61 protein-coding genes and 1 tRNA gene (1 of these 62 cut by a window edge) are annotated in these 53,890 nt (G+C 62.4%); 38 read left to right on the top strand and 24 right to left on the bottom strand.

The window, feature by feature from the left end; genetic code table 11:
- The 5 genes from B9A15_RS09010 to B9A15_RS08990 form a co-directional block, all read left to right on the top strand.
- A protein-coding gene (locus tag B9A15_RS09010) for a cysteine hydrolase family protein (protein ID WP_084409724.1) crosses the window boundary here: on the top strand, window positions 1-687 show its 3' portion. It extends 21 nt beyond the left edge of the window; 687 of the gene's 708 nt are visible here — the last part of the coding sequence; its start codon lies off the left edge, out of view; its stop codon occupies window positions 685-687.
- 6 nt (window positions 688-693) lie between these two features.
- Window positions 694-1,044: a cupin domain-containing protein gene (locus B9A15_RS09005; RefSeq protein ID WP_084409723.1), complete on the top strand. Its 351-nt coding sequence runs from the start codon at window positions 694-696 to the stop codon at window positions 1,042-1,044.
- Between the two features lie 108 nt (window positions 1,045-1,152).
- Window positions 1,153-2,970, top strand: coding sequence for an allophanate hydrolase (atzF, locus tag B9A15_RS09000; protein WP_244556867.1), 1,818 nt, complete (start codon window positions 1,153-1,155; stop codon window positions 2,968-2,970).
- A gap of 30 nt (window positions 2,971-3,000) precedes the next feature.
- The gene (locus B9A15_RS08995) at window positions 3,001-3,645 is read left to right on the top strand and encodes a GntR family transcriptional regulator (RefSeq protein ID WP_244556866.1); all 645 of its coding nucleotides are present in this window, start codon (window positions 3,001-3,003) and stop codon (window positions 3,643-3,645) included.
- 204 nt (window positions 3,646-3,849) lie between these two features.
- Window positions 3,850-4,623, top strand: coding sequence for an enoyl-CoA hydratase (locus B9A15_RS08990; RefSeq protein WP_084409721.1), 774 nt, complete (start codon window positions 3,850-3,852; stop codon window positions 4,621-4,623).
- Window positions 4,624-4,689: 66 nt separating this feature from the next.
- Here B9A15_RS08990 and B9A15_RS08985 read toward each other — a convergent pair whose 3' ends face one another.
- The 7 genes from B9A15_RS08985 to B9A15_RS08955 form a co-directional block, all read right to left on the bottom strand.
- Complete coding sequence (locus B9A15_RS08985; protein WP_084409720.1) at window positions 4,690-4,878, bottom strand: hypothetical protein; 189 nt, start codon at window positions 4,876-4,878, stop codon at window positions 4,690-4,692.
- Window positions 4,875-6,623 carry a sulfate adenylyltransferase subunit CysN gene (gene cysN, locus B9A15_RS08980; RefSeq protein ID WP_084409719.1) on the bottom strand — a complete coding sequence of 583 codons (1,749 nt, stop codon included), beginning with the start codon at window positions 6,621-6,623 and terminating at the stop codon, window positions 4,875-4,877. The genes B9A15_RS08985 and cysN overlap by 4 nt, the downstream gene beginning before the upstream one ends.
- A complete protein-coding gene (cysD, locus tag B9A15_RS08975; protein WP_084409718.1) occupies window positions 6,623-7,525 on the bottom strand; it encodes a sulfate adenylyltransferase subunit CysD in 903 nt (300 codons plus the stop codon). Before cysD ends, cysN begins: the two co-directional genes overlap by 1 nt.
- Before the next feature lie 211 nt (window positions 7,526-7,736).
- Window positions 7,737-8,486 (bottom strand): phosphoadenylyl-sulfate reductase, encoded by a 750-nt coding sequence (locus B9A15_RS08970; RefSeq protein ID WP_084409717.1) that lies wholly within the window; start codon window positions 8,484-8,486, stop codon window positions 7,737-7,739.
- 8 nt (window positions 8,487-8,494) lie between these two features.
- Window positions 8,495-8,998, bottom strand: coding sequence for a DUF934 domain-containing protein (locus tag B9A15_RS08965; protein WP_084409716.1), 504 nt, complete (start codon window positions 8,996-8,998; stop codon window positions 8,495-8,497).
- Window positions 8,998-10,686, bottom strand: a complete 1,689-nt coding sequence (locus B9A15_RS08960; protein ID WP_084409715.1) for a nitrite/sulfite reductase — start codon at window positions 10,684-10,686, stop codon at window positions 8,998-9,000. The genes B9A15_RS08965 and B9A15_RS08960 overlap by 1 nt, the downstream gene beginning before the upstream one ends.
- A 54-nt stretch (window positions 10,687-10,740) precedes the next feature.
- The gene (locus B9A15_RS08955; RefSeq protein ID WP_084409714.1) at window positions 10,741-11,091 is read right to left on the bottom strand and encodes a DUF2849 domain-containing protein; all 351 of its coding nucleotides are present in this window, start codon (window positions 11,089-11,091) and stop codon (window positions 10,741-10,743) included.
- A gap of 248 nt (window positions 11,092-11,339) precedes the next feature.
- On the opposite strand from B9A15_RS08955, the gene B9A15_RS08950 reads away from it, so the two are divergent.
- Window positions 11,340-11,867, top strand: coding sequence for a GNAT family N-acetyltransferase (locus tag B9A15_RS08950; RefSeq protein ID WP_210190491.1), 528 nt, complete (start codon window positions 11,340-11,342; stop codon window positions 11,865-11,867).
- A gap of 76 nt (window positions 11,868-11,943) precedes the next feature.
- Here B9A15_RS08950 and B9A15_RS08945 read toward each other — a convergent pair whose 3' ends face one another.
- The 3 genes from B9A15_RS08945 to B9A15_RS08935 all read right to left on the bottom strand — a co-directional run bounded on the left by B9A15_RS08945 (window position 11,944) and on the right by B9A15_RS08935 (window position 14,313).
- Window positions 11,944-12,336, bottom strand: coding sequence for a MarR family winged helix-turn-helix transcriptional regulator (locus B9A15_RS08945; protein ID WP_244556872.1), 393 nt, complete (start codon window positions 12,334-12,336; stop codon window positions 11,944-11,946).
- Window positions 12,337-12,724: 388 nt separating this feature from the next.
- On the bottom strand, window positions 12,725-13,918 hold the full coding sequence (locus tag B9A15_RS08940) for a tyrosine-type recombinase/integrase (RefSeq protein WP_084409712.1): 1,194 nt from the start codon (window positions 13,916-13,918) through the stop codon (window positions 12,725-12,727).
- The gene (locus B9A15_RS08935) at window positions 13,915-14,313 is read right to left on the bottom strand and encodes an Arc family DNA-binding protein (RefSeq protein ID WP_084409711.1); all 399 of its coding nucleotides are present in this window, start codon (window positions 14,311-14,313) and stop codon (window positions 13,915-13,917) included. Before B9A15_RS08935 ends, B9A15_RS08940 begins: the two co-directional genes overlap by 4 nt.
- Window positions 14,314-14,438: 125 nt before the next feature.
- On the opposite strand from B9A15_RS08935, the gene B9A15_RS08930 reads away from it, so the two are divergent.
- The 11 genes from B9A15_RS08930 (at window position 14,439) to B9A15_RS08880 (ending at window position 19,257) form a co-directional block, all read left to right on the top strand.
- On the top strand, window positions 14,439-14,624 hold the full coding sequence (locus tag B9A15_RS08930) for a hypothetical protein (RefSeq protein WP_084409710.1): 186 nt from the start codon (window positions 14,439-14,441) through the stop codon (window positions 14,622-14,624).
- Window positions 14,621-15,151 (top strand): KilA-N domain-containing protein, encoded by a 531-nt coding sequence (locus B9A15_RS08925; protein WP_084409709.1) that lies wholly within the window; start codon window positions 14,621-14,623, stop codon window positions 15,149-15,151. The genes B9A15_RS08930 and B9A15_RS08925 overlap by 4 nt, the downstream gene beginning before the upstream one ends.
- A 17-nt stretch (window positions 15,152-15,168) precedes the next feature.
- Window positions 15,169-15,480 carry a hypothetical protein gene (locus B9A15_RS08920; RefSeq protein WP_084409708.1) on the top strand — a complete coding sequence of 104 codons (312 nt, stop codon included), beginning with the start codon at window positions 15,169-15,171 and terminating at the stop codon, window positions 15,478-15,480.
- Window positions 15,477-15,764: a hypothetical protein gene (locus B9A15_RS08915; RefSeq protein ID WP_084409707.1), complete on the top strand. Its 288-nt coding sequence runs from the start codon at window positions 15,477-15,479 to the stop codon at window positions 15,762-15,764. Before B9A15_RS08920 ends, B9A15_RS08915 begins: the two co-directional genes overlap by 4 nt.
- Window positions 15,761-16,126: a hypothetical protein gene (locus B9A15_RS08910; protein WP_084409706.1), complete on the top strand. Its 366-nt coding sequence runs from the start codon at window positions 15,761-15,763 to the stop codon at window positions 16,124-16,126. The genes B9A15_RS08915 and B9A15_RS08910 overlap by 4 nt, the downstream gene beginning before the upstream one ends.
- Before the next feature lie 250 nt (window positions 16,127-16,376).
- Window positions 16,377-16,700, top strand: a complete 324-nt coding sequence (locus tag B9A15_RS08905) for a hypothetical protein (protein WP_139798294.1) — start codon at window positions 16,377-16,379, stop codon at window positions 16,698-16,700.
- Window positions 16,697-16,912, top strand: coding sequence for a hypothetical protein (locus B9A15_RS08900; protein WP_084409704.1), 216 nt, complete (start codon window positions 16,697-16,699; stop codon window positions 16,910-16,912). Before B9A15_RS08905 ends, B9A15_RS08900 begins: the two co-directional genes overlap by 4 nt.
- Entirely contained in the window at window positions 16,912-17,802 is an 891-nt protein-coding gene (locus tag B9A15_RS08895; RefSeq protein WP_084409703.1) for a hypothetical protein, read from the top strand. Before B9A15_RS08900 ends, B9A15_RS08895 begins: the two co-directional genes overlap by 1 nt.
- Window positions 17,803-17,917: 115 nt before the next feature.
- Window positions 17,918-18,442 (top strand): hypothetical protein, encoded by a 525-nt coding sequence (locus B9A15_RS08890; protein ID WP_084409702.1) that lies wholly within the window; start codon window positions 17,918-17,920, stop codon window positions 18,440-18,442.
- Between the two features lie 123 nt (window positions 18,443-18,565).
- On the top strand, window positions 18,566-18,868 hold the full coding sequence (locus tag B9A15_RS23810; protein WP_084409701.1) for a DUF6074 family protein: 303 nt from the start codon (window positions 18,566-18,568) through the stop codon (window positions 18,866-18,868).
- On the top strand, window positions 18,865-19,257 hold the full coding sequence (locus B9A15_RS08880; protein ID WP_084409700.1) for a hypothetical protein: 393 nt from the start codon (window positions 18,865-18,867) through the stop codon (window positions 19,255-19,257). Before B9A15_RS23810 ends, B9A15_RS08880 begins: the two co-directional genes overlap by 4 nt.
- Window positions 19,258-19,317: 60 nt before the next feature.
- Here the strand turns inward: B9A15_RS08880 and B9A15_RS22905 are convergent, their stop codons facing one another.
- A complete protein-coding gene (locus B9A15_RS22905) occupies window positions 19,318-19,977 on the bottom strand; it encodes a hypothetical protein (protein ID WP_170923216.1) in 660 nt (219 codons plus the stop codon).
- Window positions 19,978-20,901: 924 nt separating this feature from the next.
- Between B9A15_RS22905 and B9A15_RS23345 the strand changes: the two genes are divergently transcribed.
- The 7 genes from B9A15_RS23345 to B9A15_RS08840 all read left to right on the top strand — a co-directional run bounded on the left by B9A15_RS23345 (window position 20,902) and on the right by B9A15_RS08840 (window position 26,809).
- Complete coding sequence (locus tag B9A15_RS23345; RefSeq protein WP_244556865.1) at window positions 20,902-21,108, top strand: hypothetical protein; 207 nt, start codon at window positions 20,902-20,904, stop codon at window positions 21,106-21,108.
- Window positions 21,108-22,532 carry a hypothetical protein gene (locus B9A15_RS08865; protein ID WP_084409697.1) on the top strand — a complete coding sequence of 475 codons (1,425 nt, stop codon included), beginning with the start codon at window positions 21,108-21,110 and terminating at the stop codon, window positions 22,530-22,532. The genes B9A15_RS23345 and B9A15_RS08865 overlap by 1 nt, the downstream gene beginning before the upstream one ends.
- Window positions 22,529-22,720: a hypothetical protein gene (locus B9A15_RS08860; RefSeq protein WP_139798292.1), complete on the top strand. Its 192-nt coding sequence runs from the start codon at window positions 22,529-22,531 to the stop codon at window positions 22,718-22,720. The genes B9A15_RS08865 and B9A15_RS08860 overlap by 4 nt, the downstream gene beginning before the upstream one ends.
- Window positions 22,721-22,729: 9 nt before the next feature.
- On the top strand, window positions 22,730-23,017 hold the full coding sequence (locus tag B9A15_RS08855; RefSeq protein WP_084409695.1) for a hypothetical protein: 288 nt from the start codon (window positions 22,730-22,732) through the stop codon (window positions 23,015-23,017).
- An 86-nt stretch (window positions 23,018-23,103) separates the two neighbouring features.
- Window positions 23,104-23,847: a hypothetical protein gene (locus tag B9A15_RS08850; protein ID WP_139798291.1), complete on the top strand. Its 744-nt coding sequence runs from the start codon at window positions 23,104-23,106 to the stop codon at window positions 23,845-23,847.
- Window position 23,848: 1 nt separating this feature from the next.
- Complete coding sequence (locus B9A15_RS08845) at window positions 23,849-26,284, top strand: phage tail tape measure protein (protein ID WP_084409693.1); 2,436 nt, start codon at window positions 23,849-23,851, stop codon at window positions 26,282-26,284.
- Between the two features lie 12 nt (window positions 26,285-26,296).
- Window positions 26,297-26,809: a hypothetical protein gene (locus B9A15_RS08840; protein WP_084409692.1), complete on the top strand. Its 513-nt coding sequence runs from the start codon at window positions 26,297-26,299 to the stop codon at window positions 26,807-26,809.
- A gap of 165 nt (window positions 26,810-26,974) precedes the next feature.
- Here the strand turns inward: B9A15_RS08840 and B9A15_RS08835 are convergent, their stop codons facing one another.
- Entirely contained in the window at window positions 26,975-27,583 is a 609-nt protein-coding gene (locus B9A15_RS08835; protein WP_170923215.1) for a hypothetical protein, read from the bottom strand.
- Window positions 27,584-27,710: 127 nt separating this feature from the next.
- Between B9A15_RS08835 and B9A15_RS08830 the strand changes: the two genes are divergently transcribed.
- Window positions 27,711-28,163 carry a hypothetical protein gene (locus tag B9A15_RS08830; RefSeq protein ID WP_084409690.1) on the top strand — a complete coding sequence of 151 codons (453 nt, stop codon included), beginning with the start codon at window positions 27,711-27,713 and terminating at the stop codon, window positions 28,161-28,163.
- A gap of 152 nt (window positions 28,164-28,315) precedes the next feature.
- Window positions 28,316-28,495 carry a hypothetical protein gene (locus tag B9A15_RS08825; protein ID WP_084409689.1) on the top strand — a complete coding sequence of 60 codons (180 nt, stop codon included), beginning with the start codon at window positions 28,316-28,318 and terminating at the stop codon, window positions 28,493-28,495.
- Between the two features lie 29 nt (window positions 28,496-28,524).
- Here B9A15_RS08825 and B9A15_RS08820 read toward each other — a convergent pair whose 3' ends face one another.
- Together B9A15_RS08820 and B9A15_RS08815 are read right to left on the bottom strand one after the other, a co-directional pair.
- The gene (locus B9A15_RS08820) at window positions 28,525-29,004 is read right to left on the bottom strand and encodes a MarR family winged helix-turn-helix transcriptional regulator (RefSeq protein ID WP_084409688.1); all 480 of its coding nucleotides are present in this window, start codon (window positions 29,002-29,004) and stop codon (window positions 28,525-28,527) included.
- Window positions 29,005-29,445: 441 nt separating this feature from the next.
- Window positions 29,446-29,520 (bottom strand) — tRNA-Thr (locus B9A15_RS08815).
- A gap of 524 nt (window positions 29,521-30,044) precedes the next feature.
- Between B9A15_RS08815 and B9A15_RS08810 the strand changes: the two genes are divergently transcribed.
- On the top strand, window positions 30,045-30,842 hold the full coding sequence (locus B9A15_RS08810) for an NAD kinase (protein ID WP_280173786.1): 798 nt from the start codon (window positions 30,045-30,047) through the stop codon (window positions 30,840-30,842).
- 43 nt (window positions 30,843-30,885) lie between these two features.
- Here the strand turns inward: B9A15_RS08810 and B9A15_RS08805 are convergent, their stop codons facing one another.
- The 3 genes from B9A15_RS08805 to B9A15_RS08795 form a co-directional block, all read right to left on the bottom strand.
- Entirely contained in the window at window positions 30,886-32,037 is a 1,152-nt protein-coding gene (locus B9A15_RS08805; protein ID WP_139798290.1) for a DUF2336 domain-containing protein, read from the bottom strand.
- A 200-nt stretch (window positions 32,038-32,237) separates the two neighbouring features.
- Complete coding sequence (locus B9A15_RS08800) at window positions 32,238-32,855, bottom strand: flavin reductase family protein (RefSeq protein ID WP_084409823.1); 618 nt, start codon at window positions 32,853-32,855, stop codon at window positions 32,238-32,240.
- A 2-nt stretch (window positions 32,856-32,857) separates the two neighbouring features.
- Window positions 32,858-33,454 carry a nitroreductase family protein gene (locus B9A15_RS08795; RefSeq protein ID WP_084409822.1) on the bottom strand — a complete coding sequence of 199 codons (597 nt, stop codon included), beginning with the start codon at window positions 33,452-33,454 and terminating at the stop codon, window positions 32,858-32,860.
- 223 nt (window positions 33,455-33,677) lie between these two features.
- Between B9A15_RS08795 and B9A15_RS08790 the strand changes: the two genes are divergently transcribed.
- Window positions 33,678-34,826: a hypothetical protein gene (locus B9A15_RS08790; RefSeq protein ID WP_084409685.1), complete on the top strand. Its 1,149-nt coding sequence runs from the start codon at window positions 33,678-33,680 to the stop codon at window positions 34,824-34,826.
- 51 nt (window positions 34,827-34,877) lie between these two features.
- On the opposite strand, the gene B9A15_RS08785 is transcribed toward B9A15_RS08790, so the two are convergent.
- Both B9A15_RS08785 and B9A15_RS08780 read right to left on the bottom strand, forming a co-directional pair.
- Entirely contained in the window at window positions 34,878-35,378 is a 501-nt protein-coding gene (locus B9A15_RS08785) for a gluconokinase (protein ID WP_244556864.1), read from the bottom strand.
- Window positions 35,375-36,145: an SDR family oxidoreductase gene (locus B9A15_RS08780; protein WP_084409684.1), complete on the bottom strand. Its 771-nt coding sequence runs from the start codon at window positions 36,143-36,145 to the stop codon at window positions 35,375-35,377. Before B9A15_RS08780 ends, B9A15_RS08785 begins: the two co-directional genes overlap by 4 nt.
- A gap of 346 nt (window positions 36,146-36,491) precedes the next feature.
- Here B9A15_RS08780 and B9A15_RS08775 point away from each other — a divergent pair, with 346 nt between their 5' ends.
- Window positions 36,492-37,532, top strand: a complete 1,041-nt coding sequence (locus tag B9A15_RS08775; RefSeq protein WP_084409683.1) for an L-idonate 5-dehydrogenase — start codon at window positions 36,492-36,494, stop codon at window positions 37,530-37,532.
- Window positions 37,533-37,812: 280 nt separating this feature from the next.
- Entirely contained in the window at window positions 37,813-39,216 is a 1,404-nt protein-coding gene (gene gndA, locus B9A15_RS08770; protein ID WP_210190490.1) for an NADP-dependent phosphogluconate dehydrogenase, read from the top strand.
- Window positions 39,217-39,351: 135 nt separating this feature from the next.
- Here the strand turns inward: gndA and B9A15_RS08765 are convergent, their stop codons facing one another.
- From B9A15_RS08765 to B9A15_RS08755, 3 genes are all read right to left on the bottom strand, one after another.
- Window positions 39,352-39,765: an ASCH domain-containing protein gene (locus B9A15_RS08765; protein ID WP_084409681.1), complete on the bottom strand. Its 414-nt coding sequence runs from the start codon at window positions 39,763-39,765 to the stop codon at window positions 39,352-39,354.
- Window positions 39,766-39,834: 69 nt separating this feature from the next.
- A complete protein-coding gene (xth, locus tag B9A15_RS08760; protein WP_084409680.1) occupies window positions 39,835-40,638 on the bottom strand; it encodes an exodeoxyribonuclease III in 804 nt (267 codons plus the stop codon).
- 103 nt (window positions 40,639-40,741) lie between these two features.
- The gene (locus tag B9A15_RS08755; protein WP_084409679.1) at window positions 40,742-41,458 is read right to left on the bottom strand and encodes a GntR family transcriptional regulator; all 717 of its coding nucleotides are present in this window, start codon (window positions 41,456-41,458) and stop codon (window positions 40,742-40,744) included.
- Window positions 41,459-41,625: 167 nt separating this feature from the next.
- Between B9A15_RS08755 and B9A15_RS08750 the strand changes: the two genes are divergently transcribed.
- The 5 genes from B9A15_RS08750 to B9A15_RS08730 all read left to right on the top strand — a co-directional run bounded on the left by B9A15_RS08750 (window position 41,626) and on the right by B9A15_RS08730 (window position 47,664).
- Window positions 41,626-42,621, top strand: coding sequence for a TRAP transporter substrate-binding protein (locus B9A15_RS08750; RefSeq protein ID WP_084409678.1), 996 nt, complete (start codon window positions 41,626-41,628; stop codon window positions 42,619-42,621).
- 270 nt (window positions 42,622-42,891) lie between these two features.
- Complete coding sequence (locus tag B9A15_RS08745) at window positions 42,892-43,446, top strand: TRAP transporter small permease subunit (RefSeq protein ID WP_084409677.1); 555 nt, start codon at window positions 42,892-42,894, stop codon at window positions 43,444-43,446.
- On the top strand, window positions 43,443-44,771 hold the full coding sequence (locus B9A15_RS08740) for a TRAP transporter large permease (protein WP_084409676.1): 1,329 nt from the start codon (window positions 43,443-43,445) through the stop codon (window positions 44,769-44,771). Before B9A15_RS08745 ends, B9A15_RS08740 begins: the two co-directional genes overlap by 4 nt.
- Window positions 44,768-46,144 carry a malonyl-CoA decarboxylase gene (locus tag B9A15_RS08735; RefSeq protein WP_084409675.1) on the top strand — a complete coding sequence of 459 codons (1,377 nt, stop codon included), beginning with the start codon at window positions 44,768-44,770 and terminating at the stop codon, window positions 46,142-46,144. The genes B9A15_RS08740 and B9A15_RS08735 overlap by 4 nt, the downstream gene beginning before the upstream one ends.
- Window positions 46,141-47,664, top strand: coding sequence for a malonate--CoA ligase (locus B9A15_RS08730; protein WP_084409674.1), 1,524 nt, complete (start codon window positions 46,141-46,143; stop codon window positions 47,662-47,664). Before B9A15_RS08735 ends, B9A15_RS08730 begins: the two co-directional genes overlap by 4 nt.
- An 86-nt stretch (window positions 47,665-47,750) precedes the next feature.
- On the opposite strand, the gene B9A15_RS08725 is transcribed toward B9A15_RS08730, so the two are convergent.
- Window positions 47,751-47,936, bottom strand: coding sequence for a YdcH family protein (locus B9A15_RS08725; RefSeq protein WP_084409673.1), 186 nt, complete (start codon window positions 47,934-47,936; stop codon window positions 47,751-47,753).
- Between the two features lie 343 nt (window positions 47,937-48,279).
- Window positions 48,280-49,569, bottom strand: a complete 1,290-nt coding sequence (locus B9A15_RS08720) for a TadE/TadG family type IV pilus assembly protein (protein ID WP_084409672.1) — start codon at window positions 49,567-49,569, stop codon at window positions 48,280-48,282.
- A gap of 581 nt (window positions 49,570-50,150) precedes the next feature.
- Between B9A15_RS08720 and B9A15_RS08715 the strand changes: the two genes are divergently transcribed.
- The 3 genes from B9A15_RS08715 to B9A15_RS08705 all read left to right on the top strand — a co-directional run bounded on the left by B9A15_RS08715 (window position 50,151) and on the right by B9A15_RS08705 (window position 53,489).
- On the top strand, window positions 50,151-51,191 hold the full coding sequence (locus B9A15_RS08715; protein WP_425292951.1) for a Fe(3+) ABC transporter substrate-binding protein: 1,041 nt from the start codon (window positions 50,151-50,153) through the stop codon (window positions 51,189-51,191).
- 89 nt (window positions 51,192-51,280) lie between these two features.
- Window positions 51,281-52,969 (top strand): ABC transporter permease, encoded by a 1,689-nt coding sequence (locus tag B9A15_RS08710; protein ID WP_084409671.1) that lies wholly within the window; start codon window positions 51,281-51,283, stop codon window positions 52,967-52,969.
- A 136-nt stretch (window positions 52,970-53,105) separates the two neighbouring features.
- Window positions 53,106-53,489, top strand: a complete 384-nt coding sequence (locus B9A15_RS08705) for a hypothetical protein (RefSeq protein WP_084409670.1) — start codon at window positions 53,106-53,108, stop codon at window positions 53,487-53,489.
- The last annotated feature ends 401 nt before the right edge of the window (window positions 53,490-53,890 follow it).

Below are 53,890 nucleotides of genomic sequence, written 5' to 3'. Positions count from 1 at the left end.
CCCTTCGACCTCGATCTCGATCCCGGACGCACGGCGCTGATCGTCATCGACATGCAACGCGATTTCCTGGAGCCCGGTGGCTTCGGCGAAAGTCTCGGCAACGATGTCACCCATCTTCAGGCGATCGTCCCGGCGACACAGCGGCTCATCGCAGGCTTCCGAAGCGCCGGCTTGCCGGTCATTCACACGCGCGAATGTCATCAGCCGGATCTGTCGGACTGCCCGCCCGCCAAGCGCCTGCGCGGGGCGCCGGGCCTCAGGATCGGCGATGACGGGCCGATGGGTCGCATTCTGATCGCCGGCGAGCCGGGCGCCGAAATCGTGCCGGAGCTGTTTCCGATCGAAGGCGAAATCGTCGTCGATAAGCCGGGCAAGGGCGCCTTCCATGCGACGGACCTTGGCGAGCACCTCGCCCGTCTCGGCATATCCCAACTCGTCTTCGCCGGGGTCACGACGGAAGTCTGCGTTCAGACCACCATGCGCGAGGCGAATGATCGCGGCTTCGAATGCCTAATCGCGGAGGATGCGACCGCGAGCTACTTCCCCGATTTCAAGAAAACCGCGATCGACATGATGACGGCGCAAGGGGCGATCGTCGGCTGGGCTGCGCCGGTCGATGCGATCCTTGAAGGGCTCGGCGGCACGACACTCGAGACCGCGATGCCGCTGACGACCGAGGGAGCCTGACCGCCAATGCCCGCCCTGTTCCCTGGCCTCCTCACGCTCGACCTTTCGAGCATCACCTTCGAGCCCTTCCGGGAGGGCGTCGAGATCGCCCATCTCCATCGCTCCGATGGCGGCGACGGGCCGGCCCTCGCGCTTCTGCGCTATGAGCCCGGCGCGCGCGTGCCGCTGCACGAACATACTGGCCTGGAGACGATCTGCGTCCTGTCCGGCTCCCAGTCGGACGACGCCGGCACCTACAAGGCCGGCGACGTGGTGATCAACGCGGCCGGCTCACGCCATCGCGTCTGGTCCGAGACCGGCTGCGTCGTGTTGATTTCCTGGGCCGCGCCGGTTCGGATCATCGAGGACGAAGGCTGATCCTCTGCGCCATTCGGGCCTTTTCGCGCGACCGAAGGCCGGAGCGCCCGCCCCCGTCAGGCCGCAATCCTCTAACAACCAAGAATGACCAATGCCCCTGGAGAGGGAATGATGACCGACCTGCCGACCATCCTCGATTTCGCGAGCCTCAAAGCCCTTTATCATGCAGGCACCAAGCCGGCCGAGGTCATGAACACGATCGCCGATCGCATGGAGGGCTGCGATCCAGCGGCCTTCATCCACAAGGTGAGCCGCGCCGAACTGATCGCCGAGGCCGAGGCCCTGATCACTCGAGCGCCCGATCCGTCCAGCCTGCCACTCTGGGGCCTGCCCTTCGCGGTGAAAGACAATATCGACGTCGCCGGCATGCCGACGACGGCCGCCTGTCCGGATTTCGCTTATCTTGCCGAGACCGATGCCACAGTGGTCGCGCGGCTCAGAGCCGCCGGGGCCATCGTTATCGGCAAGACCAATCTCGACCAGTTCGCCACCGGCCTCAACGGCACCCGCTCGCCCTATGGCGCGCCGCGCTGCGTCTTCGACGCGGCTTACGTCTCGGGCGGTTCGAGCTCGGGATCGGCGGTCGCCGTCGCTGCGGGGCTTGCCGCCTTCGCGCTCGGAACGGACACGGCCGGTTCAGGGCGCGTGCCGGCAGCCTTCAACAATATCGTCGGCATCAAACCGTCGCCCGGCCGTGTCTCGACCAGCGGCGTCGTCCCCGCCTGCCGGACGATCGACGTCGTTACGGTCTTTGCCGCAAGCGTCGCCGACGGGATCGCGGCACGCCAGGTCGCGGAAGGGTTCGACCCGGCCGACGCCTATGCGCGGCGCTTTGCCGAAACGCCCCTGCCCTCGAGCCTCACCATCGGCGTGCCGAGCGCGGAGGAGCGCGAATTCTACGGCAACGAGGCCTATCGAGCGCTCTATGAAACCGCGATCGAACGGGCGGCGAGCCTTGGCGCGCGGATCGTCGAATTCGACTATCGACCATTCCGCGAAGCCGCCTCGCTTCTTTACGAGGGGCCCTGGGTCGCCGAACGCCTTGCCGCGATCGAGAGCTTCCACGCCGAAACACCCGACAGTATCGATCCGGCCGTTCGAACGATCATCGAGGGCGCACAGGGGATGAGCGCCGTCGACGCCTTTCGCGGCGCCTATCGCCTGGAGGCGCTGCGCCGCGAGGCAGAAGCCGAATGGGCCAAGGTCGACGCCTTGATGCTCCCGACATCGCCGGACATCCAGAGCGTCGAGGCGATGCGCGCCGATCCGCTGGCACTCAACGCCCGCTTCGGTCGCTTCACCAATTTCGCCAATTTCTTCGGCTGCGCGGCGATCGCGGTGCCGGCGGGCTTCATGGAGGCCGGATTGCCCTTCGGCGTCCAGTTGGTCGCCCCTTGCGACACAGACGAAGCGCTCGCCGCCTTCGCCTCGGCGATGCATGAAAAAGTGGGCACCGGCTCCGGCCTCGATCGAGCCTTCGCGCCACCCTCGCTTCCCGCCCCTTCGCCAGCGGACGGCGTCGAGCCCAGCCGGATCGAGATCGCCGTGGTCGGCGCCCATCTCTCCGGCATGGCTCTCAATCACGAACTGACGACGCGCGGTGCGACTTTTGTCGAAGAGGCGCGGACTGCGCCCCATTACCGGCTCTTCGCGCTTGCGACGACACCACCCAAGCCCGGCCTTCTCGCCGACCCGGCCGCCTCCGGCGAAGGGATCGCGCTCGAAATCTGGTCGATGTCGCCGACCGCCTTCGCCTCCTTCGTGGCGGCCATTCCGGCGCCTCTCGGGATCGGCAAGATCACGCTCTCCGACGGACGGTCGATCAGTGGCTTCATCTGCGAATATGAAGCGACGCGAAATGCGGAAGACATTACGCATTTCGGGGGATGGCGCGCCTATCGACACTCCCGCACTGTCGCGGCTTGACGCCAACGGGCGAGCGCCACATGAGAAGATGTGAAGAAGCGCACATCGACCAATATGATCCATGAGGTCCTGGCCGACAGGATCGTTCATGGGATCCTGAAACCGGGCGACCCGCTGGACGAGACTTCGCTCGCCAGCGAGTTCGGCGTTTCGCGAACACCGGTTCGCGAGGCGCTGCGCCAACTCGAGACCAATGGCCTTGCATTGTCGCGCCCCCATCGCGGCACGATCGTCACGACCCTGACCGATCGGCAACTCGACGAGACCTTCGTCGTTATGGCCGAACTCGAAGCGCTCTGTGCACGCCTTTGCGCCAGCCATCTACAAGGGTCAGCTCTGAGCGAGCTGATGGCGCTGCATCATGAGGGAGAGGACGCGGCGAAGACCAACGATGTGGAGGCCTATCGGGCCCATAACGAGCGTTTTCACACCGCGATCTATGCCGGCTCCGGCAACTCCTTCCTTGAGGCGACCACGCTGGCCGTGCGCCGTCGCCTTGCCCCCTTCCGTAACCTGCAATTCGAAGCCTTCCAGCGGCCGGAAGCCTCGCATCGCGAACATGCCAAGATCGTCGATGCGATCATCGAGGGTGATGGCGAGCGCGCCGCGAGCGCCATGCGCGATCATCTGAGGATCGTTCGCAAAGCCGTCGATGCGGTCAATTTAGGCGGGTAACGCGCCCGACGCTTTCGTCTCGCCTTGATCGCCGACAGATCCTCGACCCTATATTGCTGGGCTGAAGGCATATTCCGAGCAGGGTGGACGCTTTGCAATCGCGGACCGAATGGGCCACTCATTCTTCACGGAATCGGCGCGGCCCACGCACCGCGAGCCCAAAGCGGTTCGGGGCGCCCTCATATGGAACGGAGACGAGACTGCATGGCGTATGAAACGATCAAGGCGGAGCCCCGCGGGCGCGTCGGATTGATCACCCTCAACCGGCCGAAGGCGATGAATGCGCTCAGCCAGCTGATGATGCGCGAGATTTGTCAGGCGGCCGCGGATTTCGACGGCGACGCCAAGATTGGCGCCATCGTCCTCACCGGTTCGGAGAAGGCCTTCGCCGCCGGCGCCGACGTCAAGGAGATGGAAAAGCTCGGCTATTCGGAAGCTTATCTCGCCGATCTCTGGCGCGGCTGGGATCGGCTGACGGAGGTCCGCAAACCGTTGATCGCGGCCGTATCGGGCTATGCGCTCGGCGGTGGCTGCGAGGTCGCAGCCATGTGCGACATCGTGATCGCGGCGGAAAACGCCAAATTCGGGCAGCCCGAAATTACCCTCGGCATCCTGCCGGGCATGGGCGGCACTCAGCGCCTTGCCCGTTCGATCGGCAAGGCCAAGACCATGGATCTCGTCCTGACCGGCCGATTGATGGATGCGGCGGAAGCGGAAAGCTGCGGCTTGGTCTCACGCGTAGTCCCCACGGCGGACCTTCTCGAGGACGCCTTGAAGATTGGCGAGAAGATCGCCGACTTCTCGCTGCCGGCGGTGATGTCGGCCAAGGAGTCGGTGCTCCAGGCCTTCGAGACGCCGCTCGATGCCGGCCTGAAATATGAGCGCCGCCTCTTCCACGCGACCTTTGCGACGGACGACCAGAGCGAGGGCATGGCTGCCTTCGTCCAGAAGCGCAGCCCGCAATTCAAGAATCGCTGATCGCTCGGTCGTTGCGGAGGCGCCGACCTTTCCGGCGCCTCCTCGTCCTTCGAAAGCTGCGACCCGCTATCCGATCAGGCCGAAGGTGAAGGCCAGAAAGGCGGTCGCGGCGAAGGCGACATAGAGAGCGTTGATCCGCTTCTCGTGTTGAATGCGCTTTTCCAGCTGTCGATGGGCGTCGCCCTGACGATCGGCGCCCTGACAGGGCGCTGCATGACACTCGGCGAAACGACGTCTCGAAAAGAGATCGATCATATGCCCTCCCCGTCCCGAAGCAGGGACGACTTCGTCTCCTTGGCCGATCTGCCGTCTCTGCCACCGGTCCGGTCGATGAGCGCATAGAGAAGCGGGCGCCCGGCAAAGTCGATCGCGGCGAGAAGCAGAGCACCCCAGACCGGCATGGTGAAGAGCACGGCAAGCACGAAGAGGACGGCGGCGGTGACGCCGCGCAGCTTCAGGAGGCGGCTCGTCGCCGCCTTATCGCCGCTCGCCTCGCCATACCATAGGGCTTTCAGGCCATCGACGCCCTTGTCCGCATTGGCGCTGTCGGGGCCGCTCGGCGTCGAAGCGCTAGCGGCTTGCGGAATGGCGGTGACGATGCCGAGCGCGACCGTCTCATTGGTTAGCTGATCGATGAGGATGAAGGCGCCGAGTTCGCGATTCTCCTCATAGGTCGTGGCGACCGGCGGCCGATCGAAGGCGACCGTCACCTTGCCGATTTCATTCATCAGAAGCGCATTGGCGCTTTTGAGCTCATAGGAATGAATATCGAACGAGCCGTCGAGGCTGCGCACCGTCGCCGGCGTCTGATGCGAACCGATCTTGGCGACGAAGCGCCCGCCCTGGACGAGGGCGCGATCGACCATCCAGAGGATCGTCGCATCGAGCGTCTTGACCGGCCGCACCATATCGGAGGCCGCCACCAGCACGTCGCCGCGCGAGACGTCCACCTCTTCGGTGAGCGTCAAGGTGATCGCGTCGCCCGTGCGGGCCTCACTCGTCTCGCCATCTGGGCTCCACACCGCCTTGACGCTCGTGCGCTGGCCGGAGGGCAGCGAGATTACCGCATCGCCCGCCTTAACGCGCCCGCTCGCCACCGTTCCGCAAAAGCCGCGAAAGTCGAGATTGGGCCGGTTCACCCATTGGACAGGCAGACGGAACGGGCCGCCATCGGCCTCGAAGGTCTTCGGCTCGACGCGCTCCAGATGCTGAAGCAGGGTCTCGCCATCATACCAGGGCGTGTTCGGCGAACGCTTGACGATGTTGTCGCCATTCTTGGCCGAAAGCGGGATGTAAGCGACGTCCGTGAAGCCCAGCGAAGGCAGGATCGCCTCATAGTCGCGCTTGATCGCCTCGAACCGCTCCTCGGCGAAATCGACAAGATCCATCTTGTTGATGGCGATGACCACCGACTTGATGCCGACCAGCGAAGTGATGAAGGAGTGGCGCCGCGTCTGGGGCAGAATGCCCTTGCGCGCATCGACCAGGATCACCGCGAGTTCGGCCTGGGAAGCACCCGTCGCCATATTGCGCGTATATTGCTCGTGGCCCGGCGTATCGGCGATGATGAAAGCGCGATTGCCGGTCGAGAAATAGCGATAGGCGACATCGATGGTGATGCCCTGTTCGCGCTCGGCCGAAAGCCCGTCGACGAGAAGGGCGAAGTCGAGATCGCCGCCCGTCGTGCCGAACTTCTTGGAGTCTTTTTCGAGCGCCTCCATCTGGTCGTCGAAGACCGCGTTGGTCTCATAGAGAAGACGGCCGATCAGGGTCGACTTGCCGTCGTCCACCGACCCACAGGTGATGAAGCGCAGGAGCGAGGCCGCCGGCGCGACCACCGGCTCGATCCCCGCTTGCGGATCGACGATGCTCGGGCGCAGCGCCGCATCGTCCGGGGCGGGACCGGCAAAGGTTTCGTCTTCCAGAGCGGCGGCGGGTGCGGCAGTCGCCTCGTCCGCTTCGTCGGGAAGGCGGTTCGAACGCAGAGCGTTGGTCGTCATCAGAAATAGCCTTCCTGCTTCTTCTCTTCCATCGAGGCGCCGGAATCGCGATCGATCACGCGGCCCTGGCGCTCGGAGACGCGCGAGCCGCGCATCTCGGCGATCACCTCTTCGAGGGTGGCAGCCTCGGACTCGACGGCACCGGTCAGCGGGTAGCAGCCGAGCGTGCGGAAGCGGACCATCATGGTCTCGATCGTCTCGCCGGGCTGAAGCTTCATGCGATCGTCGTCGCGCATGATCAGCGCGCCGTCGCGCTTCACGATCGGCCGAGGCGCGGCGAAATAGAGCGGCACCACGGGGATGTTCTCGATCGCGATATAGTCCCAGACATCCTGCTCGGTCCAATTGGACAGCGGGAAGACGCGGAAGCTCTCGCCATTCTTCTTGCGGGTGTTGAACAGCCGCCAAGGCTCCGGGCGCTGGTTCTTGGCGTCCCAGCGATGCTCGGCCGAGCGCAGGGAAAAGACGCGCTCCTTGGCGCGGCTCTTTTCCTCGTCGCGCCTCGCGCCACCGAAGGCCGCGTCGAACTTGTATTTGTTCAAAGCCTGCTTGAGCGCCTCGGTCTTCATCACATCCGTATGGACGCGGGAGCCGGAATCGAAGGGATTGATGCCGGCTTCGACACCTTGCTGATTGGTGTGGACGATCAGATCGATGCCCAGCTCCTTGGCACGCCGATCGCGGAATTCGATCATCTCCCGGAACTTCCAAGTGGTATCCACATGGAGCAGCGGGAATGGCGGCTTGCCGGGGGCGAACGCCTTCATGGCGAGATGCAGCATCACCGCCGAATCCTTGCCGATCGAATAGAGCATCACCGGGTTCTCGGCACTCGCCGCCACCTCGCGGATGATGAAGATCGACTCGGCTTCGAGCCTTTGCAGATGCGTCATATGCTTCATGGCACTGAGCCTTTGGCTGTTTGGACCGCCAGCATCTCGTCGCTTGCGGTCTGTCGGTGGCCGCGTCGGCGGCGGCTCGTCATATCGTATCGATAGCGCCCGCATGAGGCGCTGATATTTATCTAAAGTTGCGAATACCGACGCCCGTCGTTAACCCGGCCCGAGCCCGAGAATGAAACCCCGCAATCGGACCTGAGCCGCCTCGGCGCCGTTAGGCTTGAACGGGGGATCGAACGCCTTCGCTCGCGCCCGGCACATGCAGGCCACATTCGCGCTTGGTGTCGTCTTCCCACCACCAACGCCCTGCCCGCTCCGGCTCGCCGGGTTCCAGCGCGCGCGTACAGGGCGCGCAGCCGATCGACAGGAAGCCCTGGTCGTGCAGGACATTGACCGGCACGCCGTTCTCCTTTGTGAAGGCGGCGACGTCCTCTCGGGACCAGTCGAAGATTGGATTGGCCTTGATCAGACCGCGCACGGAATCGTAACCGGCGAAATCCATGTCGTGGCGATTGGCGGACTGATCGGCCCGAAGGCCGGTGACCCAGCCATTGGCGCCGGCAAGCGCCCGGCCGAGCGGCTCGATCTTGCGCACGCCGCAGCAGTTCAGGCGGAACTCCTTGGCGTGGTAGAAGCCGTCGATCCCCTGCTCCTCGATAAGATTTTCGAGCGCCTCGGCCTGCGGATATTTGGCGTGGATCCGCTTGCCGTAAGTCTCCTCGGTGCGCCGCCAGACCTCGTAGCTCTCGGGAAAGAGCCGGCCCGTATCGAGCGTGACGACCTCGATCTTGATGGCGTTCGAGAAGATCAGATGGGTAATCATCTGGTCCTCGATGCCCAGGCTGGTCGTGAAGACCAGCCGCCCGGAGACGGCTTCGCGCAGCCGCTTCAGACGATCGAGCGGAGACAGCGCGGGGAACTCGGCATTCAACGTTCCCGCAAGGGTCTTCAGATCCGTGGTCATGGCTCTTCCTATCTGCGCGCCGCCAGGCGCTGCTGCAGGATCGACCGGTCCTCGCCATAGCCGGTCTGGTAGTGGACGCTCATGGAGTCCTTGGCCTCCAACCATTGCTGGACCGGCTGGCGGTTGGCCATGGTTTCCGGCAGATCGACCTCGTCGAAACCGCAAGCGAGCGCATCGGCGAACTGATCGGCGATCAACGGACCGCGGGCACGCAAGGTGCCCTCGTAACCGTCGCGGCGCAGGCGCTTGGCGAGCGAGAAACCGCGCCCGTCGGCAAAGGCCGGAAAGGCGACCGCGATCGTCTCGGCCTGACCAAAGAAGGGCGCGATCTCGTCAACCGGCGTGTCGTTGGCGACGAGAAGCGCAAAGCGCGCCTCGGGCCGCTTCTCCGAATAGGCCGGAGCAAGAGCGAGCGGCAGGAGCGGCACGCCATCCATCGCAAGCGCCTCTTCGATCGTCTCGGCGGCACCATAAGCGTCCGGCTTTTCGCCGGTGGGGGTGATGACGGTCATTACTCGGCGGCCTCCGTCTGTGTCTGGCGCGAGGCGATGTAATCTGCAAAGCGCGTCTTGAACGGCTCGGGGCCCGTGCGCCGCACCGTCTCGATGAAGCTCTCGGCGCCGCTCTTCTCGGAAAGATAGGTCTCGACGACCGCCTCGATCGCGCCCGGCACGTCTTCGGCGTCGATGCCGGGCCCCAGACGCTCGCCGAGGCTCGCATGTTCGGTGGCATCGCCGCCGATGGTGATCTGGTAGTTCTCGCGGCCGCCCTTTTCGAGGCCGAGAATGCCGATCGCGCCCACATGGTGATGGCCGCAGGCATTGATGCAGCCGGAGATCTTGATCGGCAGCTCGCCGATCGCCTTCTGCCGCGCCTCGTCGGCGAAGGTCTTGGCGATCTCTTGGGCGATCGGGATCGATTTGGCGGTGGCGAGCGCACAGTAGTCGAGACCCGGACAGGCAATGATATCCGTCACGAGGCCGGCATTGGCCGTTGCCAGACCCGCTTCCTTCAGCGCCGCATGGACGGCCGGCACGTCGTCCTGCTTCACATGGGGCAAAACGAGATTTTGGCTGTGGGTGACGCGGATTTCGCCCAGCGAGTAGCGATCGGCGATGTCAGCGAAGGCTTCCATCTGCGCATCCGACATGTCGCCCGGCACGCCGCCCACTGGCTTCAAGGAGATCGTCAGAGCGATATAGCCCGGCTGCTTGTGGGCAAAGCCGTTCTGCTCGACGAAGCGATCGAGGGCCGCATCCTCGGCCCGCGCCTTGGCGAGGGTCTCGGAGGTCGCGGGCAGGCTTTCATAGGCGGGCGGCGCGAAATAGGCCGCGATACGCTCGATCTCTTCGGCCGGCGCATTGATGGTCGGCCCGTCGAGCTTGGCATATTCGGCCTCGACGCGATCACGGAACTCCGCCTCGCCCGTCTCGTGGACAAGGATCTTCACCCGCGCCTTGAACTTGTTGTCCCGGCGCCCTTCCGAATTATAGACGCGCATGACCGCTTCCAGATAGGCGAGCAGCTCGTCCTTCGGCAGGAAGTCGCGGATGACCTTGCCGATCATCGGCGTGCGGCCGAGACCGCCGCCGACGATGACCTCATAGCCAACCCGGCCTTGCGTATCGCGTTTGATCTTCAGCCCTATGTCGTGAACCTTGATCGCCGCACGGTCGTGCTCGGCTCCCGTCACCGCGATCTTGAACTTTCGCGGCAGCCAGACGAATTCGGGATGCTGGCTCGACCATTGGCGGATTAGCTCGGCGGTGAGGCGCGGGTCCTCCACCTCGTCGGCGGCGACCCCGGCAAATTGGTCGGAGGTGACGTTGCGGATGCAATTGCCCGAGGTCTGAATGGCATGCATCTCGACATCGGCCAGAAGGTCGAGAATGTCGGGGATATCCTTCAGCTTCGGCCAGTTGAACTGCAGGTTCTGGCGCGTCGTGAAGTGGCCATAGCCCTTGTCGTAAGTGCGGGCGATGTGCGCGAGCTGGCGCAGTTGGCGGGTGTTCATCGTGCCATAGGGCACGGCGATGCGCAGCATATAGGCGTGAAGCTGGAGATAAAGCCCATTCTTGAGACGCAGCGGCTTGAACTCGTCTTCCGAGAGCGAGCCGTCGAGGCGGCGGGCGACCTGGGCGCGGAACTGGGCGACCCGCTCGCGCACGAAGCGCTCGTCGAATTCGTCATAGCGATACATGGTGTCGATCCTTGCGGTTCGGCTCTCGATAAGGGCTCGGAGGCGCTTTGCGGCTCAGGCGATGGGGCCGAAATCGGCCTGCTTGCCCATGTCGGGATGAATGGACGGACCCTTCTGGCGCATCACGTCGCGGAAATGCTTAGCGACCGGGTGGCCGGTCTCGGACAGCTCCACCGGCACCAGATAGGGATCGATGACGAGATTGGCGGCGGCCGCCGCCTTGCCCTCGGCCTCCATGGCGTCGGCGGTCTCCTGATCATGGGCGATCCGCGCCTCGCGAGAGTCGCGCGTCCAGCCCCCCTTGATCAGAAAGACCGTGTCGCCGTCCAGAAGGTGGCTCGCCATGAGGATGGCGGGCAGCTTGTCGCCTCTCACCTTCGATCCGGCGCGGGTATCCTTCGCCATCGTCGCGTCTCCCATCGTCACATTCTAGCGGGCTCAACGCTCCGCAACGCCGCCAATATCGAAGGCGCATCGATCATGCCATCTAGATAGGCCAATCGATCTCGCGCTTCGCCGTCTGCGATTGCCGTGAAAGAGGCGAGGCGGAAAAGAATTTTCGCCAAGGCCGGCGCCCGGCGATAGAATCGTTCCGAACTGGCCGAAGACAAGACGGCCGGGACGAAAAGACGTCGAAGGGGACGGGAGGCGACATGACAAAGACGAAGGGCGAGGCACTGGGAGAGGAAGGCGAGAGAAAAGCGCTATGGCGCGCGATGAAGCCCCGCGACCTTCCCGCCGTCCTGGCGATTGCCGACAAGGTTCATCCCGGCCTGCCGGAAGACGAGGCCGTCTTCGCGAGCCGCTTGTCGACTTTTCCCTCAGGATGCCTCGTGCTCGAACGCAACGGTATCGTCAACGGCTATGCCATGGCCCATCCGATTCGCCTCAGCGAGCCGCCCGAACTCAACGTCCCGATCGAAGCGATCCCGGCCGATCGCGACGCGTTCTATATTCACGACGTCGCGCTTCTGCCGGCCGTTCGCGGGCAAGGCCTCATCACCCATGCGATCGAGCGGCTGCTTGCGACCGGCAAGGGCCTTGAAGTTGCATGCCTCATATCAGTCTATGGGACGGTGGACTTTTGGTCCCGCTTCGGCTTCGAACGCGATTTCCGTATGCCGGCCGCCAAATTGACGAGCTATGGCGCCGACGCGGTCTTCATGACCAGGCCACTCTGAGAAAACCGAGCGTCGGATCGAGCCCCAGCGCTCACTCAGCGGCCCAGTCCGAAGTACGGCGCACCATGCCTGATCCTCAGAAACGATCCCTCTCCGTTTCCCGGTCGAACTGATCCTGCTTCAGGTTATCGACAAAGGAAACCAAGACCGCCTTGAACCGCTGGATGTCGTCTTCTGCGGCACTCTTGAGAGCCATTTCCATGACGTCCATGGACTTCTTATAGAGATCGTCGCGGAGCGCGATCGCACGATTAGTTAGATAGAGCCGCCGAGCACGGCGATCCGTCTCGCTCATCCGCCGCTCCAACAGATCGAGCTCGACGAGGCGGTCGACCTGCCGGCTGACGACCATGGCGTCGAGATTCATCGCCTTTCCCAGATCCCGTTGGCTGCATCCCTCATAAATATAGAGGCGCCCGATAATTCGTATCTGAAGGAAAGACAGTTTCTCCTCGCCGAACCGCCGCATGAAGGATGATTCAAGCAATTGATTTGCTTCGAAGAGCAGAAAGGCGATGCTGCGCTCAGAAAGAATATCCATGGCGTTTGACGGTTTCCTGTCCAAATCATCGCAAACATGCCCGAAGCGTTCGTATATGAACGGAAATTCACGCCTGGATCAATGATCCCAAAAGACAGGAGAGGACAAAAGCTGACGCTACTTACCGCCCATCGCATTAATCTGCGGAACATGCTCAACTTTATGAGACATTATTTTCGGCGAACGCGATCTGGTCGGAAAGGAGGATAAATGGTGCCGGCGGAGAGGATCGAACTCCCGACCTTCGGTTTACAAAACCGGTTCTAGCCCTTGCTTATCAGGGCTTAGAGCCTTCCATGTCGCGTTCATGTTGCATTCAATTGGCCAGCCAGGCCGATGCCTGTTCTAGTTCTGTGCCGTCATCGTCGTTCGGGAACAGGTGCGAATAGCGGTCCATTGTGAGCGCGATCGTGGAATGACCCATGCGATCCTGGACAGTCTTCGGTGGCAGTCCGAGACCGCCCTCCTCCTTTCGATTAATACACCACGATGCATAGAAATGGCGAAGGGCATGCATCCCACTATACTTCGCGACCATGACGGGTGACCCGTCCTGACGAAGCTTCGAGGTCGGCACGGAGATGCCAGCGGCGATCCATGTTGGGCGCAGACCGCGACGAAGAATGTTCGTCAGCTCCTCGATCTTACCCGCGCCGTTCGGAAAGACGAGGTCGAGATCGCCCTTCGGACAGGCAAGCTTCCATTCCTTCAGAGCATTGATGACGACGGCGGGAGCCGGAACCGTGCGCTCGCTCTTGATCGACTTGGGTGGGCCGATCTCGTTGAAGCGATCGGCGCGCTGGCGAATGTGAACCAGGCGCCTTTCGAGATCGACATCGTGCCAGCGAAGGCCGCGCAGCTCGGAAGCCCGAAGCCCGCAGAACGTCGCCACAAGGAGAAAGGGGCGCCAACGGCCGGTGGCAGCGGAAAGGAGCTCCTTCACCTCCTCGCGGGTGGGAATGTCTGTCCCGACTTTCAGCTTGCCGCGATGGCGCTTCTCTTGCCGATCGTCCCGGCCGCCACGCCCGCCGCGCAGATCCCGCACGATGTTGCGCCGGACAAGCCCTCTCTCCTGCGCATCGGCCAGCATCGTGCCGAGACTGACAATCACGCGCCGCGCCATGACCGCCGTGCGGCCGTTCTCTCGAAGCTGGTCCTCAAACGCTCTGACGGCCGGGATCGACAGCGCCGAGACCTTGGTGGGGCCGATGAACGGGACGATATGAAGACGGAGGTGCTGCTCATAGCTCGCGATCGTCGATCGCTCCAGGCCGGCTGCATTCGCGCTGGCGAGCCATAGGGCGCCCGCCTTCTCGACCGTCACGCTCGCGCTGTCGGCGACATGGGTTCCTTCGAGAACCTCGACACTGGCCGTCGCTGCGAAGGCGTCAGCCTCTTTCTTCAGCCGGAAGGACTTCAGCCGACGCTTGCCGGTGGTATCCATATAGTCGACGACCCATGCCGATTTTTCGACGCCCTTCGTGGTCCAGGTGCGCTTGCGGACGCTCATTCGTCTGTATTCTCTGCTTTCTTCATTGCTTTATAAAAATGCTGCATCGCTTCGTCACGCAACTCTTCAGAGGTCGTTTTCGGCTGAATTCTCACTATCGCGTGTGCAAGCTCTTGCATTACCTCATCGGGGTTCTGCGTAGCTTTTGTCAGAGCCTCGGTTACTAGCTCTACAATCTGTCGATTGTACTCTAACCGACTATACGTTGTGCCATATGCGGTAGCGAGAGCTTCAATAACTTGCAGATTTTTTCCGCTCAGACTTTCCTCAAGGCGAGCAACAACTTCTGCGTTCATCGACCTATTGTTTGCCTCGGACGCAGCTTTGATCTGATCGCGCATCCCTGGCGGCAAGCGCACCTGAAACTGATCGTATTCAGCAGCCTTTTTGGCCATGAAATTCATCCTCCGCGAAATAGTAGCATAGTGGGGGAAGCCCGTTGACGTCTATAACCCCATTCTGCTACGTCATCGCATTGTGGGGTTAAGGAAGTGTTCCCCCGTTAGCGAAAGGCGCAAAGATGGAAAAGAGGGAATCTCTCGAACTGGTGTGGGGCGGCGTAGCGATCGCACAAATCATCCAGCGAAGCCCGCGAGCAACATTTGGAATGCTGGAAAAGGGCGAGTTGCCAGCTCGAAAGGTGAATGGCCGCTGGGTCGCTGACCGGCAACAGCTCATTTCCTTTTTCAAGGAAACCGCAGCATGAGCACCGCGATCCAACATATCGACCTCGACGGTGCCGACGTGTCGCTGAAAGGCGAGATGGTCAGCCTCACCGGACTCTGGAAGGCGGCGGGCTCAGACCCAAGCAAGAAGCCCGCGAAGTGGCGTGAGCTTCCTTCGACGCAGGAATTCGCGGCCCACGTCGCGGATGTCATTATCCGAAAATCGGACATTGAACTTTTCGCCGTCACTCGCGGCGGGAAGGCGCCGGGCACCTGGGCTCACTGGCAGATCGCCATGTCCTACGCCCGCTATCTCGATCCGGCCTTCGCGGCGCGGTGCAACGAGATCGTCCGAGAGCGGATGGAAGAGAAGGCGGTCGTTCCCGCCGGCATCTCTTCTGAAATCTTGGAAATGATCCGCCGCACTGACGGCATCGCCCGCCAGCTATCGGGCAAATTCAAGCGGATGGAAGCGAAGCTCGATTCCGCTCTTCGCAATACCGCGAATGAAAACGGCCCGGCCGAGGTTGCCGCCTCGCCGAGCCATGGTTCGAACTCCCCCCGTTGAAGAAAGAGCAACAGAACATGGACAAGGATATCCACAAGCCGACCGAAATTCCAGTGCCCTTCCGCATCATGGATAGCGCTGAGGCGCTGAGCCGGACCCTTCATGACGCGCATATGATGGGGCAGGTCCTTTACCGGCTCGCAGACGACAACGTCGGTTCCTGGAAAGACGAGCACGGCAGGGAAGGCGCCTTCGTTCCGAAGGACGAATGCAATCTGATCGTGTGGGCCGTGTGCAAGCTGGATGACATGCTGCGCGACATTCGCGAGGCAAGCGACGCGCACCATAAGCTCACCTTCAAGCTCCGCAGCCAGGAGGCCGCGTCGTGAGCAAGAATCCCACCGACACTTTCGACGCCACCGCAGCTTTTGCCGGCCTGGAAACCCTGATCTCTCGAACTGCCAAATTCGCCGATCTCGTCAGCTACCTTGTCGCCGTCGAGTTGGAAGACCCGGTCGAAGACGATCGAGGGAAGCATTTCGTGGTTTGGGAAGCGACCGGCGAACATCTCGTCTTTCTGGCTGAGGAAGCCCGGCTTTGCGCGGCTGAGTTGGAGGCGCAATGGATCGCCAGCCACAATGCCCGATGCCGGGTGGAAAGGGGGGAGGCATGAACCGGCGCTCTTTCCTTGCCACAACGGCGGCTGCGGGCATTTCCGCTTCGCTTGTCTCTACGGCTGACGCCGAATGCGACCCGCTCCTCTCACTCATCAACGAGTATCGAGACCAGATGGCGCTCTTCAACGCGGCTGGCGATCTTAGTGACGAAGACGACGCTGCGCTCATGGCGGCGACTTGGGAACCGGCCTATGACCGCCTTTGCTACGACCCGCCGGCCCCGACGACAGACGCGGGTGCCATTGCCGCGATCCGCCTCATCGTCAACGAGGCCGAGACCTGCGGCTATCAGCCGGACATGATCTTCAACGTCCTTTCGGTCGCGGCTGCATATCTCGAACGGAGGGCCGCGTCATGACCGCCCTTCGTCTCTGTCTCGCGTGGTGCCTCCTCAAGGGCGCCCGCACCCTCACCCGCGCGGCGGCAATCGTCGTTCCCGAATTGAGGAGGGCGCTATGAATATCGCTCCGATTCATGTCGCGGCCGTTGGCCTAAGCAACCTCAGGTTCTTCCGATCGCCGCTGCCTGGGCCGCAACAGCCTTGGCACTCCGTCGACGATCTCATGAAGTGCCTTGTTCTCGATCGCAGCCTTCGCCGGCACTTTCGGATGAAGATGATCCGGGAGCACAGCAGCGAGACCCGAACCGTACAGACCGACACCGGTGAGACGGTCATCGCTCCTCACTTCATGGCTCAAGGGTTCATCGGCGCCATGAAGGAAATCGGCAAAGCCTCGGACGCTTTCGAGACAGCATACACCTTCGGCATCGTGGGCGCGATGAACAAGCTCACCGAAGGGATGGACGAACTCGACTCCATCAACTTCGGCATCGCGGCGTTCCGCAACTCGAACGGCATCCCCGGGCCCCATCCGAAAGTCGACGAGACTGCGATCATACGAACACGACGCGGGAAAGGGGGAGACGCATGAGCACCATCACCGCATCCGTCCCCGTCGGGGGCACGACCGGCCACGACCACGAGACCACGGCAGCGATCGACGAGGCGGCCCGCTGGCTCGCGTTCGAACCGTCCCCGCCTTCACCTCTCGTTCCGGCGCTTCGACGCCGGTTCGGGCTCTCTGTCGTCGATGCCTGTGCCGCTATCAAAGAGGCCAGGCTGATCCGCGGGAGGGCGCTCTAATGGCGGCTTCCTCAGTTTATCGTCCACGCACGATAAAACGAGATCGGCGCACGGCGGCGCGCATCGAACAACTCGACAACCAGATCCTCGCGGTACTTTGCGAGGATCATCCTCAGAGCGTTCGGCACGTCTTCTACCGGATGACCGATCCGCGATTGCCTGAGCCTGTCGAGAAGTCGGATCGCGGCTATCGGCATGTGCAAGATCGTGTCGTCAAGCTGCGGCGGTCCAGCCGTCTCCCGTTCGGATGGATCACCGACGCCACCCGGCGCGGCTATCACACGCCGACCTATCGCAGCGAGGCTGAATTCCTCCGCAGCATGAAGGGGCATTACCGGGCCGACCTGTGGCGCCAGTCTCGATACTATTGCGAGGTCTGGTGCGAATCCCGATCCATCGCGGGCGTGATCGAGGACGATTGCCGCGAGCTTGCCGTCTCGCTCTATCCGGCGGGCGGCTTCTCCAGCATCACGCTCGCCTATCAGTCGGCGGAAACGATCAACCATTACGCCGAGGGCCGGCCTGTCCGAATCCTCTACATCGGCGACTATGACCCCGCTGGCGTCCTGATCGACGTGGCCCTTGAGCGCGAGCTTCGAGAACATCTGAACGGGGACATCGACCTTCAGTTTCTCCGCATTGGCATCACCGAAGATCAGATCGAGACCTTCGAGCTTCCGACGAAGCCCCGGAAGGAGACCGATCGCAGGGCGCTCCACGTCAAACACACCGTCGAAGCCGAGGCGATGCCGGCGCGGCTGATGCGCGACATGCTTCGAGACCAGATCGAACTCCTTTTGCCTTCCGACGCGCTCGCGGTGGCGAAGGTCGAAGAGCAATCGGCTCGTGAATACTTCGATCGGCTCGCCGAGATCAGGGGCAGCCCATGAGCCGATGCCCAAAATGCGGAAGCTCTCGCTTGTCGATTGAGAGCATTCGAGGGGTTCGCCGGGTCGTCTGCCGACGATGCGGTCCCCTCCCCAAAGCTGGAGGCCCCGCCGACAGATGAGCAGGAAGAAGAGCAATAGGCGCGCGACCGTCGAACATTGGACGAAGCTGATCCGCACGACAATGGAGGAGCCGGCATGGAAGGCTCTCTCCACGACGGCGCAGGCGCTCTATCCATGGCTTAAGCTTGAATGGCGCGGGCCTGATGCGAACAATAACGGCAAGATAAGGCTCAGCACGCGACAGGCAGGCGACCGGCTAGGCGTTCGCGCGGCAACCGCCGCGTTGGCCTTCCACGACCTTCAACGCAAGGGGTTCATCGTCCAGACCGAGCCCGCGTGCCTTGGGATCGAGGGGGCAGCCAAATCACCCGCATACGAAATCACCGAATTGAAGATGCCGGGCGCCGATGGCGACGGTCGTAAATTGTACCGTCTTTGGCGGCCAGACGCGGACTATCCAGTTCCCGACACGCTCTCGAATAATCCCACCGGAAGGAACGGTCGAAAAACAAAACCCTGTCACGAAAACCGTGACGGTCCTGTCACGAAAACCGTGACGAAATTGGAGAGAGCGTCATGAAAACCGTAACAGGCCGTGTCGAAAACCGTGACGGTTTGGGCCGTTTTCAGCGTCTGACTGTTACGGAAACCGTGACATCCTTAATCTACCATACACATACGCGCCTATCGGGAGAGCACGACCATGCAGCTTGACCTCCTCTCCTGGCGTCCTCCCGAGGTCGAAATCATCCCCTTCCCGGCGAGAAACCGGATCGGGCTCATTCGCCGAACGGCTTCGAACATCTTTCACAGCCGGACAGAGAAGGAAGCGGCTGCATTTCGGCGCCGATCGCTTGAAGGCCTCGAACGGCAAATGATCCGAGCGGGCATCGCCGAGGATCGAGTTGCTTTTGAGGTCGGAGCATTCTGGCAGTCGGTGGAGGTGGAACTGTGCCGCCTGGATCGCGGCGTCTCCTACAGCCGGCCGGGAGGAGATGCGGCATGATCGTCAAAACTGACCGTGATGGCTCATTCTACGTCGCAGGAAATGGCAACTGGCGCGTCGCCGGTCCCTTCTCGACGAACGCAGAGGCTTGGGCCTGGATCGACAAGCGCGGGTTTCGCGACGATCACATAGGATCACAAGCACCGTCGCCAAAGCGGCTGCACATCAGGCAGCCGAGGGACAACAAGAGCGTTGGAAAACAGGAGGTGTTATCGGCCGCGCCAAAGCTTCTTCGTCTTCCTCTTGCTGACAATGAGCGTTCGTTCGTGATGTCGATGGAGAAGCGAGCCAAGCGCAAAACTGCGGAGCTCCGATTGACTGACAGGCAGGCAGGGTGGTGGCGTGCCCTTATGCAGAGATGGCAGGCGTGTGTAGATGGTGACGCATGACGTTCATTCGCTATTCTTTCGTGATCCGCTGACGTCGTAGGAGCACTGACGGTGGCAAAGCTACCTCTTCATGTCCCAGCACTGCAGAATACGGTGCCGATCATCAAGCCGCGTGAAACGATCCATGTGATGGTCAATGTGGAGGGCTTTTGGCGTGAGATCTTCATTTTCTGGTACACCCAGAAAGGAGACATGATGAGCCAGACCAACGTTGCCGCACTCCAACTCCTCCGAGGCCAAGGGCGCTTTGGACCTGGCGGCCTTGAGTTCGACGAAACCCCTGTTGAGATCGGCGATGCGGAGAAGCTTGCCGGCCGGCGCTATTTCACACTTCACCCATCGGTCGACAGCGATCCGAGCAAAGCTACGGCCGTGGTAAACGGTATCGGCGGCTGCCAAGAGATCGGTGTCGACCTTCGAACGATCCAGGGCACCGAGGAAATCCTCATCCACCGAATGACGGATCCCAAGCGGTACCCGGCGACCGGACCATCCAAGCGGGAGGTGCATTTCGGAAACATATTTCGGCCCGGCGCCGCTCCGGTATTCCGAATGTTCGTGACACCCCTCAAGGGGCGCCAGCCCTTGGATGCGCCTGCGCCATTCATCCCCAACCGATCGGCGGACTTCGTAGGGCACCCAAACCGTGTCAGCAGCCGCAAGATGCTCTTCCAGATCCGCTTGGAGTATGAGGCCCGTCAGCCCTTCCCGACGGAACATGCCATTCTCATACCCGCAGCGCGAACAGGCACCGGTTCGGAAGAGCCTTTACTCGAAAGGGGAAAGGGCACCGGTCACTCATGAGGGAACATCCTTCCCCGATCTTCCTTCATCGCAAACCTGAGGCGAGAAGGAGAACGCTATGTCGACACAATCCGTGGTTTGTCAGTGGTGCGGGACCGCTAAAGCGAATCCCTATAAGCCGTGTTCTTCTGCAGGATTGGACGAACTGCGCGCTTTCTATTGGAGCGGTAACGCACCGGAGCGCTGCAAAGAGGAAGTGAAGAAGCGCGGGCTTGTATAGCGCCATAAGGTCTACCACGCGCATCCACCCCAGCCCCGGGATTTTCCCGAGCCCTCGGCGGCCTTCGACCGGATCACCCCGGCATTGAAGGCTGACCGGGGGCGCTTCGTCCATCGATCGGCGATACCCTGCTCACAATAGAACCATTCAGAGCCTTATGCGCCAGGGTGTTCAGAACCAAGCCATGCGATCTAACGCGCATGCTCATATTGATCGGACTGGTTTCAGGGCATGCGCTCGTATCGAGGCCGACAGGCGGCGGCTGGGCAGCGGATGGGCTTCACTTTCGAGTTATCCACAGGCCTTTTCTGTCCACCTGATAGCAGATGATGACGGCTAGTCCTTTCTGATCCTTTCTATTCCATTCGTGCCGAAGATCACCAAAGCATCTACCGTTGAACTGCCAGCTAAACCGGCGCAATTGTCCAGTTATGGACACGGCTCGCACCTCGGAAGCTTTGGCTTCGCCTTTCTCTCGCTCCGCTCTTTCGAACGGTTCGCAGCTACTTCCCGGCATCGATGGCCGGAGCGCATCGGCCCGTCGCTTCCGTGACCTGACGAGGGCGTTCGCTGACGAGCTCGGGGGCGAGGAAGGTCTCACCACTCCCCAGCGCGCTCTCGTGCGCCACGCAGCCGCCATCGTGATCGAGAGCGAGACCCTTCAGGCGAAGATCGTCCGGGGCGAGACGGTGAACCACGAAGACCTCGTGCGGGTCTCCAACGTCCTCGCCCGGCTGATGCGCGACCTTGGCGTGAAGGGGGCCGGCAAGCCCAAGGACGACGTGCCAGACCTTCGGACATTCCTCGCATCGAGGGCGGCCGGCTGATGACCGTCCTCGTCACCATGCGCGATGCTCTGGCAGAGCCCCACCTTCTCGGGAACGCCATGCAAGGCGACACCTGGGCCGGCTGGCGGATCCTCCTCATCGCGGCCATGGGCGAGGAGCTGACGGAGGAAGAGCGGGAGACTTTCCGGCTTCTCACCGGCCGGGATCATGAACCTGGCGAGCGGGTCGAAGAGCTATGGGCCGTCATCGGCCGGCGCGGTGGCAAGACGCGGGCGGCGGCGGTGATCGCGGTCTATCTCTCGTGCCTCGTGGACTATTCCGACAAGCTGGCGATCGGCGAGCGGGCCATCCTGCCGTTTATCGCCACGACGAAGCGCAATGCCCGGAAGGCGTTCAACTATGCGGTCGGCATCATCAAGGCCGCCCCGATGCTTCGGAAGCTGATCACGAACGAGACGGCGGAGACCCTGTCCCTGTCCACTCTCGTTGATCTCGAAGTCCAGGCGGCCGACTGGCGCGTGAACCGTGGAGACACGGCGGTTGCGGCGATCGGTGACGAGGCGGCCTTCTGGCGCTCGGACGATGCGGCCAATCCTGACACGGAGATCCTTGAGGCCATCCGGCCGGCCCTGGCGACGACAGACGGGCCGTTGATCATCATCTCTTCGCCCTATGCCAAACGGGGCGAGGTTTATTCCACCTGGCGCAAGCACTTCGGCCCGGCCGGCGATCCTCTCATCCTTGTGGCACAGGCGGCCTCTCGAACCATGAACCCGTCCCTTCGTCAGAAGGTAGTCGACAGGGCGATGGAGCGAGACGAGGCGCGGGCCAAGGCCGAATGGCTGGCGCAGTTCCGGTCTGACGTTGAGGTGTTCCTTTCGAGGGAGCTCGTTGAGGCGGCGATCATGCCGGGGACTGTGGTCCTGCCCTTCGTCCGCGGGCCTTCCTATCGGGCCTTCGTCGATCCGTCCGGCGGCACATCCGATTCCATGACGCTCGCGATCTCCCATCAGGAAAACGAGAGGGTGATCCTCGATTGCGTCGTCGAGAGGCGGCCGCCCTTCTCGCCTGAGGACGTGGTCGAAGAGTTCTGCCGCGTCATCAAGGCCTATGGCCTGTCGAAGGTGACGGGCGATCGGTACGGCGGCGAGTGGCCCCGCGAGCGCTTCAGGATGCACGGCGTCCAGTATGAGATCGCCTCCGCAAACCGTTCCGAGCTGTATCTCGCCCTCGTGCCGATCCTTTCGAGCGGCCGGGCGAGTCTCCTCGATCATGACCGGCTGATCAACCAGCTCATTCAGCTCGAACGCCGCACAAGCCGCAACGGCCGCGACAGTGTCGATCATCCGCAGGGCGGCCATGACGACATCGCGAACGCCGTGGCCGGCGCTTTCTTCGCAACCGCAATGCCGGGCCCCAAGCTGCCGTCAGTGACGGTCGGCAAGCCCTATGGATGGAGATGAACATGCCCGAAAGCGAGAACGACCGGCTCTTCCGAGAACAGGTCGATCAACAGCAAGAAGAGGCGATGAGCCGGCACGCCGAGACGATGGCGATTATGGCCAGAAGCCGGCTGCGACAGGGGAAGTCAATTTCGCCGAAGCTCGCGGCACACCTCCCGGCTGCGAAGCAGAACGAGAACCAGGAATAGGAGAGACCCATGGGCGCAGAAACCTACGCACCCGCCACCAGCGTGCATCAAGGGACGGACTTCGTGCCGGCCACCATCGAGCCCGGCTCCACGGCCGGCATCGCCGATCACCTGGCGACGTATCACTCGGCGCCGGGACAGGCGAAAGCCCTCGTGCTGGAGGCGGCCGCCGGCGAGCTTCCCGACCCGGTCAAATGGCGTGGCCATCTTGTGCGGGTGACGGACGGAGAGGCCCGGACGCTGGCAATCAGCGATGGAGCCTCCTGGCACACTCTCGCCGCGGAGAGCGCATCGTGAGCGGGCTCTTGGATGGGGGCCGATGACCAATGGCCCGCTTCCCGTTTCCCCGTGCATTTCAGATTTTCGGCAAAGGTAAAACGAAGATGGCACAGCCTGTCGGCAACCCCTACAACCTCCCCGATCCCATCGATTTCGACCCGCATGAGCCGATCGAGCGACGAAAGGTCAATGTTCGGCTTGATCCGCTGAGTTGGCCCGAGAACACCGACGTTTCGCTCTACCACGAGGAGCAAACATTGTGGTTCGAAGCGTTGGAAACCCTTCGAGACTTCGATGAGCTCGCTGCCGAGACCGCGCAAAACACTCTCCTGAGCGCCGAAGGCAAAACAGCAGCCAATGCCAAATTCGCCCGCGATGTCCTGACGGGGCTTCAGAGGCGCCTCGACGCGCTCACCGAGAAGCACGTGAAGCACAACGGCCCGGTGCTCGAAAAGCACGTGAAGGAGTTCATGGGCCGGCACGCTGAAGCGCCGACGGAGCCGAACGACATTGCGGTGTGCGCAGAGATCCGCGCATGGCTGCGAGGAATGCCTGAAACCCAGCGGACCCTCAAGGTTCGCGAACTGGCCATGAAGGGCGAGAAGGCAGCGATCCAGGCGGTGCTTCACGCGCCCGGCTTTCTGACCGGCGTGGATCTGAACTTCATCCGCGAGCTTCAGATCGATCTCTGGAGCCAAGCCGAGCCGCGCAGGAGCGCCGTGTGGAAGCACACCAACGATGTCTCGCGCATGACGCGCCGGGCCCTCGACGGCGTCATTCGCTTCATCGGCAACGAGACGGGCATCATCAGGGAAATTCGCCCGATCGACGAGGCGGAGGCGGCCTGACATGGCAGATATGCGCGTCGATATTCGCCTTCGAGCGATCGACAACGCCACGAAGACGATCCGCTCCGTCGAGCGAGCCCTTCGCGATCTGGAGCGGGCCGGCGTCCGCACCAGGCCGGGGCAGTCCCGCGGGGCGGGCGGCGTTCCGGTGGTCTCGCATCAGGAGCATTCCCGTCGGATCGACGCGCAGGCCGCGGCTGTCAGCCGAGCAAGGGGCAGCATGGGAGTTTCCCCGCTCGGTTTATCCCCGGCGTTTCTCGGCGCTGGCGCAGCGGGCTATGCCGGAGCGAAGGCCACGAAGGAGGCTATGGACTTCGAAAGCGTCTTGAGCCGGATTCAGCAAAAGGCCGGCGCGACCGACGAACAGATGGCCGGCGTCCGACGCCAGATCGAAGCCATGGCTCAGGACAAGGCGATCGGCGCGTCCCTGGACGACATCACAGGCGGCTTCGAGCGCGCGGCTGCCGCTGGCGTGCCTCTGAATGAGATGAGCCAATTCGTCCGCGTGGTCGCGAAGGCGGCCCCGGCGCTGGACATGACAGGTGAAGCGTTGGGCAACACGCTCTCCCAGCTTGAGGGCGCCTCGCTGATCGCGCGCGATGGGTCCGAGCGCTTCCTCGATCTCGTGAACGCCTTGGAAGACGCCGGCACGTCGAACGCCTCCGACATCCTCGATTTCATGCTTCGTGCCGGTGCGAGCGCGAAAATCTTCGGTATAGCAACGGAAGAAACCGCCGCGCTCGGCGGCGCCATGGTCGATCTCGGCATCAATAGCGCCGAGGCCGGAACGGCGGTCAACGCCATCCTCTCGAAATTGACCTCCCCGAAGGGCCTGTCGAAGCAGGGGCAAAAGGCTCTGAAGGGCCTCTATGGCTCGACAGAAGCGTGGACGGAGCTCGTCGCCAAGGACGCCGATGCCGCCTTTGTCGACCTCTTGGAGCGGATGCGCGACCTCGATAAGGAGGCTCGATCCGGTGCCGCGCTGGATATTGTCGGGTTGGAGCACGCCGACGTCCTTCAGCGTCTCATCGAAGGCTTGGGTAAGGTCCGATCCCGCCTCCGGCTGGCGAAAGACGAATCGTCCTGGCTCGGCAATCTCGATAAGACCGCCGCCCTCAAGATGAAGACGACGGAGGCTCAGTTGCAGGTCGTGCAACGGCGTCTTCGGACCCTGGCAATCTCAGCGGGCGAGATCGGTCTTTCCGGCCTGGATAGCGCCTTGGCCGGCGTCAATCGCATCCTCGATCACTTCCAGAAATACGGCGACCCATTCGAGCACATCAAGGCCGGCGCCGAAGGGCTCGCCGAAGGGCTCGGCTTCGCGTCGTTTTCAGATCTGATGGCCGACGTCGGGACGAAGATCGGCGCTGCGGCTGACGCGCTTGGCAAGCTGATGGGTATCGACACCAGCGCCACCAATCTGACCTCGACGTTTGAGGCGTGGCGCGAGGCCGGACAAAGTGTCGTCGAGATGTTCCAGGCTGTCGAGCTCGGAATGCTCAAGCTTGAAAGCGCCAAGCTCGGGTTTGCGCAGTGGGGCGATGACATGGGGGCCAATGGTCTGTCTCAGACCCCCAAGGAGCGAAAAGCCTGGCGCGAAAAGATCGATTCCGAGGCCAAGGCGGTCAATGATCGGATCGCGGCGATCGAGCGCGCGCAGGCGAACCAAGAGATTTTGGACGCCGCGCACGAAAAGACGAAGGATCGGCCGTCCGCTCGATCGGGTGAGGCCAGTTCTCTTCGTTCGGCAGAGGTCGGAGGCTGGACCGATCCAGAGAGGGTCAAGGCGCAGAGCACGCGCGATCCAACGGTCGTCGATAAGCTGACCCGAAACACCGGCGCTATTCCTGTCCCGCAGACGAGGCCAGCGGCCGTGGAAGCGGTCGGACAGCGAATTGAGGAGGCCGGTGCCCGGGTCGCGCAGGCGCTCGATACTGCGGCTGCTACGATCACGCCCTCGGCGCCCGACAAGCCCGCTTCTCAGCGGCCCCGCATGAAGCTTCCGCCGATCAACCCGCCGGTGTGGGACGACACGCCCCCGCCGCCGGCTGACCCGCGAGGAACGGAAGCTCTCCGCAATGCCCTCCAGGCTGGCCGGGCGACTGTGGCTCCTTCTGTCGACACTTCGGAAATCGTCACGGCCAAGGCGGAATTGGACGCCTTCAACAATCTGACGGCCGTGGCGAATGTGGCTCTGAATGCCGCGCCTTTCATGGGCCCGGCTGGACAGGTGACTGCGACGCTCGGCGAAATCGCGAGAACCGTCACAGCGACAGCCGATCTGAACATAGGCCCCCTGATGTCGAAGGTCGCAACCGCCAAGGCCGCGATCCGAAGCCTAAACGGCATGTCGGTGACGGCAGGCGGGGGCACGAGCAACTACGGCGCCCATAGGCGCTCACAATTCGCACCGGCGACACCCGGCGGCGGCACGTAAGGAGATATAACCATGGCAGTGCGACCAGTTGAGACGGTTCAGGACGTCTTTGCGGCGTTCGGCATCGAGGACAACGATGAGGACGCGCCGGTCTTCGGACCGGCTAAGACCGAGCGGCATCAGTTCGTCCCTGCGGACGGCGGCAACGGCCACAGTGAGCCCCCAACGTCGGAGGAAAGCGTCCCCGATGAGCCGGAGCCCGAACCAGACACGAGCGGAGCCCGGCGTCTCTCTCGCGCTTATGAGGTCCGAGGGATCAAGTTTGATCGGCTCATGATCTCAGCGCCGCGGGGCGAGGACTATTGGGAGATCGGCGAGTTGTCCGAATGGTCCTTCACCGCCGAAGGGACGCCCTTCCGGCTCACCCGCGAACATGCCGTTCGAGCCTATGCCGAGCGCTGCATCTCCGTCGATCGGCGCGTTCCGGCCGCCGAGGTCTTGAACTCGCTCAACCTCGCCGATGCTCGCATGGTTCGGAGGGCGATCATGGGTTTTTTCGAGGAGCCGGAGGGCAGTTCGGCGTGATCTTCGACGCTGCGACGCGCTCCGGTCTTCCGATCGAAACCGCCATGCGAATGACAGTGCCGGCGGTAACGAGATGGGCGACCCACACCCTCTCCAAGAGATAGTCCCGCGTGTTTTGGGTCCACGCGAGACGAAGCCGCCGGGGGCGAGGCGCGCCCTCGGCGGTCAATCACTTTTTGCGGGCCACTCGACTATAGGCGATCCAGCTTCCTTATGTCGACGAACAGAAGCTAATGCCTCAGAGTAACCAATTATCGGTTTGCCGGGATCGAATGGTTCGCTGAAAACGATGTAGCGGTTCAGATTCATAAATATCTGTTCGAAAAGCGCCTCTTTCTGTTCACTCTCGTCGCCTTCCATTCCGGCAATTGTCCCGTATCGCCAAATATGATGAAGCGCATCAACAGGACGTGTAATATCTACATCAAATAGTGCATTGAACTGAACTCGAACAAAAAACCATTCCCTATGCAGTGTTTCTTTACTTTCTTGGTTTGTGACTATTTTCTTCCAATGGTGCATCAAACTCTGAACCGCTTGATTTCTTTTCTCGTATAAATCGAAGAAGTATTTTTTGCGCGCGGTATCATATTGCCTGTAGGCAATGAGAGCAGCGAATGCTGCAATCGAAGCCGTCGCTGATAACTGCGCGAACGCTATGGGCTCCGACGCGCTGAAGAGGTAACCGATGATGAAGCCGGGAACGCAATACACGAAAAAACCAAAGGTCTTTTTCGCGAAACTCTTCAAATCATCGATCTTGAACATGCGCACAGCCGCGTCATCCTTTCAGTTGCCAGAACACCATACGTTCAGCCGACATGGTCGAAAAGCGCTTTGCGCAATGGGTCCCTCACGCTAAATGATGATCGGCGTTTCCTATCGATGAGGCCTTGATCCTATGGAAAACCTTATCGCCTCCACTCCCCCGGTCCTCAAGCGCACCCGTCCGAAAGGCCGGCTCGATACCCTGGCCGATCAACTCGGCATCAGGATCATTCCGACATGGCGGCGCCGAGAGGCCAACGAGACCCACGCCCGCAGCTCGATCAAGGCGATCGTTGCCGAACATGGCGAGCCTCACCTCATCCTCGTCATTCGATGCGTGCGCGAAACGGGTGCGAACCGACAGGAGCTCTGGAGCGAGACCCTTCTCGCCATCTCCGACGTCCTGGCCGCCCGGCCGGACTGGCGCGATGCCGGCGGCGCTCTCCTCGACGCCTTCGACACGATCCCCCTTCGTGAGCTTCGCCTGGAGGCCGTGCGCTGCCGTCCGTGGCCAGTGCGGCATACCTTACGGGGAATGATCTATGCGCGTCTGTCGGCTGCTCTGGAGGCCGGGGAGGCGGCGTAGGCTTCCACCTTCCTGCTACCCGCCATTAATCGCTCGCAAACGCTCCAAGCCGACCACACAAAATTTGCCCATAACCGACAAAGGGATAGATAGCTCTGTATAAGGCTCCTGGGCTAATAGATCGAAATCGAAACATTTCCCGGTGAAACGGTATGAGTGCGGAACTGCCCGACTTTGCGGAGATGACTGCGCTCGTCCGTCGTTTTATGAAAATGGGGCTCGATTTCGAGGCAGCCGCTGATCTCATGGCGATCTCCCGAGATCTCGACGCAGAATCTATCACCCAACTAATCAGCGACCTCCGCACGGCGTGTGAGCCGCCAACTGAATGATGGAGCGAACAAAGCTCGCAATCTCAAATTCATCGCAAGCGGCGAAGGCGTTCGGTTAGGAGCGTGTTGAGCTGAGCAGCATTTTGTCGGAAATCGTCCGCGTCTTCAGAACAGTTTGCGAAGATGTAGGCCTCGACTTCTTCCCAAAGTTCTTGAACGTCTTTGCGGGCAGCCTGGCCTTTTGAGGTAAGGGTTACCATCGTGTACCGGCGATCCTTCTTGTCGTTGCCCCGTCTGACAAGCTCACGATGTTCCAAGCGATCGAGCATTTTCGATACAGTCGACGCACGCACCCCTACCTTGTCAGCGAGATGTGACACGAGGACCGGATCGCCATTCGGCTCCAGCGCCATGAGAAGATGGTCCTGACCTGCGTTGAGACCAATTTCATGAAGTCGAAGATCAAGAAGCGCTCGGCTGCTTTTTGTGATGCTGATGAGCGAGGGAATCAGGGCGCCTGGTGCAGCTTCGGGGAAGACCGTTTGCGGTGAAGGGCTGGCGTTGGACAACGTTTCATCCTCCGTTTTTGAGTGAGCCTCCAGAACGGATCGCCTGTGCGACCCGCCGTCGCATGATCTTTTGATTTAGGAATTTGAATCGCCAGGAAAACGAAAGATAGCTAGCAAAGTCATGCCAAAGTGTTCGTCGGCAAATATTGCATGGCTGACCTATTCAGCGGGCGCTGAACTCGGAATGGAACCACCTTAGTCGAAAGATCGACGATCTCCGATGCCCAACCATCAGGATTTCCTTGATGGTTGCTGTCTCCGTAGGGGATCCCGCTCACCCCTCGGCGGGGCAAGTCCGCGCCACCGTGCCGCGCCATGTTGCATCCCATGTCGCGTGGAGTAGCCGACACTACCGGGAAACCCCTGCAAATCAAGGAAAGTCTCTGCAACATGAATGCGACATGAAAAACGGGGACATGCGGTCTAACCCGTTGATTTTTATGGTGCCGGCGGAGAGGATCGAACTCCCGACCTTCGGTTTACAAAACCGCTGCACTACCGCTGTGCTACGCCGGCGCCTGGCGGTTGTCCTACTATAGCGGCCGACCCGCTGCAACCGCGATCGAGCGAAGTTCTCCGCCTCGATTCGCGGCCCTTTTGGCTTTGCCCCTTCGCCATGATAAAAACGCCACATTGCCCGACCATAGGATCGAGCCTGGTTCGTCATAGCCCGCACACAGCCGAAAGCCTGCCATGTCCACGGGACTGATCATCGTCCTCATCCTCGTCGCGGCACCTGTCCTGGTGCTCCTGACCGTTCATCTCTACGATTCCTGGACGGGTCTCAATCAGGACGACTGATACGAAGTCGGTTTCGTCGCTTCGCCATGGCTGATTTCAACATGCTGAAGGCCGCGCCGGCTTCGATGGGGCACCGGCCCGATCGGCCGGATACCCTATGATCCCAGGATCATGCGGCTGCGGAGCTTTCGCCGTCGCGCTTCCATGAGTCCTTCGCGCAGAGCCTGACGAACGAGGCGATGCGCGAGGCCTCTCCACATGCTACCCGTCCAGGACAGCGCCTCGAAAGAGGGCGCGGGGTGGAGAAAAGCGAAGGCGAGGCCATGTCCGAGCGGGTGCGATCGATCAGCTTCCTGGCGAGCGAGGCTCCCGGAGCCACCGAGGCGGCCAATCGCCTGAAAGCCCTTTATGGGCAGGAAGATCCGAACCAGGCGGAAGTCGTCGTCGCGCTCGGCGGCGACGGGTTCATGCTGCATATCCTGCACCGCTTCATGAATTCCAGTATCCCGATCTACGGCATGAATCGCGGCACGATCGGCTTCCTGATGAACGAATATCGGGAGGAGGGTCTTCGCGAGCGTCTGGCCGCGGCGGTGGAGAACTGGATCCATCCGCTCTCGATGACCGCCGAGGACGAGCATGGCGAAATCCGCGAAGCCTTGGCGATCAACGAGGTCTCGATCTTCCGCCAGTCCTATCAGGCGGCGCGTCTCGAAATTCGGGTCGACGGCAAGCTGCGGCTGGAGGAACTCGTCTGCGACGGCGTGATGGTGGCAACGCCCACCGGCTCGACCGCCTATAATCTCTCGGCCCAGGGACCGATCATTCCGATCGAGGCCCCCTTGCTGGCCCTGACCCCCGTCTCGCCCTTCCGGCCGAGGCGCTGGCGCGGCGCGCTGCTGCCCAATCACCAGACGGTCGAGATCGTGACGCTCGAAGCCCATAAGCGGCCGGTCAACGCGGTCGCCGACGCCCAAGAGGTCAAATCGGTGCGCCGCGTGACCATCCGCGAGAGCATGTCGGATCGCTGCCGGATCCTCTTCGACGAAGAGCATAGCTGGGACGAGCGCATCCTCGCCGAACAGTTCCGTTACTGACGACAGGCCTCGCGGTTCGCGAGACGTGTTCAAGCTGCGGGGTTCAAGACGCCTGAGCCAACGCGCCGGCGCTGCCGGTGCGTTTGAAGACCGGCGCCGATGCGCCCTGCGCGAGCTGGCGGAGAAAAGCCATGGCGGCGGTCAGACCGGCCGGCCCGGCTGACGACCCATCGCCCCTTGCAAGGCGGTTCATCATCCGCTCCGGCACGCGGGAGGCGGCCACCGGCTCGCCGGTCTCGGCGATCTCACGCCAAATTTCGATCGCGCTGACGAAGAGCGGCACGCAATCGGCCGGCAGACCCGCCCGGGCTGCGATGGAGGCAAAAGGCCGTGCGCGTCCCTCGGCCAGGATCGGGCGCACCCGCGCCTCGCTGACGCCGGCAAGCCGCGCCAACGCATGGGAGAAGATATCGAGCTGACCGTCGCAGACGAAGCGAAGAAGCAGCGCGACCGAAAGCTGGTCCGATTGCAGGAGATGCTCGACCAGCGCCGCATTTTCCTGCGGCCCGGCCGAGTCGGCGAGGATCGCGGTCGCCTTTTCGCAGGCCTCCGCCGTCAGGCGTCGGGCTTTCTGGCGACCGAGGCTGTGAATGACGAGACCGCAGGATTGCAGCGCTTCGCCTGACGCGAGAATGAGCGTCTGCCGCGTGGCGACGGGCAGATCGGCGCGGGCGAGAAGACCGCCACGAACGTCCGATGCGTCGCCATGGCGCTCAGCTAGCCGCGCCAGCGTGGTCGCCGCGATCCGGGCAGCCGGATGGGCGAGAAGTCTCGCCGCCTCATCAGGCGTCGAAAGCTCTGCGATCGCAGCGCAGAGACGAATGGACAGGCGCGGGCGGTCGAGGATCGCAGCGCGGGTTCTGACGCTTCCATCGGCGAAATGATCGATCAGATCAGTGTCCGCGATCCGCAGGGAAGTGGCCAGGATCGGTGCCGCCACGCTGTCGACGTCGCGGGCCAGCGTCGAGACGACGGCGTCAGACGCGCAATCGGTTTCGGCAACCGCTTCGGCCAGGGCCCGGCGAACGGCGGTGGACGGGTCCTGCGCGAGCCGCAGCATCGCCTCATCCGCCGCCTTGCGTTCGGCATCCGGCACACGCCCCTCGGTCAGCGCACGCACCAGGAGCTTCGTCCCCTGCACACGCTGTGTACTGGAGGCGGTCTCGCACCATGAAACGAAACGCTCGACGATCATTGGCCCTTCCAGCTCTTCCGGTCCTATCATCATGACCGAAGAATGGCCCGAAAAGGCTTAAGGCTTGGTTTACCATGACGACCGATCACCCCGGCGCTTCATAGATTTTCAAGAAAGCGCCGAGGCCCGCGCTTCGATGGCCCTGCACGATGGTCGCCGAGGGCGATCGCTCGACACGACCTCGAAAGCGTCGGCTCGGGTCAGACGTCGCTGCCATCCGGCTTGCGGGGTCGGTGCATCTGGAAAACGTCGTCGGCGACCGCATAGTCGAGATAGCCGAGCCGCGAGAGCGGCGCCGCCAGTGCCATATCGATCATGCCGTCTTTCAGAACCCGTTCATCGAGATGGATGCCGACCACTTCCCCAATGACGGCGACATTGCCGGAACGGCCGGTCCGGCTCTTGGGATGGAAGTGATCGGTAACGACGCATTCGAGGGCGGCTGGGCTCTCGGCGACGCGCGGCGCCTTGACGATGCGGCATTCGGCTTCCGTGAGGCCGGCGATCTGAAATTCGCTGACGCCGCGCGGGGCCGGCGCCGAGGTCTTGTTGAGGGCGCGAGCCAGATCCTTGGTCGCCAGATTGCAGACGAATTCCCCGGCCTCGATCGCCGCACTCGCGGCATCCTTCATGCCGGCGGAGGAGAACATCACGAGTTTCGGATTGTCACTGATCGCGTTGAAGAAACTGTAAGGCGCAAGATTGACCGACCCATCGGCAGCCCGCGTCGAAATCCAGCCAATCGGCCGGGGCGAGACGATCGCCTTGAACGGGTCGTGCGGCAGGCCGTGATCATTGGTGTCGGTGGTCCAGAACAAGGTCATAGAGTCGCCTCTCCCGCTTCGCCGTCGGGGCCGATCTCACGAACCACGTCGGCGAGCGCCGGGCGGGGCCGATCCGACAGGGTTTCGGTCGGGCGTCCGAGATGAATGAAGCCGGCGACTGCCTCGCCCTCCCCGATTGCGAGGATCGCCTTGGCCTCGTCGTCATAGGCCACCCATTCGGTGACCCAATTGGCGCCGAACCCCTTGGCATAGGCGGCGTGGATCAAATTCATACAGACGGCGCCGGCCGAGAGCTGCTGTTCCCAGACGGGGATCTTGACGTGCTCGGCCGCCGTCGAGACGACCGCGACGACGAGCGGCGCCCGCGTGAAACGGGTCTCCTCGACACGCCGCCGGGTCTCGGAGAGCGAGCCCTCCCGGCGTTCGACGAGATCGGCGAGACGGCGGCCGGCGATAACGGCGCCATCGCCTCGGATCAGGATGAAGCGCCAGGGGGCGAGCTTTCCGTGATCGGGCACACGCGCGGCAACGGTCAGGATGTCTTCGAGATCCTGCGCTTCGGGCGCCGGCGCGGCGAGAGACGGGATCGCCACCGACCGGCGGGTCTTGAGATAATGGAGAATGTCGGACAAGAGGAAGGCCTTCTTCGCAGAATGGCAGGAAGGGGTGTGGTCGATCGACCGCACTTGGCGCTATAACGCGCGAGGGAGCGTCATCAAGTCTGCATATAAGCGACGCGGCCCCGATCATGCCATTCTCCGGTCGCATAGCGCGCCGAACTTCGGGTGGTGCAAGACCGTCGAGGCGATGGTCGAACAGGCAGTGGTCAAGGCAAGGGAAGGACCTGAACGAGAGATGCGATGCGCTCGGCTCGTCCTCATCATGTCGGCGTTACTCGTCCTTGGCATCGAACCGGGGGCGACCCAATCGATCCCGATCCCGCAGATTCTCGATCGCGGAATGGGCGAGGTCTTCGGACGCGGTAACGAAAAGCCCGGCAGCTACGTCTCCCCTTCAGCGAACGAACTCGTCCCCCGGGCCGAGGAGGTCGGCGTGCCGCAGCTGAAAGCGCTGCGCTCCTTCGATCCGATCGCCCTGCCTGAACGCCCGGGCGCGCTGCCCGGTCTTTCGACCGAGATCGACCTGCCGAACCTTCCCGCCTATGCGCCGCAGCGAAAGCTCGACCCACAACAGTTTCGGCCGAATGCTGAATTGCGGCTCGAAGCAAAGCTGACCGCCGATGGCGAACCGATTCCCGGCGGCGTGTTGTGGCGCCTGTTCTCGGCGGTTCCCTCGCTCGATGGGCGCCCCTTCCTCGTCGCGACGTCCGAGGCGCCGACCCCAAGCTTCGACGTGCCGGCGGGCGGCTATATCGTCCATGCCGCCTTTGGCCGCTCCGGCGTCGTGAAGCGCATCGATTTCTCCGGCATCAGCTCGAAGGAGGTCGTGGTGATCGGCGCCGGGGGCCTCAAGCTCGATGCCACCATCGCGCCCAAGAGCGAGGCGGCCAACCGGTCGCGGCTGCGCTTCGACATCTATACCGCCGAACCGCAGGACGGCGAGCGCGAATTGGTGGCGAGCGACGTACCGCCGGGCCAGGTCGTTCGCCTCAATGCCGGCACCTATCACGTCGTCTCGACCTATGGCTCGGTCAATGCGCGCACCCAGGCCGACATCAAGGTGGAAGCCGGCAAGCTGACCGAGGCGACCCTCCAGCACAGGGCTGCCTATCTGACCATGAAGCTGGTGCGCGACCATGGCGGCGAAGCGATCGCCGACACGGCCTGGACGATCACCTCCATGTCGGGCGACGTCCTGCGCGAAAGCGTCGGCGCTTTCCCCTCGATGGTGCTCGCCGAGGGCGAATATGTCATTTCCGCCCGCAACCGGCAGAAGGTCTATCAGCGCACCTTCGACGTGAAAGCGGGCCATGACAGCGACGTCGAGGTTCTGCTCACCGACCTCGTCGATCCGGGCGGCGAAGGCGTCGGATCGGGCGACTGAGGGGGGCAGCGGGCACCGACCGCCGGCACCCGCTGGCGCGAAAGGCCGACCTTAAGCCTTGCCCTCTTCGAGCATTTTCACGAATTCGCCGACGATTTCCGGCACGCTCGGTTCGATGTCGATCGTGATCGCATGTTCGTCCGGGCCTGGCTCTTCCAGGGTTTCCAGCTGGCTGTCGAGAAGCGAGACCGGCATGAAATGGCGCTGGCGGGCCGCCATGCGCTCAAGCAGCACATCGCGGCTTCCCTTGAGATAGAGGAAGGTCACCTCGGCCCCGGCATGCTCTCGGATCACGTCGCGATAGGCGCGCTTCAGCGCCGAACAAGCGATCACCGTCCCCTCATCCTTCAAGACGTCGCCGACCGTCTCCAGCCAAGGCCAACGATCGGCGTCGGTCAAAGGCGTGCCAGCCGCCATCTTGTCGATATTGGATTGGGAATGAAGCGTGTCGCCATCGACATAGCGACCGCCGATCCGCTTGGCGAGAAGGGACGCGACGCTGCTCTTGCCGCAGCCGGCGACCCCCATGACGACGATCCGATGGCCCGTCATAGGGACGCCGTAATGCCGCCATCGACGAAGATGGTCGTGCCGTTGACGAAGGATGATGCCTCCGAGGAGAGGAAGATCGCGGTTCCGACCAGTTCTTCCACCTTGCCCCAGCGGCCGGCCGGGGTGCGCTTTTCGAGCCATGCGGTGAAGCTCGGATCGTCGACGAGCGCCTGATTGAGCGGTGTCTCGAAATAGCCGGGCGCAAGGCCATTGCATTGCAGGCCATATTTCGCCCAGTCGGTCGCCATGCCCTTGGTCAGATTGGCGACGGCGCCCTTGGTCGCCGTATAGGGGGCGATGGAGGGCCGAGCGAGGGCCGTCTGCACCGAGCAGATATTGACGATCTTGCCCTTACCGCGCCCGATCATGTGGCGCGCCACGGCTTGGCCCACATGGAAGACAGAGGCGATATTGGTCTGCAGAAGCCTTTCAAAGGCCTCGGCGGGAAACTCTTCGAGCGCGCCGCGATGCTGCATGCCGGCATTGTTGATCAGGATGTCGATCGACCCGACGCTCGCCTCGAAGCCGTCGATCGCAGATCGGACGCCCGCGTGGTCGGTCACGTCGAAGGCAAGTTCATGGACACTGCGGCCGGTCTCCTTGCGCAGCCCATCGGCCGCCTTGGCGAGCTTGTCGGGGTCTCGTCCGTTCAGGATCACTTCGGCGCCGGCTGCGGCCAGACCTTTTGCCAGGGCCTCTCCGATCCCCTGCGAAGACCCGGTGACAAGGGCGCGCCTGCCCGTCAGATCGAACAGTTTCAAACTCATCGCCTTGTCTCCATTTCTTGGTCGGCTCGCCCGAATCGTTTCCCGGCTAACGATATCACGGTTGGCCCTTCGCCAGCCGGGTGCCAGTGCGTGCCGGTTTGCGGAAATATGCGCCAAACCGCAACCGTCCATCAGCCAGCTGCCGACAGCGCGTTCAAGAGCCCTTCCAAAGCCTGTCGCGTCGCCGTGAGCGCGATTTAGCACCGATCATCGAAGCTGAAGACTTGAAACCGGCGCGCGATGGGTCGAAACGGAGGCGATCCGGGAACAGCCCGCATGCTTCGAGCCGCTCAGCGCTCGGGCGGTTAAGGGGGCACGGTCTTCGCCTGCCAGTCGAGAGGACATCATGAAGAGCATCGTCATCCACGCCGCCAAGGATCTGAGGATCGAGGATCGTCCCGAAGAGACGCCTGGCCCCGGCGAGGTAAGGATCGCGATGGCGGCAGGCGGCATCTGCGGCTCCGACCTGCATTATTTCCACAATGGCGGCTTCGGCGACGTGCGACTGAAGGAGCCGATGATTCTCGGCCATGAGGTCTCGGGTCATATCGCCGCCCTGGGTGACGGCGTCACCGGTCTTCACGAGGGCCAACTCGTGGCGATCTCGCCTTCCCGGCCTTGCGGGCACTGCCGCTTTTGCCGCGAAGCGATGTATAATCAATGCCTCAATATGCGCTTTTACGGCTCGGCCATGCCCTTCCCGCATATTCAGGGCGCGTTCCGCCAATCGCTCATCGCCAATGCCATTCAATGCGCACCGGCGGACGGCCTGACACCGGGCGAGGCCGCCATGGCCGAACCGCTCGCCGTCACGCTCCATGCCGTGCGCCAAGCCGGGCCGATCTTCGGCAAATCGGTCCTCGTCACCGGCTGCGGCCCGATCGGCATCCTGTCGATCCTCGCAGCCCGCCGCGCTGGCGCCGATCTGATCGTTGCCACCGATCTCGGCGAATTCACCCTCGACATGGCGAAGAAGGCCGGCGCCGACGTCACCATCAACATGGCGACGAATGGCGACGATCTTGCCGCCTATTCCGCCGAGAAAGGCACCTTCGACGTCCTCTTCGAATGTTCAGGCGCAGCCCCAGCGCTGAAGGGCGCGATCCCGGCCATGCGTCCAGGGGGCACGATCGTGCAGCTCGGCCTCGGCGGCGACATGCAGCTCCCCGTCCAGGCGATGACCGCCAAGGAGCTTAGTCTGAAGGGCTCGTTCCGCTTTCATGACGAGTTCTTCACCGGCGTCAGCCTGATGCAAAAGGGGCTGATCGACGTCAAACCCTTCATCACCCAGACCTTCGCGCTCGATGCGGCTATCGAAGCTTTCGAGACGGCTGGCGACCGCTCGAAAGCCGTCAAGGCGCAGATCGATTTCACGAAGGCCGCCTGAAACCGAAGTTTTGTCCCGAGGGTGGCGCAAAGAACGCTGGCCCCCGCTCGCGCCGTTGAGAACCGGTGCGCAGACATCTGCGATCCCGTGTCCGGCACAGTCGTCCGGTGCAGGATCGCACCTCATGTCAGCGCTTCCGCCTCATCCAAATCCGGTCCCACAAAGCGATCGATCGAATTTCGCGTCACGGGCCGTCTTATTGGCCCGATCGGGAACGACCTCTACATCACCGCCTCAAACGGCATTGCATCAGCATGACAATCGAAGGAGTCCACAGACCGTGAGCGCAAGTCAGATCGGATTGATGGGCCTCGGGACGATGGGATCGGCGCTTGCGCTCAACATCGCCGAGAAGGGATATGACATCGCGGTCTGGAACCGGACCACGGCAAAGACCAAGGATTTCGTTGTCGAGGCGGGCGATCTCGCCTCCCGCATCACGCCTTGCGAGAGCCTCGAAGCGTTCGTCAACGCGATCGAGCGACCGCGGACCATCATTCTCATGGTGCCGGCCGGCGCGCCGGTCGACCAACAGATCGCCGATCTCGAACCCTATCTCGCCCCTGACGATCTCATCATCGACGCGGGAAACGCCAATTTCAACGACACCACGCGGCGGATGCGCGACGTGAAGTTTCCGTTTCTCGGCGTCGGGGTCTCCGGCGGCGAGGAAGGCGCACGGCATGGCCCCTCGATCATGGTCGGCGGCGCCAAGGAGAATTGGGAGCGGGTCGCGCCGATCCTCAAGGCGATCGCCGCTAAGCACGAGGGCGAGCCCTGCGCCGACTGGATGGGCGAGGCCGGCGCCGGCCATTTCGTCAAGACGGTCCATAACGGCATCGAATATGCCGATATGCAGTTGATCGCCGAAGTCTATGGCATCATGCGCGACGGGCTGGGGCTCGGTGCCTCTGAGATCGGCGACGTCTTCGATCGCTGGAACGAGGGCGTGCTGCAGTCCTATCTCATCGAGATTTCCGGCAAGGTCGCCCATACCGAAGACGCGGCGAGCGGCGGGCCGCTTCTCGACATCATCGAGGATGCGGCCGGCCAGAAGGGCACAGGCCGCTGGACCGCGATCGAGGCCCAGCATCTGGCCTCCATCGTGCCGGTGATCGAAGCGGCTGTCGCCGCCCGCAACATGTCGGCCCGGCGCGGCCAGCGGCGCGATCTGCAGGATGTGTTCGGCGCCGCGCCACAGGGCGTCGACAGTGCTTCGATACCGCTCGACAAGCTGGAGGCGGCGCTCATCTGCGGCAAGATCCTCTGCTATTCGCAAGGTTTCGACATGATCGCCACGGCCTTTGCCCAAAACGGCTGGGACGACAATCTGCCGGGCATCGCCAAGGTCTGGCGCGAGGGCTGCATCATCCGCTCCGGCATGCTGGACGACATGGCAACGGCGCTCGCCGAACAGCCAGGCCGCAGCCTGATGGCCTCGCCCCTCTTCGCCGACCGCTTGAAGGCGACAGAAGGGGCCTTGCGGCATGTGGTCGTGACGGCCATGGCCAAGGGCTTACCGATCCCGGCGCTGAGCTCGGCGCTCGCCTATTTCGATACGATGCGCACGGCGCGCGGCACGGCCAACATGATCCAGGGCCAGCGCGACTTCTTCGGCCTCCATGGCTTCAAGCGCCTGGACGACGGCAGCGAGAACCAGCACGGGCCCTGGGCTTCGAACTGATCACGGCACCGGGCTTAGCGCAGCTGGAGCGTCAGACGATGAATCAGGATCATCTGACGCTCCCAAGCCTCTGATAACGCTACGGGTTATCGAAAAAGCCGGCATCCACTTTTCGCCCGGCGCTCTCGGGCCACCTCACCGCAGATCTTCGACAAGAGAAAATCGCTCCCAGACGATCTGCATGTCCGGAGCAAAGCCGCCATTGCGCTCGAAATAGCGGCGATGCCCTTCACGCCAGCCTTCTAGGCTGTCGTCCTCGCCTTCGGCCAAGGCCATGGCTTCGCTCACCGCGTCGAAACGGCACTGAACCAATTCGACCGTCTCGATGACGAGGGCGGGCGTATCGTCCCATTCGAGAGCGATGTCCCGCCGCCCGATGACGGGCATGGGCTCGCCGTTCCCGTAATCGCGCAGCGCGCCGCAAGTTGCGACCTTCTTTCCGGAGCGCACTAGGGACAATAGGGTTGCGCTCAAGGCGGCGCTGTCGCCGAATTTGAAGGTCTCAGCGCCCGGATAGCGCTGTCTCAACGTCTGAAGATCGTTCGGCATCGGCGCCCATTTTCCTTCAAAGGACCGGCTTCTCACGCTACGAAATCCGGTAATTCGCGGCTCGCCTCGTCAGAGATCGAAGCGCGCCACCACCGGCACATGGTCGGAGGGCTTTTCCCAGCCACGCGCGTCGGTATGGACGGTCACATGTGCGAGCTTGTCGGCCAGGTCCGCCGAGCCCCAGACATGGTCGAGGCGGCGGCCGCGATTGGAGGCCGCCCAATCCTTCGCCCGGTAGCTCCACCAGGTGAAGATCTTCTCTTCCATCGGAATATGCCGGCGCATGAGATCGACCCATTCGCCTTCGTTCATGGCCCGGATGAGCCCTTCGGTCTCGACGGGCGTATGGGAGACGATCTTGAGGAGCTGTTTGTGGGACCAGACGTCGGTCTCGTAAGGAGCGATGTTGAGATCACCGCACAGAAGCGCGGAGACGCCCGGCTCGCCACCCGCCCGCATGCGCCGCATCTCCTCGACGAAGGCGAGCTTGTGGGCGAATTTCGGATTGATCTCCGGGTCGGGCTCGTCGCCGCCGGCGGGCACATAGAGATTGTGGATGCGAACTTTCTTCCCGTCGATATCGATCCGCACGGAAAGATGACGGGCATCGCCCACCTCGCAGAAATCCTGCCGGACGATGTCCTCGAAAGGTCGCTTCGAAAAGGTCGCGACCCCGTGATAGCCCTTCTGCCCATGAATGGCGATGTGCTCATAGCCAAGCGCCTTGAAGGTCTTTTCCGGAAACTGGTCGTTCGGGCACTTGGTCTCCTGCAGACACAGGACGTCCGGCGCCTCACTCTTCAGGAAATGTTCGACCAGACCGGCACGCAGGCGGACGGAATTGATGTTCCAGGTGGCGAGCGAAAAGGGCATGAGGCGGCACTTTGCGAAGACGTGGAGGAACAGCCGGCGCGCGGCCAGGAGATCGCTCCTCGTCTAAGCCGATTCGCGGACGGCTTCCATCGCCCATCGTTTTCTACTCGGCGGCGTCGCGCACCGAGAGACTGGCCACGAAATCGGCGAAACGCTCGCCCTGGATCGCGATGTGATCCTTCAGCTCCCGCTCGGCAAGCGCCGCATCGCCACTTTCGATCGCCTCGACGATCCGCCTATGCTCGGCGAGCGACTGCTCCATGCGTTTGGGCACCCGAAGCTGCAGGCGGCGATAGGCCTTGAGCCGCTGATGCAGGCGGCTGGCTTCCGATGCGAGAAAGGCGTTGCCGCAGGCCTCGTAGATCGCGGCGTGAAAGCGACCGTTCTCGGCATAATAAGCATCGGTGTCGCGTGAGGCGGCGGCGGTCTCGCAGGCTAAGAGGAGCTCGCGGATCCGCCGGATGGTGCCCTCCCCGGCCCGGCGCGCGGCAAGCCGTCCGGCCATGCCTTCGAGCTCGGCCATCACCTCGAACATCTGGATGAGTTCGCCGATCGAGACCTCGCGCACGAAGGCGCCGCGATTGGGCTTGAGTTCGATCAGGCCGACCGAGGCGAGTTGCTGAAGCGCCTCGCGAACCGGTGTCCGTGAGACGTCGAAGCGACGGGCGAGCGCCTGTTCGTCGAGTTTTTCGCCGGGGCGCGAACGACCCGTCAGAATGTCCTGCTCGATGGCGTCGCGAATGTCTCCTCGACGGACACGGCGTTCGGATCGCTCGACCCTCTCGGCACCCTCATACTGACCCGGCTCGGATGTGGCCATTGGAACCGATCGGCTCGATTGCGTCCCCCGGCCCTGCTCCATGCCAATTCCCCGATCGTGTGCGATAGATCATATCTTGTATACAATAGGCTTGACACTGCATGCAAGTTCCTATTGCCTGCTGACGACGTGCTGGGAGGCGCGACAATCAAACGGGAGGACATCTCATGAAGACCACAGCATTTCTGTCGGCCGGCGTCGGCCTTGCGCTCATGGCATCCAGCGCGATGGCGCAGGACGTCATGCTCAGGGCGTCTCACCAGTGGCCCGGCGGCAAGGGCGATGTTCGCGATGAAATGGTCCAGATGATCGGCAAGGAGATCGAAAAGGCCGGCGTCGGCCTGTCCATGCAGGTCTTCCCCGGCGAGTCGCTGTTCAAGGCGAAGGATCAATGGGGCGCCGTGACCAAGGGTCAGGTGGATATCACCGCCTTCCCGCTCGACTATGCCTCGGGCCGCCATCCGGAATTTTCCGCAACCCTGATGCCGGGTCTCGTCGGCAGCCATGAGCGCGCCCAGCGGCTGAACGACTCGCCTTTCATGGACGACATCAAGAAGATCATCGAGGATTCGGGCGCCATCGTCCTGTCCGACGCCTGGCTTGCCGGCGGCTTCGTCTCGTCCGAAAAGTGCATCACTTCGCCGGATACCGCCCAGGGCCAGACATTGCGCGCTGCGGGTCCGGCTTTTGAGGAAATGCTGGTCGGCGCGGGTGCCTCGATCTCGTCGATGCCCTCCTCGGAAATCTACACCGGCATGCAGCAGAACGTTCTGACCGGGGCCAACACCTCGTCGGGTTCGCTCGTCTCCTACCGAATCTACGAAGTTTCCAAATGCCTGACGGCGCCGGGCGAGAACGCGCTTTGGTTCATGTATGAGCCGATCCTGATGTCCAAGCGCTCCTTCGATCGCTTGAGCGAGGAGCAGCAGAAGGCGTTGATGGACGCCGGCCAGAAGGCCGAGGACTATTTCGCGGGCGAGGCCGAGAAGCTCGATCAGACCCTTGTCGACACCTATAAGAAGGCAGGCGTCGAAGTCGTCGAGATGTCCCCGGAGAACTACGATGCTTGGCTCGAGATCGCCAAGGAGACCTCTTACAAGAACTTCGCCGAGAAGGTGCCGAACGGCCAGAAGCTGATCGACGAAGCTTTGGCGGTCGAATAGGGGCTGAGAGCTTCCGGGCCTTCCGAAAGCTGAGGGCTCGTCCGCTCGAACAGCGGATGAGCCTTCGAAACACCAAGCCGTTTTCATGGCCTCCGCGTCGTTTGAAGCGGCGGCCGATGTTTCGAATGGCTCTTCTACCGACTGAAGGATGACGAGCTTGCTCAGGCGTCGAGGGAACACGGCTCGACCGCCGCCCGTCACCCGCGACCCCACTCCCTCCGTCTTCGACGCCCTCGATCAGCCATTGCCCCAACCGGAGCTTACCGCCTGATGCGCGCGTATATTTCCGCCATATCCGCCGTCTCCCGCGCCCTCGGCATCGTGGCGGCGCTGTTCCTGCTCTCGGCGGTCTTCTCGGTCAGCCACATGGTCTTCGTGCGCTATGTGCTGAACCAATCGACCGTCTGGCAGACCGAATACACCACCTATGCGATCGTCGCGGCGACCTTTCTGGGCGCGCCCTGGACCCTGCTCGTCAAAGGTCATGTCAATGTGGATCTGTGGCAGCTCTCGGCCGGGCCCAAGCTGAGAGGCGTGCTCGAAGGCTTGTCGGGCCTCGCCTCGATGATCTTTGTCGGCCTCATCGCCTATGCCGGCTGGTATCACTTCGAGGAAGCCTGGGTGAATGGTTGGACCTCCGAAACGGTCTGGGCGGTGCCGCTCTGGATGCCGCTCCTGCCCTTTCCGGTCGGCATGGTCGTCCTCTTCCTTCAATATATCGCCGAGATGATGCGGCTCGCCCTCGATGGCGCGACCGATCCGGACGCGCCGCTCGCCCATCAGACGGCGTTGTTTTCCGAAACCACCGCGGAGCCGCGCTCATGAGCCCGTTGATGTCCGGTCTCGCCATGCTGGTCGCGCTCTTTGCGCTTCTGGCCGTGGGGACGCCCATCGCCTTTGCCCTCGGCCTCGTCGCCATGGGCGCTTTGTTCGCGGTCTATGGCGCCTTCTTTTTGGAGACGGTCGGCGAGCAGTTCTTCGGCTATTTCGCCTCCTTCTCCCTCGTCTCCGTCCCGATGTTCATTCTGATGGGCGCGGCGGTCGCCTCCTCGCCGGCCGGTCGCGACCTTTATGAGGCGCTGGATCGCTGGCTGAACCGCGTGCCGGGCGGCCTCGTCCTGTCCAATCTCGGCGCCTGCTCGATCTTCGCGGCCCTTTCCGGCTCCTCGCCCGCCACCTGCGCGGCGATCGGCAAGATGGGCATTCCGGAAATGCGCAAGCGCGGCTATCCGTCCGAAATCGCGGCCGGATCGATCGCGGCCGGCGGCACGCTTGGCATCCTGATCCCGCCCTCGGTGACGATGATCGTCTATGGCATCGCGACCGAGACCTCGATCGGACGGCTTTTTCTCGCCGGGCTCCTGCCGGGGCTCATGCTGACCATCTATTTCATGATCTGGACGATCATCGCCTGCAAGCGCCGGAGTCTCGGCCTGTCGGAGCTGACCGAGCGCTTCACCATGAAGCAGCGCTTTGCCGCCCTGCCCCGCGTCCTGCCCTTCCTGGCGATCATCGTCGGCGTACTCTACGTTCTCTATGGCGGCGTCGCGACGCCGTCCGAGGCGGCGGGCGTCGGCGCCCTGTTCTGCCTGATCCTTGTCGCGGTGGTCTACGGCATCTTCTCCAAGAGCTGGAAGTTCCGCCAGATGCCGGTGATCCTGCGCGACACCTTGAAGGAAAGCGTCATGATCATGCTGATCATCGGCGCCTCGGAGCTCTTCGCTTTCGCGCTCTCCTCGCTCTTCATCACCCAGTCGATCGCCGGCGCGATTGCGGCCATGGAGGTCAATCGCTGGGTCCTGATGGGCGTCGTCAATGTCTTCCTTCTGGTGGCCGGCTTCTTCCTGCCCCCTGTGGGGGTCATCCTGATGACCGCGCCGATCCTTCTCCCGATCATCACCGGCGCCGGTTTCGATCCCTACTGGTTCGCCGTCATTCTGACGATCAATATGGAGATCGGCCTCATCACCCCGCCGGTCGGCCTCAATCTCTACGTCATCAACGGGATTGCGCCGGATATTTCGCTGGGCGCCATCCTGCGCGGCTCGCTGCCTTATGTGATCTGCATGGTGCTCGGCATCGTCACGCTCTGCCTCTTCCCACAGATCGCGCTGTTCCTGCCCGATCTCGTCATGGGACCGTCCCTATGAGCCGCGTCTCGCTTCTCTCCGATCTTCTCTCCTCGCTCGGGGCCCGGACGTGGTTCGGGGAGCGGGCCGAGAACCAGCCGGTGCCGGTGACCGAGTTGACGGCGCTCTGCGCCAAGCTCGTGCGCTCGAAGGGTGAGGCGACGGGCGTTCGCATGGCGAGCGAAATCCTCGGCGGCTTGAGGGCGCTCGATGAAGCCGGCACCGAACGCTTCTTCCGCGCGCTCGCCGAGGAGTTCTCGCCCGAGGCTCCGGCATTGAAGGCCGCGGCCGAGGCCTATGCGAAGGATCCGTCGCCGAAAACGCTCTCGGTGCTCCAGAAGCTCGCCGAGCCGCCGCGCCAGGAGCTGTTCCGGCGTCTCAATCTGGCGCCGGGTGGCACGGCCGAACTGGTCAAGCTCCGCGAACGCCTCCTGCCGCTGTTAAAAAGCGACCGCGAAACCTTCGCGCCTGTTGATCTCGACTTCCGGCATCTCTTCCAGTCCTGGTTCAATCGCGGCTTTCTGGTTCTCAGACCCATCGATTGGACGACGCCGGCCAATATTCTGGAGAAGATCATCCGCTACGAGGCAGTCCATGCGATCGACGACTGGGACGCGTTGCGTGATCGCCTCGCCCCGTCTGATCGGCGCTGCTTTGCCTTCTTCCATCCCTCGATCCCGGACGATCCACTGATCTTCGTCGAAGTGGCTTTGACGCGAGACATTCCTGCCTCGATCGGCGCGGTGCTGGCGGAAGATCGCGCGGCGCTTCCAGCCCATTCGACCGACACGGCGGTGTTCTATTCCATCTCCAACTGCCACAAGGGCCTTGCCGGTGTCTCCTTCGGCTCCTTCCTGATCAAGCAGGTGGCCTCGGACCTGAAGGACAGCCTGCCGAATCTCAAGACCTTCGTTACGCTTTCGCCGGTGCCGGGTTTCGCGGCCTGGCTGAAACGGCTGCCCGAAGACGTGGTCGAGGGGTTCACGCCGGAGGAGAAGGCGGCGATCGCCATCGTCGCGGATCAAGGCTTGGCCTTCGACGCCGAATGGGCCTTCGAAACCGAACTCGCCGAGGAGGCGCGAGACGGTCTCCTGTCGCTGGCCGCCCGCTATTTCCTGCGCGCCAAGCGCTCCGACGGCCAGCCGGTCGACCCGGTCGCCCGGTTCCATCTCGGCAATGGCGCGATCCTCAACCGGATCATGCATCTCGGCGATATCTCGCCGACCGGGCTCTCCCAGGCCCATGGGCTGATGGTCAATTATCTCTATGACCTCGCAAGGGTCGAACAGCGCCACGAAGCCTATGCCGATGGCCAGGAGATCGCGGCAAGCCGGGCGGTCACGAGCCTCTTGCCGGCCGGCGCCGGCCCGCATTCGATGAAGGACGTAGCATGACGAACCACCTCTTCGACGGTCTCCTTGCAAAGGGCCGAAAAGCGCCCGAGCGGCGCTTCGCCCTGATGCCGGACGGACGGACCTATTCCTATCGGGATGTGGAGGAGGTCTCGGCACGCTTTGCGAGCACCCTTGTCGCGCTCGGCCTGAAGCCCGGCGACCGGGTCGCTGTTCAGGTCGAAAAGTCGATCGAGGCCCTGATGCTCTATCTCGGCACGGTGCGGGCCGGCGGCGTCTTCCTGCCGCTCAACACCGCCTATACCCCGGCCGAGATCGACTATTTCCTCACCGATGCGACACCGGCGATCTTCGTCTGCGATCCGAAGAAGCGCGAGGCGCTTGCGCCGATCGCCGAGAAGGCAGGCGCGGTGATCGAGACACTCGGCGTCTGGACGAGCCCCGATGCCAGCGCCGGCTCCTTGAGCGACAAGACGCTCGGCGCAGACGCGACCTTTTCGACCATCGAGCGAAGCGCGGTCGATCTGGCCGCGATCCTGTATACGTCGGGCACGACCGGGCGCTCCAAGGGCGCGATGCTCTCGCATGAGAACCTTCTGTCCAATGCCGAGGTTCTGGAAGAAACCTGGGGCTTCACCCAGGACGACGTCCTTCTTCACGCTTTGCCGATCTTCCACACCCACGGCCTTTTCGTCGCCTCCAACACAGTGACGATCGCCGGCGGCTCGATGATCTTCCTGCCCAAATTCGACCCCGACACGGTCTTCCAATATTTGCCGCAGGCGACCTCGATGATGGGGGTTCCGACCTTCTATACGCGGCTTCTAGCCGACGAGCGACTGAACCGGGAGACGACAGCGCATATGCGTCTCTTCACCTCCGGCTCGGCGCCGCTTTTGGCCGAAACGCACAGGGCCTTCGAAGCGCGCACCGGTCAGCGTATTCTCGAACGCTACGGCATGACCGAAACCAATATGAACACATCCAACCCACTCGAAGGCGAACGGCGGGCCGGAACGGTCGGCTTTCCGCTGAAGGGATGCGAGCTTCGGATCGTCGATGAGAAGAGCGGCGAGCGCCTTCCCACCGGCGAGATCGGCGTTATCGAGGTGAAGGGGCCGAACGTCTTTTCGGGCTATTGGAAGATGCCGGAAAAGACCAAGGCGGAATTTCGCGAGGACGGCTATTTTATCACAGGCGATCTCGGCCTGATCGACGAGGACGGCTATGTGACCATCGTCGGTCGCGGCAAGGATCTCGTGATTACCGGTGGCTACAACGTCTATCCGAAGGAAGTGGAGCTTGCGATCGACGAGCTTCCCGGCGTGGTCGAAAGCGCGGTGATCGGCGTGCCCCATCCCGATTTCGGCGAAGGCGTCGTTGGTGTCGTCGTTGCGAAGGAAATGCTGGAAGAGAAGGCGCTTCTTGACCAGCTCAAGGATAGGCTCGCCAAGTTCAAACAGCCCAAGCGCATCGTCTTCGTCGACGAACTACCACGAAACACCATGGGCAAGGTGCAGAAGAACGTGTTGCGCGAGGAAAACGCCAAGCTCTTCGCCTAAGAAACTGCTTAAAAAAACGGCCCTTGAAAGCCGTCTCGATCGAAGCAGAGGGCGCCCGGCGGCGCCCGCTGCCCTTCAACCGACCGTCAAACTGCGATCGGAGAGCCTCGATTGAGCCGCTCCAGCGATTGCATCTGATCCCTGAGCTGGAGCTTGAGCTTTTTCAGTGTTCCCAGCCTTAGGCTGCAAGGCATGGGGCGGCGTAGCTCATCCTCGATCCGCTGCTCGATGACGGCCTTGCGGGCCTGAAGCGCGGTCAGAAAGCGGCTCATGAAGTCGTCTCCTTGTCTCGATTGATGCTAACGAGACCAAGGTGGGATGCGCGATTCTGACGCGCCAATGACAAATTTGCCAAGACCAGTTTATCGATTTGCCCGGTTGCGCCCATCAGCGGAAAAAGCGTGTTCGGATTGATCTTTCATTGCCGGGATTCCCTCAAACGAATTGCATTGTTTGATGGTCCGCCGCAGCCGCATCGAGGGCTGCGACAATCCCGGTCGCCGCCATCCAGCCCTCGGCTACAGATCACCGATCGAATACGAAAGGAGCGTCATAGCCGCGTCACAGAGTATAGACCCATAACTGTCCGCAGAACTGGGGGAACTCCAATTCCACCTAATGGGTCAAGTGGGCGCTTGCGATCGTCTTCTCGAACAGCGCCTTCATGGCCGCTTCAATGCCCTGGCTGGGGCTTACCTCGAAGAAGAGGCCGGGGCTTGCGCAGGCTTGCATCTGAGGCGCGATCTGGTTCTGGAACGGCATGATCCAGTCACGGTACCAGCCATTCGTTGGCAGCGGCAGATATGTCGTATAGAGAACGGCGATCTTAATGCCCTTTTTCTTGATCTGATCGCAATATTTCGTATCGATCGGCTCCTGACAGCGCACGCTCCGCGGCGTTGTTCTTTTGGTACAATAGATGCCTTTGGCATGGTCCGCGACGCCGTCGCTGACGAAAAACATATATTTGTCCGGCTCGTCGCCGCCATAGCCGCTCCCCGGGGTGGGGATTACAGTCTTCAAAGCTTTGAGGGTATCGTCGAAAGCGGTCAATTGATCGTCGAAATAGTTCGGATATGGGATCGTCATCAGGTCCAAAGACGCTGTTTGGCTGCGGACTTGCGTCATATTGCTGGACAATGTTGCGATCGGCGTCAGGCCCATCGTCTCCGCTCTTGCCCCGAAGGAGTAGACCGCCATCCGATACTGGTCCGCCTTCTGGCGACTTTTCTCGGCGGTCTCCGTCAATCGCTGGGTCGCGGTGCGCACGACATCGATGCGCATCTTCACGCCCAGCGATTTTGCCAGATTGTAATAATTGTTTGTCGTGTTGGTCTGGTGGCATGCAAAAGCGCACTTATCATCTGTGTTCGCGACCATCTTATCGATGTCGGACTGCGTGGCACCAACCCCCATCGAGGGTGTGTTGTCCAAGAGCATGTAGAAATCGATCGCTTTGGCAATCTCGATTTCCGCGATCGATCGGCCGTGAATTTCCATGTCAGCCTTGCCGTAAAACGCTCCGAAAAGGGTTGGCACTTTAATTCTGTAGTTGATCGTCGAAACAACCCGGTCCGCTTTTCTCTCGACGACGGGAGTGATCTCGAAATCGTCCTCGCCCCGCCTTTGGAAATTATGCATGAAGAGCAGACGGGCTTGCTCTTCGGCGGCGGTGACCCGGCCAGGAGATTGCTGCGCCAAAGCCGCCTCGAAGCCTTTCGATCCGATAGAGATCGCTCCGACGCTCGCGACATCGGCCGAGAGCTGCATCTCGCCTTCGTAATTTACGGCGAGTCCATAATCCGTCGCAAAGCCGACACATGCCATCAAAGGCAGCACAGCCAAGGCGAACAGCATCGCGACATTTCCATTTCTCGAGGCACAGAAGCGGCGAAACACGGACATGACCCTCCGTTAGATCGGCCTTCATACTGATCTGAACCCTTTAAAAAAATTGATATGGGACCCTTTCAATCTGAGACGAATGACATGCCGCTCGCGATCAGCCCCTCTATTCGCGCTCCGTCCGGCCCGATCCGTCACACTCGTGCAAACGGCCTTCGGTTTGACCGGTGGTCGCGGAGATAAGCCCGGTAGGCGCTTGAACGGTTCAGCAGCCGGATGCGTCGGCATCTTGGGCCGCTGGCATCATCGGCCCATGCGCATTCTTCGCTCGCAGGGCCTGCTGGGCGCTCGCTTGGCGGCCTCGACCCGTGTGTATGAAGGGGCATGCCGGAACATGATCCTCTCAGGCCTCGATCGTTTTCCAAGCGAGACCAATGGGAAGAGGCAATTTTTAGAATCGTTTGACTTTAGAATTCTTCCAAATCATTGAAATTACTGGAATTTGATCGCTATTTTTCTTGTTCAACGCAGCGCGATACGGCACAGACAGGCAACGGACCGCCCGATGACGGCCTTGCCTTCATCACCGGCTGCCCGGATCGCCAATCAATCGCCTTTTGACCGCGAGGACCGTGACGACCATGACCCGATTCAAGATGATCGCTACCGCCGCGCTCGGCCTGTCGAGTGCTCTTGGCGCCGCGACCGCCGCCTGCGCAGCGGACGTCAATATCTACACCTCCCGCCAGCCGGAGCTCATCCAGCCGGTGCTCGATGCCTTTACGAAGGACACGGGCCTCACAACGGCGACGATCTTCATCGACAAGGGTCTCGAGCAGCGCATCGCCGCCGAAGGGACCAATTCGCCCGCCGACCTCATCATGACGGTGGATGTCGGCCGGCTCGCCGCCGCCAAGGATGCGGGCGTGACCCAGGCTGTGACCGGCGAGGCGATCAACGAGAATATTCCGGCCGAATTCCAGGATGCCGATCACCAGTGGTTCGGTCTGACCGCGCGCGGCCGCGTCGTCTACGCCTCCAAGGACCGGGTCGACACCGACGCCCTGACCTATCAGGATCTTGCATCCGACGAGTGGAAGGGCCGGCTCTGCACACGGTCCGGCCAGCACCAATACAATATCGCGCTGATCGCCGCCTATATCGAGCATTATGGCGAGGATGCCGCGCGCGAGTGGGTGACGGGTCTGCGCGACAATCTTGCCCGGCGTCCCGAAGGCGGCGACCGCGACCAGGCCAAGGCGATCTTCGCCGGCGAATGCGATATTGCGCTCGGCAACACCTATTACGTCGGCAAAATGGCGACGAACGAGAAGGAGCCGGAGCAGAAGGATTGGGCGAACGCCATCAAAGTGATCATGCCCACCTTCGACAATGGCAAGACCCATGTGAACATCTCCGGCGTTGCCCTCGCGAAGAACGCCCCGAACCGCGAGAACGCCATCAAGCTGATGAACTTCCTCTCCTCGGACGAAGCTCAGAAGATCTATGCGGATCTCAATTATGAATATCCGTTGGAGCCGGGCATTGAGACGTCGGACCTCGTCGCAGGCTTCGGCGAGCTGAACCCGGACGACATCTCGCTCTCCGACATCGCCAGCCATCGTGAAGAGGCCTCGCGCATCATCGACGAAGTCGCCTATGACAGCGGCCCGCAGAGCTGACGCAATCCTCGCCTCGGCAGAGCGCCACCAATGAAAGCCGGCGCCGGACTACCGAACGGTTCGGCGCCGGCCGCTATGCGAAAGAGTGAATGTCGGCCACATCTCCCTTGCTCAAGCCAGATTGGCGGCTCTTTGGACGCCGCTCCGGACGCACGGCGCCAACCCGCTGGCTGGCGCTCGCCATCGGTATTGCCGCTCTGACGGTGATGCCGGTCGTCTCGCTCGTCGTCATTGCGCTGACCGGGGTCAGCGACAACTGGGCCCATCTTATCTCGACGGTTCTGCCCGAATCGGTTCGGGTCACCGCGCTTTTGATGATCGGCGTCGGCCTTCTTTCCGCGGTCGTCGGCGTCGTCACGGCATGGCTGACGGCGAGTTTCGACTTTCCCGGCCGGCGCTTCTTCGCCTGGGCGCTCGTCCTGCCGCTCGCCGTCCCGACCTATATCGCCGCTTATTGCGTCACCGAGTTTCTGCATTTCGCCGGCCCGGTGCAGACCACGATCCGGGACGTTTTCGGCTTTGCCACCCGGCGCGATTATTATTTTCCCGAAATCCGCTCGCTCGGCGGCGCGATCCTTATTCTCTCCTCCGTCCTTTACCCTTACGTTTTCCTGACCGTCCGCATGGTCTTCGTCATGCAAGGACGCAAGGCCGCCGATGTGGCCCGCACCCTCGGCGCGAGTCCCTTCGGTGCCTTTCGCCGGGTCCTCATCCCCATGGCGCGCCCGGCGATCGCCGTCGGCGTCGCCCTCGCCTTGATGGAGACCGTCAACGATATTGGCGCCGTCGAATTTCTCGGCGTGCGCACGCTGACCTTCTCGGTCTATTCGACCTGGCTCAATCGTGGCGATCTCGCGGGCGCGACGCAACTCGCCCTCGCCATGCTCGTCGTCATCGTCTGCCTCGTCCTCGTCGAGCGCTGGGCGCGGCGCGACCAGCGCTACACGATCCAGCGCGGCGACAAGCCGGCGGAAGGCCATTTGCGCTTGAGCGGCTGGCATGCGGCTGGCGCGGTGCTCGCTTGCGCCCTTCCGATCGCTTTCGGCTTCGGAATTCCGGCCATCATTCTCGGCGACTATGCGCTGAAGCGCCTCGATCAGTTCTCCGACCCGGCCCTGTGGAGCGCGCTCGAGACGACGGTGATCGTCGCATCGTGCGCGGGCCTTGTTACGATTCTCGCGGCCTTTTTGATGGGCTACGGCGTGCGCATCACTGGCTCCAAGAAGCTCTTGACCCTCGTGCGCGTCGGCTCGCTCGGCTATGCGGTGCCCGGCACAGTGCTGGCCATCGGCATCCTCATTCCGCTCGCCGCCTTCGACAATGCCCTCGACGCATTCCTGCGCGCCGAATTCGGCGTCTCGACCGGCCTTCTCCTGTCCGGTTCAGGCCTTGCCATCGTCTATGCCTGCTGCGTGCGCTTCATGGCGATGGGCTACGGCTCGATGGAATCGGGCTTCGCCAAGTTGTCTCCCCATCTCGACCACGCCGCGCGCACCCTCGGCAAGTCTCCGGGCCAGACCCTGACGGCGATCCTCCTGCCCTTGATGCGGCCGGCGCTTCTGACCGGTTTCATGCTCGTCTTCGTCGATTCCGCCAAGGAATTGTCGGCGACGATCCTCCTGCGTCCCTTCGGCTTCGAGACCCTGGCGACCTTCGTCTATGCCAGCGCCTCGCGCTCGGCCTTCGAGGATTCGGCCGTCGCGGCCCTTCTCATCGTCCTGATCGGGATTCTCCCCGTTCTCGCTCTCACCCGGTCCATCCTTGCCAAGGCGCAGTGATTTCCGGCCAAAAGCCGTCTGTCACGGCCACCATTTAAAGGCCAGGACAGCGCCGGGCAGGTTTGCCCCGTCACAATAGTCGAACCGTAAACGAGGCGTCTCGGGCGCCGGGCAAGGCTTGAGAGACTTCCGTTCGATGCAAAGACATCCGCTGCGACTTGTTTTGGCCGTCGCCACGCTGGTTGGGGGCTTCGCCTCGGTCGGCCCCGCCTCCGCGACTGGCGAAGACTATGCCCCCAACAGCTCCCACGATCCCCGAATCGTGCTCTTCGCGCTGACCTTCGAACCGGCCGGCCCCAATCGCGGCAAGGTGGTCGTGAGCGTCCAGAACAAATGGGATCAGCCGTTGGACGTTACCTTCGACTGCAGCGTCTTTGGAAACGGCACCCAGCCGCGCACAGTCTTTGGCATCGCGCGCTCTATCGCGCCCCATCGACACCGGCTGGAAAGCAGCACACCCTTTCCGGCGGGCCCGAACGATGCGGCCTGCCGGGTTAGAAAGGTCGAGTCACCGCGCTAGAGCAACCGGGCGATCCGGATTAAAGTACGCGGCAGTCTTGTCGAACGGCATTTATCGAGGGCTCAGCTCTCAAAGATCAGACGTTCAATTTCATCGCGTTCGTCATGCTCGGGCGCCGTCCCTACGAGATTCACACATTGTCTCGCTGGCGGTTAAGACCTGTCCTTGGACACTTCGGCTTCTCCCCAGGGGGAGAAGTGCCGGCAGGCGATGAGGGGGTGGCCGCGGCTTCTACAGGAGGAATGCCGATCGGCGAAAACCCTGATATTGCTGAAGATATCTCCCTCATCCGCCCTTCGGGCACCTTTGTAACTTCCCAAATGCCGTATTTGAAGCTGTAGTGGCAAGTGCGGTGGCGGATGGAAGACCGATGCACCTTTGGGACACCAAGCCCGTGGGAG

It is taken from the genome of Fulvimarina manganoxydans (assembly GCF_900176465.1).
Classification (GTDB): domain Bacteria; phylum Pseudomonadota; class Alphaproteobacteria; order Rhizobiales; family Rhizobiaceae; genus Fulvimarina; species Fulvimarina manganoxydans.
This window is presented reverse-complemented; position numbering and strand designations above follow the sequence as displayed.

Excerpts from the sequence above, each read along its gene's own strand:
- B9A15_RS09005 (WP_084409723.1), top strand. The coding sequence starts at position 694 with ATGCCCGCCCTGTTCCCTGGCCTCCTCACGCTCGACCTTTCGAGCATC.
- atzF (WP_244556867.1), top strand. The coding sequence starts at position 1,153 with ATGATGACCGACCTGCCGACCATCCTCGATTTCGCGAGCCTCAAAGCC.
- B9A15_RS08990 (WP_084409721.1), top strand. The coding sequence starts at position 3,850 with ATGGCGTATGAAACGATCAAGGCGGAGCCCCGCGGGCGCGTCGGATTG.
- B9A15_RS08985 (WP_084409720.1), bottom strand. The coding sequence starts at position 4,878 with ATGATCGATCTCTTTTCGAGACGTCGTTTCGCCGAGTGTCATGCAGCG.
- cysN (WP_084409719.1), bottom strand. The coding sequence starts at position 6,623 with ATGACGACCAACGCTCTGCGTTCGAACCGCCTTCCCGACGAAGCGGAC.
- cysD (WP_084409718.1), bottom strand. The coding sequence starts at position 7,525 with ATGAAGCATATGACGCATCTGCAAAGGCTCGAAGCCGAGTCGATCTTC.
- B9A15_RS08970 (WP_084409717.1), bottom strand. The coding sequence starts at position 8,486 with ATGACCACGGATCTGAAGACCCTTGCGGGAACGTTGAATGCCGAGTTC.
- B9A15_RS08965 (WP_084409716.1), bottom strand. The coding sequence starts at position 8,998 with ATGACCGTCATCACCCCCACCGGCGAAAAGCCGGACGCTTATGGTGCC.
- B9A15_RS08960 (WP_084409715.1), bottom strand. The coding sequence starts at position 10,686 with ATGTATCGCTATGACGAATTCGACGAGCGCTTCGTGCGCGAGCGGGTC.
- B9A15_RS08955 (WP_084409714.1), bottom strand. The coding sequence starts at position 11,091 with ATGGCGAAGGATACCCGCGCCGGATCGAAGGTGAGAGGCGACAAGCTG.
- B9A15_RS08950 (WP_210190491.1), top strand. The coding sequence starts at position 11,340 with ATGACAAAGACGAAGGGCGAGGCACTGGGAGAGGAAGGCGAGAGAAAA.
- B9A15_RS08945 (WP_244556872.1), bottom strand. The coding sequence starts at position 12,336 with ATGCGGCGGTTCGGCGAGGAGAAACTGTCTTTCCTTCAGATACGAATT.
- B9A15_RS08940 (WP_084409712.1), bottom strand. The coding sequence starts at position 13,918 with ATGAGCGTCCGCAAGCGCACCTGGACCACGAAGGGCGTCGAAAAATCG.
- B9A15_RS08935 (WP_084409711.1), bottom strand. The coding sequence starts at position 14,313 with ATGGCCAAAAAGGCTGCTGAATACGATCAGTTTCAGGTGCGCTTGCCG.
- B9A15_RS08930 (WP_084409710.1), top strand. The coding sequence starts at position 14,439 with ATGGAAAAGAGGGAATCTCTCGAACTGGTGTGGGGCGGCGTAGCGATC.
- B9A15_RS08925 (WP_084409709.1), top strand. The coding sequence starts at position 14,621 with ATGAGCACCGCGATCCAACATATCGACCTCGACGGTGCCGACGTGTCG.
- B9A15_RS08920 (WP_084409708.1), top strand. The coding sequence starts at position 15,169 with ATGGACAAGGATATCCACAAGCCGACCGAAATTCCAGTGCCCTTCCGC.
- B9A15_RS08910 (WP_084409706.1), top strand. The coding sequence starts at position 15,761 with ATGAACCGGCGCTCTTTCCTTGCCACAACGGCGGCTGCGGGCATTTCC.
- B9A15_RS08905 (WP_139798294.1), top strand. The coding sequence starts at position 16,377 with ATGAAGATGATCCGGGAGCACAGCAGCGAGACCCGAACCGTACAGACC.
- B9A15_RS08900 (WP_084409704.1), top strand. The coding sequence starts at position 16,697 with ATGAGCACCATCACCGCATCCGTCCCCGTCGGGGGCACGACCGGCCAC.
- B9A15_RS08895 (WP_084409703.1), top strand. The coding sequence starts at position 16,912 with ATGGCGGCTTCCTCAGTTTATCGTCCACGCACGATAAAACGAGATCGG.
- B9A15_RS08890 (WP_084409702.1), top strand. The coding sequence starts at position 17,918 with ATGAGCAGGAAGAAGAGCAATAGGCGCGCGACCGTCGAACATTGGACG.
- B9A15_RS23810 (WP_084409701.1), top strand. The coding sequence starts at position 18,566 with ATGCAGCTTGACCTCCTCTCCTGGCGTCCTCCCGAGGTCGAAATCATC.
- B9A15_RS08880 (WP_084409700.1), top strand. The coding sequence starts at position 18,865 with ATGATCGTCAAAACTGACCGTGATGGCTCATTCTACGTCGCAGGAAAT.
- B9A15_RS22905 (WP_170923216.1), bottom strand. The coding sequence starts at position 19,977 with ATGTTCCGTCGGGAAGGGCTGACGGGCCTCATACTCCAAGCGGATCTG.
- B9A15_RS08865 (WP_084409697.1), top strand. The coding sequence starts at position 21,108 with ATGACCGTCCTCGTCACCATGCGCGATGCTCTGGCAGAGCCCCACCTT.
- B9A15_RS08860 (WP_139798292.1), top strand. The coding sequence starts at position 22,529 with ATGAACATGCCCGAAAGCGAGAACGACCGGCTCTTCCGAGAACAGGTC.
- B9A15_RS08855 (WP_084409695.1), top strand. The coding sequence starts at position 22,730 with ATGGGCGCAGAAACCTACGCACCCGCCACCAGCGTGCATCAAGGGACG.
- B9A15_RS08850 (WP_139798291.1), top strand. The coding sequence starts at position 23,104 with ATGGCACAGCCTGTCGGCAACCCCTACAACCTCCCCGATCCCATCGAT.
- B9A15_RS08845 (WP_084409693.1), top strand. The coding sequence starts at position 23,849 with ATGGCAGATATGCGCGTCGATATTCGCCTTCGAGCGATCGACAACGCC.
- B9A15_RS08840 (WP_084409692.1), top strand. The coding sequence starts at position 26,297 with ATGGCAGTGCGACCAGTTGAGACGGTTCAGGACGTCTTTGCGGCGTTC.
- B9A15_RS08830 (WP_084409690.1), top strand. The coding sequence starts at position 27,711 with ATGGAAAACCTTATCGCCTCCACTCCCCCGGTCCTCAAGCGCACCCGT.
- B9A15_RS08825 (WP_084409689.1), top strand. The coding sequence starts at position 28,316 with ATGAGTGCGGAACTGCCCGACTTTGCGGAGATGACTGCGCTCGTCCGT.
- B9A15_RS08805 (WP_139798290.1), bottom strand. The coding sequence starts at position 32,037 with ATGATCGTCGAGCGTTTCGTTTCATGGTGCGAGACCGCCTCCAGTACA.
- B9A15_RS08790 (WP_084409685.1), top strand. The coding sequence starts at position 33,678 with ATGCGATGCGCTCGGCTCGTCCTCATCATGTCGGCGTTACTCGTCCTT.
- B9A15_RS08785 (WP_244556864.1), bottom strand. The coding sequence starts at position 35,378 with ATGACGGGCCATCGGATCGTCGTCATGGGGGTCGCCGGCTGCGGCAAG.
- B9A15_RS08780 (WP_084409684.1), bottom strand. The coding sequence starts at position 36,145 with ATGAGTTTGAAACTGTTCGATCTGACGGGCAGGCGCGCCCTTGTCACC.
- B9A15_RS08775 (WP_084409683.1), top strand. The coding sequence starts at position 36,492 with ATGAAGAGCATCGTCATCCACGCCGCCAAGGATCTGAGGATCGAGGAT.
- B9A15_RS08765 (WP_084409681.1), bottom strand. The coding sequence starts at position 39,765 with ATGCCGAACGATCTTCAGACGTTGAGACAGCGCTATCCGGGCGCTGAG.
- xth (WP_084409680.1), bottom strand. The coding sequence starts at position 40,638 with ATGCCCTTTTCGCTCGCCACCTGGAACATCAATTCCGTCCGCCTGCGT.
- B9A15_RS08755 (WP_084409679.1), bottom strand. The coding sequence starts at position 41,458 with ATGGCCACATCCGAGCCGGGTCAGTATGAGGGTGCCGAGAGGGTCGAG.
- B9A15_RS08750 (WP_084409678.1), top strand. The coding sequence starts at position 41,626 with ATGAAGACCACAGCATTTCTGTCGGCCGGCGTCGGCCTTGCGCTCATG.
- B9A15_RS08745 (WP_084409677.1), top strand. The coding sequence starts at position 42,892 with ATGCGCGCGTATATTTCCGCCATATCCGCCGTCTCCCGCGCCCTCGGC.
- B9A15_RS08740 (WP_084409676.1), top strand. The coding sequence starts at position 43,443 with ATGAGCCCGTTGATGTCCGGTCTCGCCATGCTGGTCGCGCTCTTTGCG.
- B9A15_RS08735 (WP_084409675.1), top strand. The coding sequence starts at position 44,768 with ATGAGCCGCGTCTCGCTTCTCTCCGATCTTCTCTCCTCGCTCGGGGCC.
- B9A15_RS08730 (WP_084409674.1), top strand. The coding sequence starts at position 46,141 with ATGACGAACCACCTCTTCGACGGTCTCCTTGCAAAGGGCCGAAAAGCG.
- B9A15_RS08725 (WP_084409673.1), bottom strand. The coding sequence starts at position 47,936 with ATGAGCCGCTTTCTGACCGCGCTTCAGGCCCGCAAGGCCGTCATCGAG.
- B9A15_RS08720 (WP_084409672.1), bottom strand. The coding sequence starts at position 49,569 with ATGTCCGTGTTTCGCCGCTTCTGTGCCTCGAGAAATGGAAATGTCGCG.
- B9A15_RS08715 (WP_425292951.1), top strand. The coding sequence starts at position 50,151 with ATGACCCGATTCAAGATGATCGCTACCGCCGCGCTCGGCCTGTCGAGT.
- B9A15_RS08710 (WP_084409671.1), top strand. The coding sequence starts at position 51,281 with ATGTCGGCCACATCTCCCTTGCTCAAGCCAGATTGGCGGCTCTTTGGA.
- B9A15_RS08705 (WP_084409670.1), top strand. The coding sequence starts at position 53,106 with ATGCAAAGACATCCGCTGCGACTTGTTTTGGCCGTCGCCACGCTGGTT.